This window comes from Streptomyces sp. NPDC028907 (assembly GCF_055564995.1).
The window spans coordinates 341,521-399,191 of record NZ_JBVHVE010000001.1 but is presented as its reverse complement, the minus strand read 5'-3'; the positions used below and the strand labels follow the sequence as shown (position 1 = coordinate 399,191).

Genomic DNA, 57,671 nt, shown 5'->3' with positions numbered 1-57,671 from the left:
TCAGAAGAAGGGCCTTCCGTACGACTCGCTCGAACGGGTGGACCTGAGGCCGGGGAGGCGCGCTGCGCCTCCCCGGTTCGTTCTGCGGGTGTGAGCGAAAAGAATCGTGAGGGAAAGCGGACCGCCCGGGAGCGGCTGGCGGCCGAGCGTGACAAGCAGAAGGCCGCCGACAAGCGGCGCCGCGCGCTGATCGTCGGCGCGAGCGTCGTCTGCGTGCTGGGACTCGCGGCGGTGATCGGAGTCGTCGCGGCGAACGCCGGCAAGGACGACAGCGGTGACGCTGCCGGGCCGGTCGTGGGGCCCTCGGGAGCGCAGGGCAAGGACGGCCTCGCGATCCCGGTCGGCGAGGAGAGCGCCAAGTCGACGCTCACGGTCTGGGAGGACTTCCGCTGCCCGGCCTGCAAGTCCTTCGAGGAGGCGTACCGGTCGACGATCCATGAGCTGACGGACGCCGGCAAGCTCAGAGTCGACTACCACCTGGCGACGATCATCGACGGCGGCATGGGCGGCACCGGCTCGCGCAACGCCGCCAACGCCGCGGCCTGCGCCCAGGACGCCGGGAAGTTCACGCCCTACCACGACGTGCTCTACCAGAACCAGCCGCCCGAGCAGGACGACGCCTTCGCCGAGAACAGCAAGCTGCTGGAGCTCGCGGCCAAGGTCGACGGCCTGGACACGCCCGCCTTCCGCAAGTGCGTCGAGGACGGCACCCACAACAGCTGGGTCAACAAGTCCAACGAGGCGTTCAAGAAGGGCGGCTTCAGCGGCACGCCGACGGTCCTGCTGAACGGCAAGAACATCTACCAGGACCAGACGATGACGCCGGCCAAGCTGAAGCAGATGGTGGAGGAGGCCGCCAAGGGATGAGCCCCGCCCGGGGCCGACCTCAGGCGCTGCCTGTTATGGACCCGTAGCCGGGCTGCCTGCCATCGCTGCCGCCCGGCAGGGTAGCGTCGACCTTGCCATGGAACTTGCCTACATTCCCAGTCCGTCGCGCGGGGTGATCCACCTCGGTCCCATTCCGCTGCGCGGCTACGCCTTCTGCATCATCATCGGTGTCTTCGTAGCCGTCTGGCTCGGCAACAAACGCTGGATCGCCCGCGGTGGGCGGGCCGGCACGGTGGCCGACATCGCGGTCTGGGCCGTCCCGTTCGGCCTGGTCGGCGGACGCCTCTACCACGTGATCACGGACTACGAGCTGTACTTCAGCGAGGGCCGTGACTGGGTCGACGCCTTCAAGATCTGGGAGGGCGGTCTCGGCATCTGGGGCGCGATCGCGCTCGGCGCCGTCGGCGCGTGGATCGGCTGTCGCCGTCGTGGCATCCCGCTGCCCGCGTACGCCGACGCCATCGCACCCGGCATCGCCCTCGCACAGGCGATCGGGCGCTGGGGCAACTGGTTCAACCAGGAGCTGTACGGGCGCCGGACCGACCTCCCCTGGGCGCTGGAGATCACCTCCTCCACGGACGGCCGGGTGCCGGGTACCTACCACCCGACGTTCCTGTACGAGTCGCTGTGGTGCATCGGCGTCGCGCTGCTGGTGATCTGGGCCGACCGCCGGTTCAAGCTGGGCCACGGACGGGCGTTCGCGCTGTACGTCGCCGCGTACTGCTCGGGCCGCGCGTGGATCGAGTACATGCGTGTCGACGACGCCCACCACATCCTGGGCCTGCGGCTGAACGTCTGGACCGCGCTGATCGTGTTCCTGCTGGCGGTGACGTACCTCGTGGTGTCGGCGAAGAAGCGGCCGGGCCGGGAAGAGATCGTCGAGCCGGGTGCGTCTGCCTCCGGCGGTGAAGCCCACGGTGAGGCCGAGGCGTCCGATGAGGACCCGGCCGCCGAGGGCGACGACCAGGCCGAGGCCGAGGTGAAGGACGACGTCAAGGACGAAGCCGGGTCGTCTAAGAAGACGTGAGGCACAGCCGTACGGCGATGAGGGCGCTCGGTGCTTACCGGGCGCCCTCCGTTGTGTGTGGGCGATGGGAAGGAACGGGGTCAGCCTCGGCGGACCAGGGACAGGGTCCGCTGGGCCGTCGCCACCACCGCCGCGTCGATGAAGCTGCCGTCCGGCAGGGCCTGGGCGCCCTGGTTCGTCGCCGCCGCCTTGATGATCGTCTCCGCGTGTTCCAGCTCCTCCTCCGTGGGGAGGTAGGCCCGTTCGATCACCGGGAGCTGGCGGGGGTGGATGGCCGCCCGGCCGAGGAAGCCGAGGGTACGGCCGTGGGCGCAGGTCGCCGCGAGGCCCTCCAGGTCACGGATGTCGGGATGGACCGTCTGGGGCGGTGGCGGCAGGCCCGCCGCCCTGGCCGCCACGACCACGCGGGAGCGGGACCAGTCGAGCCCCGCGTCACCCCGGATGCCCAGGTCGGCCCGTAGGTCCGCCTCGCCGAGGGCGATGCCGCGCAGGGACGGGTGGGCGGAGGCGATGGCGTACGCCCGCTCGATGCCCAGGGCCGACTCCAGCAGGGCGTAAAGCGATGGGGCGCCGCCCGCGCTCGGCGGGGTGGTCTCCGCGAGGCGCACGATCTGGTCGGCGGAGCGCACCTTGGGCAGCCGGATGCCGGACAGGCCGGGACGGGTGGCCAGTGCCTCCAGGTCCTTCGCCGCCGCCTGGGTGTCCAGGGCGTTCACGCGGACGTGCACGGGGACGGGGTGGTCCGGTTCGGCGAGCAGTTCGGCGGTGGCCGACCGGGCGTAGTCCTTGCGGTCGGGGGCGACCGCGTCCTCCAGGTCGACGATGACGATGTCGGCGCCGGACGTCAGGGCCTTGGCCACCACATGGGGGCGGTCGCCGGGGGCGTACAGCCAGGTCAGCGGGAACCGTGTCACAGGCTGCCCTCCTCGCGCAGCGCCGCCAGTTCGGCGGGGCTCAGGCCCAGGCCGGTGAGGATCTCGGCGCTGTCCGCGCCATGCGGGCGGCCCGCCCAGCGGATGGTGCCGGGGGTGGCGGAGAGACGGAACAGGACGTTCTGCATGCGCAGCGGACCCAGCTCGGGGTCGTCGACGGTGGTGATGGTGCCGAGGGCCGCGTACTGGGGGTCGGTCATCACGTCCCGTACGTCCTGGATCGGGGCGACCGCGGCCTCCGCCTTCTCGAAGGCGGCGAGGACGTCTGCGCGGGTGTGGCGGGCGATCCAGTCGCCGACGGCCTTGTCGAGGACGTCGGCGTGGCGGGCCCGGTCGGCGCCGGTCGCGAACCAGGGTTCGTCGATCAGGTCGGGACGTCCTACCAGGTGCATCACGCGCTCGGCGATCGACTGGGCCGAGGTGGAGACGGCGACCCAGGTGCCGTCGGCGGTGCGGTAGGTGTTGCGCGGGGCGTTGTTGGCGGAGCGGTTGCCGGTGCGTTCCTGGACGTAGCCGAGCTGGTCGTACCAGGTGGGCTGGGGGCCGAGGGCCAGCAGCATCGGCTCGATGAGCGCCATGTCGACGACCTGGCCCTCGCCGGTGCGCTCGCGCGCGGCCAGTGCCGTCATCACCGCGTACGCGGTCGCGAGGCCCGCGATGGAGTCGGCCAGGCCGAAGGGCGGCAGGGTCGGGGGCGCGTCCGGTTCGCCGGTGAGCGCGGCGAAGCCGCTCATCGCCTCGGCGAGGGTGCCGAAGCCGGGGCGGTGGGCGGAGGGACCGAACTGGCCGAAGCCGGTGACGCGGGTGAGGATCAGCCGGGGGTTGGCGGCGGAGAGCTCCGGCCAGCCGAGGTCCCACTTCTCCAGCGTCCCGGGGCGGAAGTTCTCGATGACGACGTCCGCGGTCGCGGCCAGGCGGAGGAGGGTGGCGCGTCCGCCGGGCTTGGAGAGGTTCAGGGTGATCGTGCGCTTGTTGCGGCCGAGCACCTTCCACCACAGGCCCACGCCGTCCTTCGACGGGCCGTGCCCCCGGGAGGGGTCCGGTTTCTCGGGGTGCTCGACCTTGACCACCTCCGCACCGAAGTCGCCGAGCATCGTGGCGGCGAGGGGTCCGGCGAACAGGGTGGCGAGGTCGAGGACGCGCAGGCCGGTCAGCGGGGCGTCGGCGGGCCGGGTTCCGGGCGCGTTCATGACGTGTGTCGCTCCTCGATCTCGGGGCGGTACGGCATCGACACCGTGGCGCCCTCCCGCTGCACCGACAGCGCGGCAGCCTCCGCCGCCCAGGCCAGGGCGTCGCGCATGGGCCGCCCTTCGCCGAGCGCCACCGCGAGGGCGCCGACGAAGGTGTCGCCGGCACCGGTCGAGTCGACGGCGGTGACCTCCGGGGCGGGCACGGTCACCGGATCGGTGTCCCGGCTGACGTACAGGCTGCCGGCCGCGCCCAGGGTGACGACGACCGCGGGCACCAGGTCGAGCAGTCCGACGGCGGCCTCCCGGGGGTCGGTGCGGCCGGTGAGGGTGGTGGCCTCGTGCTCGTTCGGCACCAACAGGTCCACGGCGGCGAAGAGCTCGTCCGGCAGGGGCTGGGCGGGGGACGGCGTGAGGATCGTACGGACGTCGTGGCGGCGGGCCGCCTGGGCGCCGGCGAGGACCGCGGCGATCGGGATCTCCAGCTGGAGCAGCAGGGTTTCGGCGGAGGCGATGACGCCCTCGTCGCCGGGGCTGAGGTGGTCGAGGGTGCCGTTCGCGCCGGGGATCACGACGATGGCGTTGCCGCCCTCGTCGTCCACGACGATGTGCGCGGTGCCGGACGGACCCTCGACGGTGCGCAGGTCGTCGGTGTCCACGCCGGATTGCTCCAGGGTGGAGCGCAGACGGGTGCCGAAGGCGTCGTTCCCGACGGCGCCGATCATCGAGACGTTGCCGCCGGCGCGGGCGGCGGCGATGGCCTGGTTGGCGCCCTTGCCGCCGGGGACCGTTCGGAACTCCCGTCCCGTCACGGTCTCGCCGCGCTGCGGGGCTTTCGCGACATAGGTGACGAGGTCCATGTTCGTGCTGCCGAGCACGACGATATCGGTCATGGGCGTGTGGCCTCCGGGGGCGTGAGCTCATGGGTGAGGTGGGCCAGTGCGTCGAAGCCGGTGCCGTTGAAGTCGGCGACCGAGGTGGCGAGGCGGTTCTTGAGGGGAGCCGTCCAGCGGTCCGGGAGCGCGGCGGGGGATCCGGCGAGGAGGGCGGCGACGCCGCCGGCCGTCGCGCCGTTGGAGTCGGTGTCCCAACCGCCCGACACGGCACGGCAGATGGAGCCCGTGAAGTCGCCGTCTGCGTGCGTGAGCGCGGCGGCGATCAGGGAGGTGTTGGGGACGGCGTGCACCCAGTGGTGGGTGGGCGCGTGGGCGGCGTGGAGCGTGTCGATGACCGTGTCGAAATCGGTGTGGGTGCGGGCCAGTTCGACGGCGTGGTGGACGGCCCGGGCCAGACGGGAGTTCGGAGGGATCACCGTGAGACCGGTGCGCAGGCAGGCGTGGACGGCGTGGGGGCCGGTCGCTGTCGCCGCCTGTGCGATGACGGCCGCCGTGAACATCGCCGCGTAGACGCCGTTGGCGGTGTGGGTGAGGGCGGCGTCGCGGTAGGCCTGTTCGGCCGCGGCGGCCGGGTCGCCGGGGTTGGTCCAGCCGTGGACGTCCGCGCGGATCAGGGCGCCGATCCACTCGCGGAAGGGGTTGCGGTGGCGGGCCGTGTGCGGGGGTTCGATGCCGGTGAGGAGATTGCGGTAGGCGACGCGTTCGGCGGTGAAGGTGCGGCCCGCCGGCAGTTCGTCGAGCCAGAGGCGGGCCACGTCCGTGGTGCTGAAGGCCCTGCCGTGGCGCTGGAGCAGGAGGAGGTTGAGGAGGGGGTAGTTGAGGTCGTCGTCCTCGGGCATGCCGTCGATGTTCTCGGCGAGGGAGGTGGCGGCCGAGCGGCGGTTCCAGGGGTGGGCGGCAAGGAGGTCCGCGGGGACGCCACGGGCGGTGAAGTAGGTGGTCAGGGGCCAGTTGCCGGTGGATCCGGCCAGGTGGCGGATGGCTTCCAGGGACAGCTTCTCCACGGGTTTGCCCAGGAGGCAGCCGACGGCCCGGCCGAGCCAGGCGGCTTCGTAGCGGGCGGGTGCGGGGGGTGTCGGGGGTGCCGTGGAGGTGACGGCAGGGGGCGGCCAGTCCGGGCACAGCGACTTGATCGCCTCCAGGTCCGTCGGCTCGTCATCCGTCAACCGACCGGGCAGGTCCGCCAGTTCGTCCAGCAGGTCCTCCGCCAGCGTCCGCAGATACCTCGACGCCGGTTCCGTCGACGCCCCGGCCCGCAGCGGTGCCTCCTCGCCGCCCGCCGCCCGCCACCTCTCCGCGATCCTCGACGGCTCCCGGCCGTCCAGAGCCGCCTGGCGCAGCTCGTGGCCGAGCAGGTCCTCCGGCTGGACCCAGGTCAGTCGGAGCATGGCCGGCCCTCCAGCCCGGTGAACGCCGCTTCGTGGGCCCGGCGGCGGTCCACGTCCCGGGCGTGGATCTCCCTCGCCACCTCGGTCAGCGTGCGGGGCGGCTCCCACAGGTCGAGGCGGCTGGCCTCCGCGACCTCCTTCGACCAGTCCTCGGGGACCGGCGAGCCCAGCGCACCGGCCACGGCGCCGGCCATCGTCGCGATCGAGTCGCAGTCACGGCCGTAGTTCACCGCGCCCAGGACGGCGTGGCGGAAGTCGCCGTTCGCGACCACCAACATGCCCAGGGCCACGGGGAGTTCCTCGACGGCGTGCAGCCGGGAGGGGCGACGGGCCCCGAGGGAGGGCTGCCGGTAGTCGGGGCCCACCGTGTCGTACGGGGTGACCGCCGCCCGGAGCGGGGCGAGGGCCGACTCGAAGTCCGTGTACCGGCCGGCCGTGTCGCAGACCGTCTCGATCGCCGCCCGCGTCCCGTCCTTCGCCAGGGACAGACAGGCCGAGACGACCGAGTCCGGTGTCGCCCCGGGGGTGCACGCCGCAGCCACCGCCGCCGCGAGGACACCCGCCGCCTCACGGCCGTACGACGACTGGTGCGCGCCCGCGATGTCCAGGGCCTCGGCGTACGCGGCCCTCGGGTCGGCCGCGTTGACCAGGCCGACCGGGGCCATGTACATCGCGGCGCCGCAGTTGACGATGTTGCCGACGCCCGCCTCCCGCGGGTCCACATGGCCGTAGTGGAGGCGGGTCACCAGCCATTTCTCCGCCAGGAAGACACGGTGCAGGGGGAGGGCCTCCGCCTCCAGCTCCGGGATCCAGCGCGGGTTGGTCATCAGGTCCGGGACCAGGTGGTCGGCGAGCGCGTACGCGTCGAGGTGGTCGCGGACCGTGGCGTACGCCCGTACCAGCGCGTGGGTCATCAAGGTGTCGTCGGTGACGTGTCCGTCGCCCTTGTGGTACGGCGCGATGGGGCGGGCCGTGCGCCAGTCGTCGCCGTTCCAGGGGCCGACGATGCCGTGGACCCGGCCGCCGTGGCGCTGGAGGATCTGGTCGGGGGAGTAGCCCTCCACCGGCCCGCCGAGGGCGTCGCCGACCGCCGCGCCGACCAGGGCGCCGGTGATCCGCTCATCCAGACGCGGTCCACTGCTTTCTTCTGCTTTGGGCGTCATGCCCCGAATCATCCTCCTGGTCGGGCCGGTTGCGTGGCTTCCAGGAGTTCGGCGAGTTCCACCAGGTCGGTGCCGGTGAGCCGGGGGAGGACACAGCCGGAGAGGGTGCGGCATGCCTCGCGCCAGGTCGCCGGGATGGACGTATCGCCGCCCAGCGCGCCGGTCAGTGCGCCCGCCAGGGCCGGTGCCGAGTCGGCGACCCGGGACAGGCACGCCGCCGCGGGGACCGCCTCGGCGATACGGCCGTTCGCGGCGACCGTGAGGGCCAGGGCGACCGGGACCGTTTCGGCGGCGGCGATGCCGTAGCTGTAGACGTGGTCGACGATCTGGTGTTCGAGGAGGGGGATGAGGGCGAAGGCGCTGTCGGCGGAGTGCGCGAGGTGCAGTGCGTGGCGGGTGTTGCGGCCGATCTCCGTCTCCTCGGGGAGTTCGGAGAGGGCTGCTGTCACGCAGGCCGTGGCGTTCGCGCCGGTCAGGGCCAGGGCCACGGCCGCCGCCATCGCCCGGGCGCCGTGTACGCCGTCGCCGTCCTGGGTGTAGCGGGCGTCGAACTCGGCGAGGTCGGCGGCGCGGTGGGGGTCGCCGGGGTGGGCCACGGCGAGGACGCAGGCCCTGACGCAGGCCGCGTCGTCGAAGTAGTGCGGGTTGTCATGGCCGGTGGCGGGTGGGCGCAGACCGGCGGCGAGGTTGCCGAGGCCGGCGCGGACGGAGATACGGGCGCGGAGGGGGAGGATGGCCGACTCGACCTCGGGGGCGCGGTCCGCTGCGGCGGCTACTTCGCCGGCCACGGCGCTCCAGGTGAGGTCGATGGCGGCTCGGGTGCGGCGTTCTCGGCTGAGGTCGCCGAGGGCGGTGTCGTCGCCGGCCCGGAGTACGGCTTCTGCCGCGAAGGCTGCCCATTCGGCGTCGTCGGAGGGGCCCAGGCGGAGGGGTTCGGGGGGTTGGTTGAGGGCGATGGGGACGGGGAGGGTGGTGGTGGCGTTGTGTTCGGCGAAGGTGTCGAGTTCGCGGGTGAGGCGGCGGGTCCAGTCCGGCATGCGGGCGGCTCTGTGGCGGGCGGCGGGCCAACCGGCCGCGTCGCCTGCGGCTAGGCCCAGCAGGAGGCCGAGGGTGCGGTTGCTCTCCGGAGGGTGCGCCATGTCGGCCTCGGCTTCGCCTTCGGCCCTTTGTTTCCCACCCGCACCGCCCGTGCGGGATTCGTCGTCGGGTGCGGGTGGCCCCAGTGGGGCCTGCTCGCCGTCGGCGGCCGCGGGTTCGTGCGGTGGTGCGGAAGTCGTCCTGTCGGTGGTCGTGGGTTCGGGTGGTGGTGCGGAAGTCGTCCTGTCGGCGGCCGCGGGTTCGGGTGGTGGTGTGAGGGGCGTGGTGTCGGGCGTCGTGGGTTCGGGTGGTGGTGTGAGGGGCGTGGTGTCGGGCGTCGTGGGTTCGGGTGGTGGTGTGAGGGTTGGGCTGTCGGTGGTCGTGGGTTCCGGTGGTGGTGCAAGAGTCGTGCCGTCGGTGGTCGTGGACTCGGGTGGCTGGGTCAGGAGTGTGGGCTCGGCTTCGGGGGCGGTTGTCGTTGGGGTGCCCTCGTCCCAAGGGTTCGGTGGCCTCATCGTCGGGCCGCCGTGCGGGACGTCGGGGCCTCGGCTGCCGTGAGGCCTGCCGTCACCCACTTCCTGTCCTCGCCCGGTACCAGCAGCTCCGCCACGTCCAGGACGTGGTGGCCGGCCATCGACGGCAGGCAGCTGCCCCGTGCCGTGCCGATCGCCGCCGCCCACTCCGTCGGGATCGCCGACGCGCCCTGTGTCGCCCCGGCCAGCGCGCCCGCCACCGCTGCCGTCGTGTCCGCGTCGCGCCCCATGTTCACGGCCGTGAGGACCGCCTGGACGAAGTCGCCGTCCGCCGCCGCGTACGCCCCGAAGGCCAGCGCGACCGCCTCGGGGGCCAGGTCGGTCCAGGGGTAGCCGCCGATGACGACCGCGGAGCGGACGGCGCGTTCGCCGCGGTGGGCCACCGCCACCGCCCGGCGCAGGGAGCGGGCCGTCCAGGAGTCGTCCGGGACCACCGCCAGGGCCGAGGCGACCACGGCGATCGTCGGCGCCCCCGCCATCGCCGCCGCCACGCCCGCCGCGACCGCCTGGCCGCCGTAGATGCCCTCGCCGTCGTGGCTCACCGAGCCGTCGATCGCCACCAGGCGGGCCGCCTCCGCCGGGCGGCCCGCCGCGAAGACGCCGAAGGGGGCCGCCCGCATGGCGAGGCCGTCGCTCCAGGCGTGGCGGTGCTGGGCGGAGATGGGGGCCGCGAGGCCTCGGCGGAGGTTCTCCAACGTGCCGCGTTCGCTGAAGCCGGCGCCCCGGAAGGGGCCCTCCGCCCGGTCCGCGATCCACTCGTGCCACGCCGCCTCCACATGGGCCGGGGTGAGGGCCGAGCCGTGGCGGGCGAGGAGGAGGCCGGAGAAGATCGCGTACTCGGTGTCGTCCGTACCGGAGGGATGGTCGGACACGTAACCGGTGATACGGCCCCAGCGGGCGCGGATCTCGGAGGGCTTCATGTTCTCCGCGGGGGCGCCCAGCGCGTCGCCGACCGCCAGGCCCAGCAGTGCGCCGCGCGCCCGTTCGCGGAGTTCGGCGGCGTCTCCGGGCGCCGGAACCGAGGGGATGCAGGCGATGGATGGCATGCGAGGCCTCTCCTCCGGGGGCTCCGCACAGGGCGCGGAGCCCTTTGCGGATGTGTCCCACCATCGGCGGTTGACCTGAGCCTCGAAGCCCTCAGTGTCACCCGGTCGGCATCTGTGCGGGCCTATGCACGAATGAGCGTCCTAGGGGAAAACCGCAGGTTAGCCCAGCCTTTCCTTGCTGGCGGGACGGAAATGCCCGGCGTAGATTTGGGGTTGTCGAAGAATAGAACCAGTCTAAAGACAGCCTTACCTAGCTCCCTGGGGGACCCTCATGGCCATCATCGAGACCGAGGCCGCGCTGCACGAGGCGCACCGTGACAACCACACGCACCGCGATGTGAACGGCGGCTGGCTGCGCCCCGCCGTCTTCGGGGCGATGGACGGCCTGGTCTCCAACCTCGCCCTGATGACCGGTGTCGCGGGTGGGGCGGTCGGTCAGCAGACCATCGTGCTGAGCGGGCTCGCGGGGCTCGCCGCCGGCGCCTTCTCCATGGCCGCCGGTGAGTACACCTCCGTCGCCTCGCAGCGCGAGCTCGTCGAGGCCGAGCTGGACGTCGAGCGCCGGGAGCTGAGAAAGCACCCGAAGGACGAGGAGGCCGAGCTCGCGGCGCTCTATGAGGCTCGGGGCGTCGAGCCGCGGCTCGCCAGGGCCGTCGCCGAGCAGCTCTCCCGTGATCCCGAGGTGGCCCTGGAGATACACGCCCGCGAGGAACTCGGCATCGACCCCGGTGATCTGCCGTCGCCGCTGGTCGCGGCCGTCTCGTCGTTCGGGTCCTTCGCGCTGGGTGCCCTGCTGCCCGTACTGCCCTATCTGCTCGGTGCGACCTCGCTGTGGCCTGCCGTGTTGCTCGCGCTCGTCGGGCTGTTCCTGTGCGGGGCGGTCGTGACCAAGGTGACCGCGCGGACCTGGTGGTACAGCGGGCTGCGGCAGCTCGCGCTGGGCGGTGCCGCGGCCGGTGTGACGTACGCCCTGGGCAGCTGGTTCGGAACGGCCGTAGGATAGCTCGGCTGGAACTTATGCGTTGGGCCGCATAAGTAGCCGTTACTCGCTGGTTTCGGATGCATGACCACCGGGCATGAGCCGTAAGCGCTGTGGGCAATGACGCCTGCGGCGCACTCGCGGGGTGGGCGACGACGCCCCCTCCGCCTCGGATCGACGGACATAGACCTGTCTCGTTCGGTCCCCACATACTTCAAGCCATGGGCGCGGAACCCTTGTCGCAACCCTTGGTGTCCGCATGATGGAACGGATTATCCCGCTTCCCGAGAACCGCCCCATCATGTAACCTGCACGAAATTTTGCACTCACGCAGAGGGCCAACGTCGTCCCTCGGCAATTTGCATATGCCAGATGACGACGACGGGAGAGCCGATGCGTACGCCGCGCCAGCCGTCCCAGCACTCCGCGAATGGCCAGAACTGGTCGTTCATGGATGCTCGCCCTGCTGCGCAGGGTATGTACGACCCCCGCAACGAGCACGACGCCTGTGGCGTCGGCTTCGTGGCCACCCTCACCGGCGAGGCGAGCCACACGCTGGTCGAGCAGGCGCTCACCGTTCTGCGCAATCTCGAACACCGCGGTGCCACCGGTTCCGAGCCCGACTCGGGTGACGGCGCGGGCATCCTGTCCCAGGTGCCGGACGCCTTCTTCCGCGAGGTGGCCGGGTTCGAACTGCCCGAGGCCGGTGCGTACGCCGTCGGTACCGCCTTCCTGCCGGAGGAGGGGACCCAGGACGCCGTCTCGAAGATCGAGACGATCGCGTCCGAGGAGGGCCTCACCGTCCTCGGCTGGCGCGGGGTCCCCGTCGCGCCCGAGCTGCTCGGTGCCACCGCCCGGTCGACGATGCCCGTCTTCCGCCAGGTCTTCGTCGCGGACGGTTCCTCGAAGGACATCGCCCTCGACCGCAAGGCCTTCGTGCTGCGCAAGCGCGCCGAGCGCGAGGTCGGCGTCTACTTCCCGTCGCTGTCGGCCCGCACCATCGTCTACAAGGGCATGCTGACCACCGGCCAGCTGGAGCCCTTCTTCCCGGACCTGTCCGACCGTCGCTTCGGCTCGGCCATCGCCCTGGTCCACTCGCGCTTCTCGACGAACACCTTCCCGTCGTGGCCGCTGGCGCACCCCTACCGCTTCGTCGCGCACAACGGTGAGATCAACACCGTCAAGGGCAACCGCAACTGGATGGTCGCCCGCGAGTCGCAGCTCGTCTCCGACCTGTTCGGCAGCGAGGACAAGGCCCTGGAGCGCATCTTCCCGGTGTGCACGCCGGACGCCTCCGACTCGGCGTCCTTCGACGAGGTGCTGGAGCTGCTCCACCTCGGCGGCCGCTCGCTGCCGCACTCCGTGCTGATGATGATCCCGGAGGCGTGGGAGAACCACGACTCCATGGACCCGGCCCGGCGCGCCTTCTACCAGTTCCACTCCACGATGATGGAGCCCTGGGACGGCCCGGCCTGTGTCACCTTCACCGACGGCACCCAGGTCGGCGCCGTGCTCGACCGCAACGGCCTGCGCCCCGGCCGTTACTGGGTCACCGACGACGGCCTCGTCGTCCTCGGCTCCGAGGTCGGCGTCCTCGACATCGACCCCGCCAAGGTCGTCCGCAAGGGCCGCCTGCAGCCGGGCCGGATGTTCCTCGTGGACACCGCTGAGCACCGCATCATCGAGGACGACGAGATCAAGGCCCAGCTCGCGGCGGAGAAGCCGTACGCCGAGTGGCTGGAAGCCGGCGAGATCGAGCTGTCCGACCTGCCCGAGCGTGAGCACATCGTGCACACCCACGCCTCGGTCACCCGCCGCCAGCAGACCTTCGGTTACACCGAGGAGGAGCTGCGCGTCATCCTCGCGCCGATGGCCAAGGCCGGTGCCGAGCCGATCGGTTCGATGGGCACCGACTCGCCGATCGCCGCGCTGAGCGACCGCCCGCGGCTGCTCTTCGACTACTTCACCCAGCTGTTCGCGCAGGTCACCAACCCGCCGCTGGACGCCATCCGCGAGGAGCTCGTCACCTCGCTGCACTCCTCGCTGGGCCCGCAGGGCAACCTGCTCGACCCGACGGCCGCCTCCTGCCGCTCGGTCACCCTGCCCTTCCCGGTGATCGACAACGACGAGCTGGCCAAGCTCATCCACATCAACGCCGACGGCGACATGCCCGGCTTCAAGGCCGCGACCCTGTCCGGTCTGTACCGGGTGCACGGCGGCGGTGACGCGCTGGCCGCGCGCATCGAGGAGATCTGCGCCGAGGCCGACGCCGCCATCGACAACGGCGCCCGGCTGATCGTCCTGTCGGACCGCCACTCGGACGCCGAGCACGCGCCGATCCCGTCGCTGCTGCTCACCGCGGCCGTCCACCACCACCTCATCCGCACCAAGCAGCGCACCCACGTGGGCCTGCTGGTCGAGGCCGGTGACGTCCGCGAGGTCCACCACGTCGCCCTGCTCATCGGCTACGGCGCAGCCGCCGTCAACCCGTACCTGGCGATGGAGTCCGTCGAGGACCTCGTCCGCGCGGGCACCTTCCTCTCGGACATCGAGGCCGAGCAGGCCATCCGCAACCTGATCTACGCCCTCGGCAAGGGCGTGTTGAAGGTCATGTCCAAGATGGGCATCTCGACGGTCGCCTCCTACCGCGGCGCCCAGGTCTTCGAGGCCGTCGGTCTCGACGACGCCTTCGTCGAGAAGTACTTCAACGGCACGGCCACCAAGATCGGCGGCGTCGGCATCGACGTCATCGCCAAGGAGGTCGCCGCCCGCCACGCCAAGGCGTACCCGGCCTCCGGCATCGCCCCGGCCCACCGCGCCCTCGACATAGGCGGCGAGTACCAGTGGCGTCGCGAGGGTGAGCCGCACCTGTTCGACCCGGAGACGGTCTTCCGCCTCCAGCACTCCACGCGCACCGGCCGCTACGACATCTTCAAGAAGTACACCGAGCGCGTGAACGAGCAGTCCGAGCGCCTGATGACGCTGCGCGGGCTCTTCGGCTTCAAGTCGGACCGTCCCTCGATCTCCATCGACGAGGTCGAGCCGGCCAGCGAGATCGTCAAGCGCTTCTCCACCGGCGCCATGTCGTACGGCTCCATCTCCAAGGAGGCGCACGAGACCCTCGCCATCGCCATGAACCAGCTGGGCGGCAAGTCCAACACCGGTGAGGGCGGCGAGGACCCGGAGCGTCTGTACGACCCCGCCCGGCGTTCGTCGATCAAGCAGGTCGCCTCCGGCCGCTTCGGCGTCACCTCCGAGTACCTGGTCAACGCCGACGACATCCAGATCAAGATGGCCCAGGGCGCCAAGCCCGGCGAGGGCGGCCAGCTGCCCGGCCACAAGGTCTACCCGTGGGTCGCCAAGACGCGTCACTCGACACCGGGCGTGGGCCTGATCTCCCCGCCGCCGCACCACGACATCTACTCCATCGAGGACCTGGCCCAGCTGATCCACGACCTGAAGAACGCGAACCCGCAGGCGCGGATTCACGTGAAGCTGGTCTCCGAGGTCGGCGTCGGCACGGTCGCGGCGGGTGTGTCGAAGGCGCACGCGGACGTGGTGCTCATCTCCGGCCACGACGGCGGCACGGGTGCCTCGCCGCTGACGTCGCTGAAGCACGCCGGCGGCCCCTGGGAGCTGGGCCTCGCGGAGACGCAGCAGACCCTTCTCCTCAACGGCCTGCGCGACCGCATCGTCGTGCAGACCGACGGCCAGCTGAAGACCGGCCGTGACGTCGTCATCGCCGCGCTGCTCGGCGCCGAGGAGTTCGGTTTCGCGACCGCGCCGCTCGTCGTCTCCGGCTGCGTCATGATGCGCGTCTGCCACCTGGACACCTGCCCGGTCGGCATCGCCACCCAGAACCCGACGCTGCGCGACCGGTTCTCCGGCAAGGCCGAGTACGTCGTCAACTTCTTCCAGTACATCGCCGAAGAGGTCCGCGAGATCCTCGCCGAGCTCGGCTTCCGCACCATCGAGGAGGCCGTCGGCCACGCCGAGACGCTGGACGTCACGCGTGCCGTCGACCACTGGAAGGCGCAGGGCCTGGACCTGGAGCCGCTGTTCCACGTGCCCGAGCTGCCCGAGGGCGCGGTGCGCCACCAGCTCATCGAGCAGGACCACGGCCTGGAGAAGGCGCTCGACAACGAGCTCATCAAGCTCGCCGCCGACGCGCTGGCCGCGGACTCCGCGACCGACGCCCAGCCGGTGCGCGCCCAGGTCAAGGTCCGCAACATCAACCGCACGGTCGGCACCATGCTCGGCCACGAGGTGACGAAGAAGTTCGGCGGCGCGGGCCTGCCCGACGACACCATCGACATCACCTTCACCGGCTCGGCGGGCCAGTCCTTCGGTGCCTTCCTGCCGCGCGGTGTCACGCTGCGCCTGGAGGGCGACGCCAACGACTACGTCGGCAAGGGCCTCTCCGGCGGCCGTGTCGTCGTCCGCCCGGACCGGGGCGCCGACCACCTCGCCGAGTACTCGACGATCGCGGGCAACACCATCGCGTACGGCGCGACCGGCGGCGAGCTGTTCCTGCGCGGTCGTACGGGCGAGCGGTTCTGTGTCCGCAACTCCGGTGCGACGGTCGTCTCCGAGGGCGTGGGCGACCACGGCTGCGAGTACATGACCGGTGGCCACGCGGTGGTCCTGGGCGAGACGGGACGAAACTTCGCGGCCGGCATGTCCGGCGGTATCGCGTACGTCATCGACCTCGACCGGGACAACGTCAACGTCGGCAACGTCGGCGCCGTCGAGGCCCTCGACGACACCGACAAGCAGTGGCTGCACGACGTGGTCCGCCGCCACCAGGAGGAGACCGGGTCCACGGTCGCCGAGAAGCTCCTCGCCGAGTGGGACACCGCCGTCGAGCGCTTCAGCAAGATCATCCCCAGCACGTACAAGGCAGTGCTCGCCGCCAAGGACGCCGCCGAGCGAGCCGGTCTGTCCGAGACCGAGATCACCGAGAAGATGATGGAGGCGGCGATCAATGGCTGACCCGAAGGGCTTCCTGAACCACGGCCGTGAGGTCGCCAAGTCCCGCCCGGTCGACGTGCGTCTGAAGGACTGGAACGAGGTCTACGTCCCCGGCTCCCTGCTGCCGATCATCAGCAAGCAGGCCAGCCGTTGCATGGACTGCGGCATCCCGTTCTGCCACAACGGCTGCCCGCTCGGGAACCTCATCCCCGAGTGGAACGACTACGCCTACCGCGAGGACTGGGCGGCGGCGTCGGAGCGCCTGCACGCGACGAACAACTTCCCGGAGTTCACGGGCCGGCTGTGCCCCGCTCCCTGTGAGTCGGCCTGCGTGCTCGGCATCAACCAGCCGGCCGTGACCATCAAGAACGTCGAGGTCTCGATCATCGACAAGGCGTGGGACGCGGGCACCGTCGCTCCGCAGGCCCCGGAGCGCCTGTCCGGCAAGACCGTCGCGGTCATCGGCTCGGGCCCGGCGGGCCTGGCGGCCGCCCAGCAGCTGACGCGCGCCGGTCACACGGTGGCGGTGTACGAGCGCGCGGACCGCATCGGCGGCCTGCTGCGCTACGGCATCCCCGAGTTCAAGATGGAGAAGCGGCACATCAACCGCCGTATCGAGCAGATGCGCGCGGAGGGCACCCGCTTCCGTACCGGCATCGAGATCGGCCGCGACCTCAAGGCGACCGACCTGAAGAAGCGGTACGACGCGGTCGTCATCGCCGCCGGTGCCACGACCGCCCGCGACCTCCCGGTCCCCGGCCGTGAGCTCAAGGGCGTCTACCAGGCGATGGAGTACCTGCCGCTGGCCAACAAGGTCCAGGAGGGCGACTACGTCACCTCGCCCGTCTCGGCCGAGGGCAAGCACGTCGTCGTCATCGGCGGTGGCGACACCGGCGCCGACTGCGTGGGCACCGCCCACCGCCAGGGCGCGGCGTCCGTCACCCAGCTGGAGATCATGCCCCGTCCGGGCGAGGACCGGGCGCCGCACCAGCCGTGGCCGACCTTCCCGATGCTGTACAAGGTCACCTCCGCGCACGAGGAGGGCGGCGAGCGGGTCTACTCCGTCTCCACCACCCACTTCGAGGGCGACGAGGACGGCAACGTCCAGTGGCTGCACCTCACCGAGGTCGAGTTCATCGATGGCAAGCTGACCCCGAAGCCGGGCACGGAGCGCAAGATCCCCGCCCAGCTGGTGACGCTGGCCATGGGCTTCACGGGCACCGACCGCGAGAACGGCCTGGTCGACCAGTTCGGCCTGGAGCTCGACGAGCGCGGTAACATCGCCCGCGACGCCGACTTCCAGACCAACATCCCCGGTGTCTTCGTCGCCGGTGACGCCGGCCGCGGCCAGTCCCTCATCGTCTGGGCCATCGCGGAGGGCCGCTCGGCCGCCCGCGGCTGCGACCGCTTCCTGACCGGTGCCAGCGAACTGCCGGCGCCGATCAAGCCGACGGACCGCTCGCTGATGGTCTGACGGCCGTACGAGAGGTGACCTGCGGGTCACTCCACAAATGTCCCGTACAACGGCGTACGGAACTGAACGCGACGCTCGCCCTACTGTCCCCGACCGGACGCCGGGCGGGCGTCGCGGCGCTTTCCGTCAGGTTCCCCCGGGGTAGACATCCCTGACGACCGATGGAACAACGGGAAGTGGGCGTGTTACTTTCGCGTCTCGGTCGCGCGTATCAACGACTGGCGGGGGATGAGTCGGTGGCGACGGGGGTGAGGCCGGTACGAGCGGACGGCGGGTCGGCCGATTTCCGGCGCGGGCCGCTTGTCGAGGCGCTCTGCGGCCTGTCCTGCATGCGCGACCCACGCAGCCGCGCCGCCTTCGCCGAAGCCCTGGACGAGGACTACGGCATAGCGGCCACGCTGACGGGTGATGCCCGCATCGACATCGCGCGTATGGTGCGCGCGGCCCTGCGCGTGTCCCAGGGAGTCCACGCGCTCGTGGAGACGACGGAACTCTTCGCGGGTGCCGAGGTCGCCGCACAGATCGGATGCCTGCTCGACCCCGTCCGGCAGGACACCGACACGGGACCCGACCTTCGTATGGACGCACCGCTCGGCTGGGAGGAACAGGCAGCAGCACGCCGGCTGCTGTCCATGCCCCCTCTCTTACCCGTGCGGCGACTGCGGGACGGGCTCATTCGTGAACTGGCCGTCCCGCTGAGCCCCGACCTCGACATCGGACAGCTCTTCAGCCGCGCCCTCACGCTCAACAACCAGCCCGACGGACTGCCCCCGTCCGTGCTCCTGCTCGACCTCGCGGCGGACCTGACCCCGCCCGGCGAACCCGCCGACCGCTTGCGGGAGTTGGCCGCGACCGTCGCCGGGCGGCTCGAACTCGGCCAGGCGCTCGAACGCCGCCGGGCCGCCCGCGCCCGGCCGGCCGGCGGAGCCGAAGCCCCCCGCTGCCTCCTCGTCATGGTCGACCCGGCCCGGGACGGCACCGCGGACATCGAGGTGCAGTACTGGGTCAACCCCGTACCCGGACGCTGGAACCCCCGCCAGGGCCGCTCGCGCACCACGACCCCCGACGGCCTCGCAGAAGCCGTGACGAGCGCCGTCAGGGCCGGGGCGCGGCTGTGGGCCGAGGCCCACGATGCGGATGCGGGGCCCGAACTCCCGCCGCCCTACATCGAGTTCGCCCTGCCCTATGAGTGGCTCGTCCGCGATGTCACCGCCCTGCCGCTGGAGACGGGGGACGGAGCGAGCCTGCCGATCAGCCCGAGGTTCCCGGTGCATCTGCGCTGCCTGGAGCGGATGCGCGGCGGCGACCCGATCCAGCTCGCCCTCTGGCGGTCGCGGTGGCGAGCCCTGCACGCAGGGGGCGCACAGGTGCATCACTGGCGCGAGAACGACATGGAGCGCCTGTCCGACTGGCAGACCGAGTTGGCGCTGCACGGCGAGCGCACCGTCGTGCTTCTCGATGCCCCCGAGGGCGGCGCACCGCTCGCGGCCTTGCGTTCCGCGCTCGCGGAGGGAGTGGGCGTCGCCGTGTGGGATCGCCGGGGCGTTTTCTCCCACGAAAGCAGGGAACAGCTTCAAGCGGTGTTCTCTGCCGCGCCCACTCCGTCCCACATACCCCAGACCATCAGGCAACTGCGGGTGCGTGCCGCGCTCAACAAGTCCCCGGACATCGGGGAGCACATCGTTCTGTTCTGGGATGACCCGTACCGGCTGGTGGGGGCGTACTTCGACCCGCCCGAGCACGAGGAGCTCGCGGAATGAACGCCCGTGACAACCATGTGACAGCATCCGCCTGGCGCATCTTCAACGCCACGGGTGAACCTCCCAAGGAGGCCGAGGGGGCGCCGAAGCTGCCGCCGGCCCCGCCGTGGCGCGCCTTCGGCGGCGAACCGCTGCAGCATCCCGCGCCCTCGGACCGTGCGGGCGAGGTGCGCCGACTCGGCGCCGTGCAGTCCGTCGGCCAACTCGACGACGAGAGCGTCGACCTGGTGAACGCGGCCCTGATCCTGCGCCGTCCGCTCCTGGTCACCGGATCGCCGGGCGTGGGCAAGTCGACTCTCGCCTACTTGATCGCCCGCGAACTCGGTCTCGGCCGCGTCCTGCAATGGAGCATCGTCAGCCGAACGGTTCTCAAGGACGGTCTGTACGCCTATGACGCCATCGGCCGCGCCCAGGCCATCGCCTCCTGGCGAGGCGCCGGCACCGACCCGGCCGCGGGAGACGCCCAGCCGCCCCGACAGCCGCCGCTGGGGGACTTCGTGACCCTGGGACCGCTCGGCACCGCCCTGCTCGCCTATGAGCGTCCACGCATTCTGCTCGTCGACGAGCTCGACAAGAGTGACATCGACCTGCCCAACGATCTTCTGCATGCGCTGGAGAACGGCGCGTACGACATACCCGAACTGGTACGCAGTGATCGTCCCGAGGTCGAGGTGTACACCGACGACCCCGAGGGGCGGGCCGTGATCCGTGGCGGTCGGGTCGAGTGCCGGGAGTTTCCCGTCGTCGTGATCACGAGCAACGGAGAGCGGGAGTTCCCCGCGGCCTTCCGCAGGCGCTGTCTCCCGCTGCACCTGCGCCCGCCGAGCCGTGCCCAGCTGCTCGCCATGCTCGAAGCGCATCTCCAGGCCACGACCGAGGGCGCGGAGCGGATCGTCGACCAGTTTCTGCAGCGCATCGAAGGGGGCGGCACCCACTCCATCGATCAGCTTCTCAATGCCGTCAGGCTCTCCGCTTCCCACGCATTCCCGACCGGTGCGGACGGGGATAAGCTCGTGGAGACCCTGTTGCGCGACCTTGCGAAGGGCCGCTGATGGACGGCTTTGCCCGGGAACGCGCACCTGCCCCAGACGACAGCACCACAACACCGGGAACCGCACACGAGCATGCGGGCTTCGGCGCGGCTTTCGCGGAGCATGGAGACGGTGAGGCCGCGCTGCCGCGGCGGGACACCGAGGAGGTGCTGCGCTGGCAGGACCTGGCCGATGCCGGCTGGCTCACCGACACCTGGATCAGGCTCGGCCGCACGGCGGCACCGGGCCCGCCCGCCGAGAGTCTTCCGGGACACCCCGCGGGGCCGCTGCCGGCACCGGATCCACCCCTCGCGCCCGCGCCCGACCAGCCTGCCAGGCAGTCCTTATCGGCAAGCGAGCCGGCCCCGTTCAAGGACCTGGGGCCGTCCTTCGGCCGCGGTGCTCCTGTCGTATCTCCCGAACTGCTCGAGTCCTTCGAGCCGCCGGAGCCCGACGAACCGGCCGGCCCCGCCGAGGAGCGGCCGCCCCGCCAGGAGCGCTTACGTGGGCTCGCCGCCGCACTGGCTCGCGCGTTGCACCGGCTCGACGCCACGGTGCCCTCGCGCAGCGGGGTCGAACTCGACGAGCAGGCCACCGCGGAACAGGGGCTCGCGGACGGGCTGTGGCTGCCCATGTTCGTCCCCACCCCGGTCACGGCGCTCGACCTCGTGCTGCTGGCCGACAGCTGCGTCACGCTGACCATCTGGGAGCCCGAGGTGGCCGCGCTCGCCGCAGCCGCCCGTCACAGCGGGGCCTTCCGGGACGTACGTACGGCACGTCTGTCTCTCTCGTCCGAGGGCGGTACGTCGGTGCGCTGGGACTCGGGAGCCACCGCCGCCCCCGGGGAACTCGTCGACGGCCGGGGCGAGCGTGTGTTCCTGCTGGTCACCGACGGACTTGCGCACGGCTGGGCAGCGCCTGCCGCGGACCGACTGCTCAGCAGGCTCGCCCAGGCCGGGCCCACCGCCGTCGTCCATCTACTGCCGCCGCACCTGCGGCACCGCTCGTCCCTCTACCCGCATCCGGCCCTCCTGGAGGCGGGCGGCCGCAACGCCCCCAACACGGCGCTCGCACACCGGCCCCGGCAGGAGGATCCGAACCCGCTGCGACCCTTCCCAGCCGCGGACGACGGCATCGTCCCGGTACCGGTTCTCTCCCTCAAGGAGGGTTCCTTCCAGGCCTGGGCCGACATCGTGCGCGGCGGGCACGGGGTGCGTCGGGTCCTGCCGATCGTGCCGGCGGGCGCACTCGCCAAGGGCACGCCTGCCCGCGGTGTACGGCCGCCGCACACCGACTCCCGGTATGCGACCAGCGCCACCGTGCACAGGTTCCTGGAGGCCGCCGGACCGGTTGCCCGCCGTCTGGCCACACATCTCGCCGCCGCCCCCTTCGACCTGACCCTGATCGGCCAGCTGTGCGCCCGGATGCTGCCCGAGGCGGAACCGGCAGACATCGCCGAGGTGCTGACGGGCGGCCTCATCGACTGGGGGGCCTGCCCCGACGCACCTGCCCCGTCGCGGCACGAGGGCCCGTCGGCGGACGAGGGCCTCGCGGACTTCGCGCCCGGGGTCCGTGAGGCACTGCTCGCCACCAGTACCCGGTCTCAACTCGCACGTGTCGTCACGGTCCTCGGTGAACTGCCGGCGGCCGGTACCGAGGGGGCCGCGCTGCTCGCCGCCCTTCTCGATCCGCTCGAAGCGGAGCTGCCGGACCCCACGGCTGTCCGTCGGGTCCGGCTCGAACGGGCCGTCCTCAACGCGCTCTCGGGGCGACATGCCCTGCGTGCCCGGCTGATGGACACCGTAATCAACGCAAATGCCCACATTCAGGTGAATCCTGATGTTAAGGATCTCAGCGATGTGGGCAGTCACTCGGCGCGACAGGCGAACGAATTTCAAGGAGGCGGAGTGCCGACTCATCCGACCACGTCACCGATGAAACAGACTCCGCCGCAGCTCCCGGAAGACCTGGCACCCACCGTGGACGGAGAGCGGCCGGCCTCCGTCCGCGCCCCCGAACCGCCTCCTGCGCGGCCACCCTCCGGCGCGGCCCGCGCCCCCGCCATCATGGGCAACGTGCCGCCGCGGAACCGGTACTTCACGGGACGCGAGCAACTGCTCACCGATGTGGAGAGGCAACTGCGCGACGACAGCACGGCCGCGGTGCTCCCGCACGCCCTGCACGGCATGGGCGGCGTCGGAAAGTCGCAGATCGCGATCGAGTACGTCTACGCGCACCGCGGCGACTACAACGTCATCTGGTGGATCCCCGCAGAGAGCGAGAGCCTCATTCTCGGCGCGCTCGCCGAACTGGCGTCCCGGCTCGGCCTCGCCACCAGCCAGGAGGCGAACATGGCGGTGCCCGCCGTCCGCGAGGCGCTTCGAACAGGCGTTCCTTACGATAACTGGCTGCTCGTCTTCGACAACGCGGAGGCCGTCGACTCCGTGCGCTCCTATTTCCCCACCGACGGCCCCGGCAAGATCATCGTCACCTCGCGCAACCGCGACTGGGAGCGGGTGGCCACACCACTGTCCGTCGACGTCTTCAAACGGGACGAGTCGGTCAAGCTGCTCCAGCGCCGCGCCCGCGATCTGAGCCCCCAGGACGCCGAACGGCTCGCGGAGGCGCTGGGCGACCTGCCGCTCGCGGTGGAGCAGGCGGGCACCTGGCATGCCAACACCGGCATGGCCATCGACGAATACCTGCAACTGCTCGACGCCCGCCAGCCCGAGATCCTGGAGCTGGACCCCTCACCCGACTACCCGGTGTCGGTGGCGGCGGCCTGGGACATCTCCCTCGACCACCTCACCCGGGAACACCCGGGGGCACGGCGGCTGCTCGACGTGTGCGCCTGCATGGCCCCCGAACCCGTACCGCTGAGCGTGCTGCGCCTGGGCCGCGGCGGCGGCACCGAGGGCGCCCTGCGGCCCGTCCTGGCGGACAGCATCGGCCTCAGCCGCGCGACCCGGGTCCTGAACCAGTTCTCGCTGGTACGGCTCAACCACAGCTCCGGCACTCTCCAGATGCACCGCCTGCTCCAGACCGTGCTGCTCGCCAAACTCGACCCGGACAGCCGGGCCGCCATGCGCGAGGTCGCCCATCTGCTGCTCTCCAGCAACCGGCCCGGACACTACGCCCAGTCCACCCAGTGGCCCGACTACCAGCGACTGCTGCCGCACATCAAGGCGTCCGAGGCGCATCGCAGCACCGACACGTACGTGAGGGAACTGGTCTACGACACCGTGCTCTACCTCTACTACTGGGGTGACCACGACGCCGCGATCGAACTGGCCAGGGACGCCTGGACGGCCTGGCTGCACGACAGCGGCGAGGAGAACCTGCACGTCATCCGCATCGCCAAGATCCTCGGCTTCCTGCTGCGTCGAGCCGGCGTCGTGGGGGAGTCCTACACCCTCAACAAGGAAGCCCTGGACGTCTCACGGCGCGTCGGTGTGCCCGACGAGGACCTCATCGACTCCATGTGGCAGATGTCGGGCGCCCTGTGCTACGCGGGCCGCTTCACCGAGGCCCGGGACCAGGCACGGGAAGCGGTCGAACTGGCCCGTGACCGGTTCGGCCCCGACGATCTCAACACCCTCCTCGCCGCGCACAGTTACGGCGTGGCACTGCGTCTGTGCGGCGATTTCGAAACGGCGAGGGAACTGGACACCGAGACCCACCGGCAGTGGGAACTCCTCAACGGCCCCACCGATGTCCTCACCCTCAACACGCTCAACGGGCTCGGCTGGGACATCCTCGAGGGCGGCGACTACCACGGTGGCCGGGAGCAGCAGGAGGAGACGTACGACACCTACCGGGCGACGTACGGGGAAGAGGCGCCGGAGACCCTCACCGCGGCCCGCATGCTCTCGCTCGCCCGGCGCCGGGACGGGGACCTGGAAGGAGCGGCGAGCCTGAGCGAGGAGACGCTGCGCCTGTACAGCGTCCGCTACGGCTCGAACTACACCGACACGCTGGCCACCGCCCTTCAGGTGACCGTCGACCGGCGGCTGCTGCGCGACCTGGAGGGCTCGCGGTCACTGGGTGAGCAGGTCCTCGACCAGTTCCGGGACCGGCTGGGACCCGACCACGCCTACACCCTGATGGCCATGGCCAATCTGGCCGCCACGCACCGGGCCCGGAGCGACCTCGACACGGCGGAGCGACTGGCGGACGAGGCCACCGAGCGGCTGGAGGCCACCCTGGGGGCACGCCATGTGGTGACCCTCATGGTCATGCTGGGGCGGGCCAACAACCGTTACGCGGGCCTGGACTTCGGACAGGCACGCGAGATCGACGAAACAGCGCTCGAAGGGCTGACCGAGATCGCCGGGGAAGCCCACCCCGTGACGCTGGCCTGCATGGCCAACCTGGCTCTGGACCTGAGGGGCCTTGGTTCCACGACCCGTGCCGACGAACTGCGCAGGCGGGCGGTGGACGGGCTGTCGCGTGTGGTCCGTGACGGTCATCCGTGGCTGATGGCGGCCAGGTTCGGCCACCGTGTCGAAGCGGATCCCGCCCCCATGCCGCTGTAGCGGTGGTTCCTCGACTCGGGGGCAGGGGAACGGCAGCGAGCAGGGGGCACACATGTCCACAGTGGTCTTCATCCATGGCACGGGCGTCCGTGAGCCCGCGTTCGGCGAACTGTACGGTCGTTTCAGCACCGGCCTGAAGGCGCTGCGGCCCTCGCTTCATGTGGTCCCGTACTACTGGGGCGAGGCCCACGGAGCCACCCTTGCCGCCCAGGGTGCCTGCTTACCGCCCTCGTCGCCGGGAACCGCGCGCACCCTGGCGGCGCAGGACCCGGACGACGAGGCCTGGGGCGTCCTCTACGCCGACCCGCACACCGAACTCGCCCTCGCCGCGGCGGCCGGACCCGCAACGGGGGAACTCGCACCCGGGTCCGTGCCGCCCGGCCACCGAATACGCCACCTCCTGGACACCCTAGGCGAACGGCTGGACCCCGACGCCGGGGAACCCTGTCTGGACGGTCCCGCCCTCGCGCGGCAAGCCGCACTCCTGGCGTCGCAGCCTCTCCTGGGCCCCGCGAGTCTCGCCCTCGACCCGGCCGCGCTCGCGGAGGTGGTCGCTCGCGCCCTCGTCGCCGCCGCCGTCCGCGACGCCCTCGCCGCGGACGACCCGCTCATCCCCACCGGGGAACAACGCGACCGGGCCGTCGACACTCTCGGCGCGGCCCTCGGCGCGCCGGCCGCCGGCTCCGATCGCGGGCCCCGCAGGTGGCTGCTGCACCGGATGTCGAACGCCGTGGTGCGGCGCGTGGAACGCGGGCGCCGGCCCCTCACGGAAGCCGCCCATCCCACGGCGGGTGACATCCTGCGCTACCTGGCCCGCGGCGAACCCTTCCGCGCCGGACTCGCCGCGCTCGCCCTCACGACTCAGCCCCCGGTGACCTTCGTGGGGCACAGTCTCGGCGGCATCATCGCCCTGGAAACCCTCATCAGCAGACCGCTGCCCATGGTGCGCCTCGTCGTCACGGCAGGCTCCCAGGCGCCCTTCCTCTACGAGACCGGAGCGCTGCCCACCCTGGCGCATCCCGCGCCGCTGCCCGCCCATGTGCCGCCCTGGCTCAATTTCTACGACCCGCGCGACCTCCTCGCCCATGTCGGAGCGGAACTGTTCCCCGGGCGGGTCGACGACCATCAGGTCCTGTCCCGTCAGCCCTTCCCCGCGGCACACAGCGCGTACTGGACCAACCCGGCCGTCTACCGCCGCCTGGAAGCCGACATCCCATGAAGGCCCCACCCGCCGACCCCTCCCGGGTGCACGCGCTCATCGTGGGCATCGACTCCTACGCCGCCGGTGGCACATGGGATCTGCCGGGACCGGCCCACGACGCGGTGCGGCTCTACCATCTGCTGCACGGCGCCGGGGTCCCCGCCGCCAACCTGCGCCTTCACCTGGCCCCCCTGCCCGGCGAGACACCGCCCGTGCCGTACCGTCCGGCGGACCACGGAACGCTGCGGGCGACGCTCGTCGACGAACTGCCCGCCGTCACCGATGGCCAGGACCTCTGGGTGTGGTGGGGTGGACACGGCGTGCTCGACCGCGACGACCATGTACGGCTGTTCACGATGGACGCCACCGTGCGGGACAAGCGCAACCTCGACCTCGACGCGGCGATGAAGCATTACCGCACCGACGCGGTCCCGGGCTTCCACCGGCAACTGTGGGCGATCGACGCCTGCGAGACCTTCGAGGAGGAGCTCGCGTTCGCGCGCCGACTGCCCACCGACGCCTTCCCGGACGGCCGCCGCCTCCTCGCGCACCAGCAGGCCGAACTGCGTGCGGCAGGCCCCGGACGGCTCGCCGCCAACGACCCCACCCGCCGCACCGGTGTCTTCTCCGACCTGCTCCTCACTCTGCTCGGGCGGCGAGCCGGCGACCTCCCGGGGCTCCCGGACGTGGAGGAGTTCTGCGCCGCCGCGCGTGCGGAGGTCCGGGCCGTCGCGGGGGAGCACCCGCTGTCGTACGTCCGGATCCGTGGCGCCGGGCGCGAGGACATGGCGGCACCGCGTGCGACGGTGGCCGGAAAGGGTCTGCTGCGCAGAGCGGTCGACGCGCTCGTCGACTGCCCGTCCTTCCGGGATCCCGTCCAGCGCAGGGCACTCATCGACGCCCTGCCGGACCGGGTCGCCGAGCGGCTCCGGTACGGCGACAACGCCCGGATCGACGCGATGAACCTGCTCAACGGCCTCGACGAGGACACGGCCGCCGAGCTTCACGAGATCGTGACGGGGGCCGACGACGACCCCGCGAGAACCGCCGAACTCAAGGCCGCGCTCACGGAGTTCATCCACGACAGAGACAGCAAGAAGCGACGCCGGGCGCTGCCTCCGGCGTGATCGCGCGGTTCCCCGACCCCCGCCGCTTCGCCATGATGGAAGGGATGCGGGGCATCGCGTGCCACCGTCCTGAAGGGGGACGCCTTGGACCAGTCCGTACGCTCCGAGCCGACATCGCGAGAATCCGCCGAAGAATGGGAATCCGACCTCGTGGACCTGACCGGCGTGCCGCTCGCTCCGTCGCACGGCCTGTGCCTGCCGGCTCCTCCCGAGCGGCTGCTCATCGAGGTCCGGCGCCCGCGGAGCACCAGCACGGGCGGGAACAACCCGGGCCGGGCGGAGTAGGGCCGGCGGTGAACGGCCAGGGAACCTATCAGCCTTTGAAGTTGGCCGACCGCCACCTCGCCGAACTGGCCACCGGGGGCGGATCCGACGAGGCCCTCGACCAGCTGGAACGCGGTGAGCGGACCCGGCGGCTCCTGCTGCTGGGCGCGTTGCACGACCGTACCGACGCGCCCGTGGCTCCGCTCGGCTCGCCCGACGTGGCGTGGCAGGCCCTGCGCACCGCGTACCGGCGGGACGCCGGGCAGGTCGAGCGACTGCTCCTCAGCCCGTCCGTGGGCAGTTGGGTCGGGCACCTCCTGCGCCGGCTGCACGGCACCGCGGAGGGTCCGGAGCTGTGGACGGAGTGGGGTCATCTGCACCGCCTCGCGGTGAGCGCCGCCCTCCTCGCCAGCACCGACGTACACCTGCCCGTGCCCGTGACGGACGGCCGACTGCCGCTCCCGGGCCTGGGACTGCTGCGCCTTCCCGGGCGGTGGACGGGACACCGGGCGGCCCTGGCCACGGTGCACGCCGGCGAACTGACCGTCAGCAGCGGTCAGTACCAGGTCAGCCTTGACCCCGCCCACGGACCCGAGAGCGCGGTGTGGCTGCCACTGCGCAGCGTCGCCCCGGGCGTCCTCCTGGAAGATCTGGACCCCTACCGGGACCTCGACGGCCCGGTCGCCCCCGCCCGCCTCGACGCAGCCGAATTCGCGGCCTGGCGGCGGGTGTTCGCGGACGCGGGCGAGGTGCTCGGGGCTCGCACCGAACCCGGCCCCGGCCGGCTCGACCCCGGCCGCATCCGCTCCGTCATTCCCTGGGGCAGGGTCGGTGTACTGCCACCACCCGAGCCCACCGTCCGCCGCTCCGCGACCACCGGGGACGCCTACGGCGCGATGGTGATCACTCGTCCGGCCGGTGGGGTCATGCTGGCCGAGACCCTGGTCCACGAGTTCCAGCACAGCAAACTCGCCGCACTGCTCCACCTGTTCCCGCTGCTCGACGACGACCGCGCCGAGCGCTACTACGCCCCCTGGCGCGCCGACCCCCGCCATCTCACCGGCCTCCTGCACGGCGCGTACGCCTTCATCGGTGTCACCGGATTCTGGCGCGACCGCATGTCCGACGGCAGCGTCGCCCCGGGGACGGCCGCCTACTACTTCGCGCTGCGCAGGCTCCAGACCAGGCTCGTGGTGCGCACCCTCGCCACCAGCGACCGGCTCACCGCGCCGGGCCGCCGCCTGGTCGCGGGCCTCGCCGACACGCTCGACGGCTGGCTGCGTGAACCCGTGCCGGACGACGCACTGCGTCGCGCCCGCACGGCCGCCCACCTGCATCGGACGGAGTGGCGGCTGCGCAATCTGCGCCCTCCGCGATCCTCGCCCCGTCCGACCACCGCGTTCTGGCCCGACATCCGTACCCACGCCTTCGCCGTCCGCCCCGGCGTTCCGCGCACCGCCGACGAGTTCCTGGCGGCGGACGACCCGGAGGCCGCCACCAACCGTTACGCCCGGCTCGATCCGGTGGACCCACACGTCCGGGCGGGGCGTCTCGTCGCATACGCCACGCTTCACCCGGGCCGCACGGGTCGCCGGATACTGGCCCGCCCCGAGTCTGTCCGCCTGCCCGGATCCGCTACTCCACGGTGAACGTCTGCCCGTAGACCCGCCACGTCAGAGGAGTCGTCAAAGAGAGGTTTCCCTCCTCCAGGAACCGCCGCTGAGCCGTGTCGACCCGGCTGGTGTCGGCACCCGGTCGCCGCTCGCGCATGGCAGCCCGCCGGACGTCGAGGAAGGCGTCCAGGTACGCCTTCTCGGAGCCGCCCCGGGAGGGGGACTCGGCCCTGCGCAGAGCGCGTTCACGCAGGACGTAGAAGCCGTCCTCGTCGATGCCGGGGCCGTGGAAGACCATCGCGTCGTAGTACACGAACTGGCCGAGCGTGCCGAGGCCGTCGAGCTTGGCGAGGCGGACCGCCGGGTCGAAGTAGGCGCGGTCGCGCTCGGCGTCCTGGGCCGCGCGGAAGGCCTTCACCTCGGCCTCCGCCTTCCATGCGGCCCGGAAACCGGGGTCCAGGCCCTCGTGGGAGTCGGTGCCGTCGACCGCGCGCAGGGCGGGCAGATAGCGGGCGAGCCCGTTGTCCGGGTGGGCCTCGGTGTAGTTCTCGACCAGGGTGAGCAGGTCGTGGGTGCCGGTGCAGAAGCCGATCGTGCCGGCCGTGTAGCCCTGCCCGTCGCCGAGGTCCTCGATGTCGCCGTAGGTGCGGCGCCAGTCCAGCGTCGAGCTCTCGGCGGTGGCGACCAGCTGCTGGGCCAGCTCCTTCTTCGCCGGCGCCGCCAGCCCCGGCGGCAGGCTCGCGATCAGCTCGTCGTCCGCCGCCCGCTCCTGCTCGGCCCGGCTCTTGGCCTCCCGCCGGGACCCCTCCTGGGCGGTGACGACCGCGGACTCAGCGCCCGTGCCGTCGCCGGACTCCGCCGGGACGAGAAAGTAGACGGCCGCGCCGACGGCGACGGGAACGGCCGCGAAGAGCAGCACACCGATACGTCTCACTGGGCCACCCCTCCACCCGTCAGCTCCGACACCTTCGCCACCGCGACCACCACCAGCAGGACCAGCACGCTCACACAGGCGGCCGTCTGGATCAGGGCCCGGCGCGCGGTGCGTGGAGTGTAGGCGTAGGCGAGGGTCACCGCGGCTCCCGTGAGGAGACCGCCGAGGTGGCCCTGCCAGGAGGTGAGGCCCGCGGAGAGCAGGAGCCACAGGAGGAGGAAGGCCATGAAGCGGTTGACGCCGCGCATGTCCGCGCCGACACGGCGGGCCAGCACGTAGTACCCGGCGCCGAGGCCGAAGATCGCCCCGGACGCGCCGACCGACTCCGTGTTCACGTCGGTCAGCAGCAGCTCGAACACCGAACCGCCCAGCGTCGCCAGCAGGTAGAGCGCGAGGTAGCGGACCCGGCCCAGCATGGGCTCGACGATCCGGCCGAGCTGCCACAGCGAGAGCATGTTCATCACGATGTGCAGCAGCCCGAAGGTGCCCTCGGTCGGCGGCAGGTGGAGGAAACCGCTGGTCAGCAGCCGCTCCCACTGGCCGGCGACCAGGCCCTCGGCGTGGAATCCGGATGGGTACCCGGGCTCGTAGACGTAGTAGAGGCCGTCCGGGCCGACCAGCCGGGCGCTGAGCATCGCGAAGCGGTCCACGATCTCCGGGCGCACCACCTCGGCCAGATAGGCCAGGACGTTGAGGCCGATGAGCACGGAGGTCACGAGCGGCGTCGCGGCGATCCGGCCGCCGACGACCGTCCGGGCCTGCCGCACCGACCGCGCGCCCTCCTTCACGCACTCCACGCACTGATGGCCGACGGACGCCTCACGCATGCAGTCCGGGCAGATGTACCGGTCGCAGCGGACGCAGCGGACGTGGGACTCCACCTTGGGATGGCGATAGCAGGTGGTGGCGGACTCGGTGGAAGGGGTGGACTCGGGCTCCACAGCCGGCTCCTCGAAGGGGACGGGACGAACGATGAGCCGGTGGGGTCGGCGGCGAACAAAATAGCGAACACCTGTGGACGGAGGGAGGGGCGGGGCCGGTGGTGCCGTAACCTCGGCAACCAGCCGGGCGTACGAGGGGGAGACCATATGGCCGCGATCAGTCTCAGCAAGGTCGAGGAGACCGCGCCCGCGCTGGTCAGCCTGTACAAGAGCGCCGGGGTGTCGCTTCACAAGCACGGGCTCGACGGCGTGCGTGCCGCGGTCTACCTGGTGGTCGACTACTCCGGGTCGATGAAGCCGTACTACAAGGACGGCAGCGTACAGGCGCTCGCCGACCGGGTGCTCGGCCTGGCGGCCCACTTCGACGACGACGGGACCGTGCCGGTCGTCTTCTTCTCCACCGACGTCGACGCCGAGACCGAGATCGCGCTCGCCGACCACCAGGGGCGGATCGAGCGGATCGTGGCCGGGCTCGGGCACATGGGCAAGACCAGCTACCACCTGGCGATGGACGCCGTCATCGACCACTACCTGGACAGCGGGTCGAGGGACCCCGCCCTGGTGGTGTTCCAGACGGACGGCGGGCCGATCAACAAGCTCGCCGCGGAACGGTATCTGTGCAAGGCGGCCCCGCTCCCGCTGTTCTGGCAGTTCATCGGCTTCGGGGACCCGACCAGCAAGCAGTTCGACTTCCTGCGCAAGCTCGACGACCTGGCGGTTCCGGCCAAGCGGGTGGTCGACAACGCCGGGTTCTTCCACGCCGGTTCGGACCCGCGGACCGTGTCCGACGCCGAGCTGTACGACCGCCTGGTCGGGGAGTTCCCGAAGTGGCTGGTGGCGGCGCGGGCGCAGGGGATCGTACGGCCGTCCTGACGCCCGGCCGGGGGTGTCCGCCCCGTTGGCGGGCCCCCTGCGCCCATGTCACCCTGTGGTTGATCCGACGGGGAGGCGACGACATATGGACGGCGCACGATCGGGGAACGACGGGACGACGGGTGCGCGGCGGCCGGCCCCGCCCGGCAAGGGCGAGAAGATCGCCGACTGGGCCGACGGACGGCTCGGGCTGTACGCGCTGGCCAAGGCCAACATGCGCAAGGTCTTCCCGGACCACTGGTCCTTCATGCTGGGCGAGGTCTGCCTCTACAGCTTCCTCGTCCTGATCCTCACCGGCGTCTACCTCACCCTCTTCTTCGACCCCAGCACCAACGAGGTCGTCTACAACGGCACCTACGAGCCCCTCAACGGCGTCCTGATGACCCGGGCGTACGAGTCCACCCTCGACATCAGCTTCGACGTGCGCGGCGGGCTGCTCATCCGGCAGATCCACCACTGGGCGGCGCTGGTCTTCGTCACCGGCATGCTGGTGCACATGATGCGGGTGTTCTTCACCGGCGCCTTCCGCAAGCCCCGCGAGATCAACTGGGTGTTCGGCTGGACGCTGCTGATGCTCGGCATCATCACCGGCCTGACCGGCTACTCCCTCCCCGACGACCTGCTGTCCGGCACCGGTCTGCGGTTCGCGCACGGCGCGATCCTGTCCATCCCGATCGTGGGCACCTACGTGGCGTTCTTCCTCTTCGGCGGGGAGTTCCCCGGCGAGGACTTCATCGCCCGGCTCTACCCGATCCACATCCTGCTGCTGCCCGGGATCATGCTCGGCCTGGTCGCAGCCCATCTGATCCTGGTCTTCTACCACAAGCACACCCAGTACCCCGGCCCCGGCCGGGACCAGAAGACGGTCGTCGGCATGCCCTTCCTGCCGGTGTACATGGCCAAGGCGGGCGGCTTCTTCTTCCTCGTCTTCGGCGTCCTGGCGCTCATGGGCGGCGTCGCCAGCATCAACCCGGTCTGGGCCTTCGGCCCCTACCGCCCCGACCTGGTGACCACGGGCGCCCAACCCGACTGGTACCTCGGCTTCTCCGAGGGACTGATCCGGGTGATGCCGGGATGGGAGATCAACTTCTGGGGCCACACCCTGGAACCCGGCGTCTTCATCCCCTTCTCCCTCTTCCCGCTGATCCTGCTCGCGCTCGGCGTGTATCCCTTCGTCGAGGCGTGGATCACCGGCGACAAACGCGAGCACCACCTCCTCGACCGGCCGCGCAACGTGCCCGTGCGCACCGGCCTCGGCGCGGCCTGGCTGAGCCTGTACGCGGTGCTGCTGATCGGCGGCGGCAACGACATCGTGGCCACGCATCTGCATCTGTCCATCAACGCGATCACCTGGTTCGTCCGGATCTCGGTCTTCGTCGTGCCGGTCCTCACCTACTACGTGACCAAGCGGATCTGTCTCGGGCTGCAGCGCCGGGACCGGGACAAAGTGCTGCACGGCAGGGAGACGGGCACCATCAAACGGCTCCCGCACGGTGCGTACGTCGAGGTCCACGAGCCCCTCTCGCAGGCGCAGCTGTTCACGCTCACCCAGCACGAGCAGCCGCCGCCCTACGAGATCGGTCCGCTCGTCGACGCGAACGGCGTCCGGCGCCGGGTCGGCCCGACGAAGCGGGTGCGGGCCCGGCTGGCGCGGGCGATGTTCGGGCCGCAGACGCGCATCACCAAGCCGACGGTCGAGGAGTACCGCGAGCTCACCAGCGACACCAGCGGCGATCACCACTGAGGGCGCGGGCGGCTCAGCGGGCGCTCAGTACTTCGGCTCTGCATTCCTCCGGGTCGCCCCAGGCGGTCCGCAGCGCGCGGGCCTTGGGCAGCCAGAGCGACAGGTCGTACTCCGCCGTGTAGCCGATCGCGCCGTGCAGCTGGAGCGCGGTACGGGCGGCGGCGTACGCGGCCTCGCAGGCCGTCACCTTGGCGGCGGCGACGTCGGCGGGCGCCATGGTGAGCGCGGCGCCGAACAGCAGCGGCCGGGCGAACTCCAGGCCGATCCTGGCGTCGGCCAGCCGGTGCTTGACGGCCTGGAACGAGCCGATGGGCACGCCGAACTGGGTGCGCTGACGGACGTGGTCGACCGTCCGTTCGAGCAGGGCGTGACCGACGCCGAGGGCCTGGGCGGCGGTGGCGAGGCGGGCGTAGGCGAGCGCGCGGGCGGTGACGGGTGCGGGGCCGAGGAGTTCGCCGCCGGGGTCGAGAGGGGTGAGGCGGCGGGCCGGGTCCAGGGAGGGGCGGACCGGGCCGTGGCCGGGGGAGAGGCGCAGGCCTTGGGAGGTGAGGGCCAGGCGGGTCGTGGCCACGTCACCGTCCAAGGCGTACGGCGCCGTCCACGCCAGTGTCGCCATGGCCTCGCCCGACGCCAGCGCCGGCACCAGACGCTTGGCCGGGCCGGGGTCCGGCAGATCGGTGAGCAGGATCGCCGCCGTGACCGTCTCCACCAGCGGTCCCGGCACCGCGTGTCGCCCCAACTCGACGAAAGCGACTGCGAGTTCGACAGGCCGGGGACCCAGCCCCTCGTACGCCTCCGGAACCGCCAGCCCTAACACCCCCGCCTCGGCTATACGGCCCCACAGCGCCCGGCCCCGCGCATGCTCACCTCGGCCCCAGTCCCGGATGGCCAAAGGCGTGTCGGCGGCCGCCAGCATGGCGTTCAGCGAGTCGCCGAAGGCGCGCTGCTCGGGGTCGAGGAGGAAGCGCATCAGCGGGGGTCCTTTCGGTGGCGTCGACGCGGCCTGGTCACCGTCGGCCCTTCGGCAGGCCCAGGAGGCGCTCGGCGATGATGTCGCGCTGGATCTCGTTGGTCCCGGCGTAGATCGGGCCGGCGAGGGAGAAGACGTACCGCTCCGCCCACTCCGTGTCGGCCAACTCACCCTCGGCGCCCAGCAGATCCAGGGCCGTCTCGTGCAAGGCGATGTCGTACTCCGACCAGAAGACCTTGTTCAGACTGGACTCCGGGCCGATCGGCTCGCCGTCGAGGAAACGGGAGGCCGCGGCGAAGGTGAAGAGCTGGTGGGCGCGGGCGCCGATCAGGGCGTCGGCCACGCGGCTCCGCGTGCTCTGCGGGCTGCCCCGGTCCTGCCAGAGCCGGTGAAGCCGGTCGGCGCTCGCAAGGAAGCGACCCGGGGAGCGCAGCATCAGACCGCGTTCGTTGCCCGCCGTCGACATCGCGATCCGCCAGCCCTGGCCCGGCTCGCCGATCACCTCCTCGTCCGGCACGAACACCTCGTCCAGGAACAGCTCGGCGAAGGCGGGTTTGCCGTCGAGGCGGGCGATGGGGCGGACCGTGACACCGGGGGCGCGCAGGTCGAACATCAGGTAGGTCAGGCCCTGGTGGGGCTTCGGGGCGTCCGGATCGGTGCGGAACAGACCGAACGCGCGATCGGCGAAGGCGGCCCGTGACGACCAGGTCTTCTGGCCGGACAGCAGCCAGCCGCCCGCCACGCGCGTGGCCCTCGACCTGAGCGAGGCCAGGTCGGAACCGGCCTCGGGCTCCGACCACGCCTGCGCCCAGATGACCTCGCCGGTGGCCATGGGCGGCAGCACGCGCGCGCGTTGCTCCTCGGTGCCGTGGTCGAAGAGGGTCGGGGCGAGGAGGCTGATGCCGTTCTGATTGACGCGGCCCGGAGCGCCCGCCGCGTAGTACTCCTCCTCGAACAGCAGCCACCGCACCACAGTGGCGTCCCGGCCGCCGTACGTCGCGGGCCAGTTCACCACCGACCAGCGGTCGACGGCGAGTTCGGCCTCCCATGCGCGATGCGCCGCGAAGCCCTCCTCTGTCTCCAGCGAGGGGAGCGGACCGGCCGGCACATGCGCGCGCAGCCAGCCGCGGGCCTCGGCGCGGAACGCCTCGTCGGCCGCAGAGTGCGTGAGGTCCACCGCCACCGTCCTTCCCTAACAACTGTTTGGTAGGTTAGCGTGCTGCTATGACAAACGTCGAGGTGCCGACGTACGTTCCCGGGCACGGGCTGCTCCGCGGGCGCACCGCCGTCATCACCGCGGCGGCCGGCGCGGGCATCGGCGGCGCGACCGCCCGCCGCTTCCTCGAGGAGGGGGCGCGCGTCGTGCTCAGCGACGCGCACGCGCGGCGGCTGAAGGAGTACGAGGCGGAGCTGGCCGGGGAGTTCGGCGCCGCGTCGGTGGCCGCGCTGCCCTGCGACGTCACCGACGAGTCGCAGGTGGCGGCGCTGTTCGAGGCGGCCGTCGCCGAGCACGGGCGGCTGGACGTCGTCGTCAACAACGCCGGTCTCGGCGGGACCTCACCCCTCGTCGACATGACCGACGAGCAGTGGTCGAAGGTCCTCGACGTGACCTTGAACGGCACCTTCCGATGCACCCGGGCCGCCCTCCGCCGGATGCGTGGGACCGGCGGAGTGATCGTCAACAACGCCTCCGTCGTCGGCTGGCGCGCCCAGGCCGGACAGGCGCACTACGCCGCCGCGAAGGCGGGCGTGATGGCGCTGACCCGGTGCGCGGCGATCGAGGCGGCCGAGCACGGGGTGCGGGTCAACGCCGTCTCCCCGAGCCTCGCCATGCATCCCCACCTCGCGAAGGTCACGACGCCCGAACTGCTGCAGGAACTGACCGCGCGCGAGGCCTTCGGACGGTACGCCGAGCCCTGGGAGGTGGCCAACGTGATCGTCTTCCTGGCCTCGGACTACTCGTCGTACATGACCGGAGAGATCGTCTCCGTCAGCAGCCAGCACGCCTAGGACGACAATGGACCCGTGCCGACCAAGAAGAAGCCCCAGGTGACCGCCACCGGAAAGCCCGCGGCCGCTGCCGCCCAGGCGCGCCGCCGGGAACTCCTCGACACCGCCGCCGAGGTCTTCGCCGAGCAGGGCTACAACGCCACCACCGTACGCAAGATCGCCGACCACGCGGGCATGCTCGCGGGCAGCCTCTACTACCACTTCGACTCCAAGGAGTCGATGCTGGAAGAGATCCTGCGCTCCTTCCTCGACGAGCTGTGGGGTGGCTACGACGCCGTCCTGGGCGCCGAGCTCGGCCCCCGAGAGACCCTGGAAGCGCTGGTGACCGAGTCGTTCCGGGAGATCGACCGGCACCGCGCCGCCGTCGCGATCTACCAGAAGGAGAACCGGCAGCTGGTGGCGCAGGAGCGGTTCGCGTTCCTCGCCGAGTCGCAGCGCAGGTTCGAGAAGGCGTGGCTGTCCACGCTGGAGCGCGGGGTCGCGGCCGGGGTGTTCCGGTCCGACCTCGACGTCCGGCTCACCTACCGGTTCGTGCGGGACACGGTGTGGGTCGCCGCGTCCTGGTACCGGCCCGGCGGACAGCACAGTCCCGAGGAGATCGCCCGGCAGTACCTGTCGATGGTGCTGGACGGGATCGCCGTACGTACGTAACTCACTGACGAGTCTGGGGAGTTGCCATGGCCGAGGCCTACATCGTGGAAGCGGTCCGTACACCCGTGGGGCGGCGCGGGGGAGGACTGAGCGCGGTCCACCCGGCCGACCTGGGCGCGCATGTGCTGAAGGAGCTGGTCGGGCGGGCCGGGATGGATCCGGCCGCCGTCGAGGACGTCGTCTTCGGGTGCCTGGACGCCGTGGGGCCGCAGGCCGGGGACATCGCGCGGACCTGCTGGCTGGCGGCGGGGCTGCCCGAGGAGGTGCCGGGCGTGACCGTGGACCGGCAGTGCGGGTCCTCCCAGCAGGCCGTGCACTTCGCGGCGCAGGGCGTGCTGTCCGGTACGCAGGACCTCGTGGTCGCGGGCGGCGTGCAGAACATGTCGATGATCCCGATCGCCTTCGCCACCCGGCAGGCCGCCGAACCACTCGGCCTCACCGCCGGACCCTTCGCGGGCAGCGAGGGCTGGCGGGCGCGGTACGGGCAGAAGCCGGTCAACCAGTTCGTCGGCGCCGAGATGATCGCCGCGAAGTGGGGGATCAGCCGGCAGGACCAGGAGGAGTTCGCGCTGCGCTCGCACCGGAGGGCCCTGCGGGCGATCGACGAGGGCCGCTTCGAGCGGGAGGTGGTGGCCTACGGCCAGGTCGGTGTCGACGAGGGGCCGCGCCGGGACACCTCGCTGGAGAAGATGGCCGGGCTGAAGCCGGTCGTCGACGGTGGCACGATCACGGCCGCCTGTTCCTCCCAGGTCTCCGACGGAGCGGCCGCCATGCTGCTGGCCTCGGAGCGGGCGGTGCGCGAGCACGGGCTCACGCCCCGGGCCCGGGTGCACCACCTCTCGGTCCGGGGCGAGGACCCCATCCGTATGCTCACCGCGCCCATACCCGCCACCGCCCACGCCCTGAAGAAGACCGGCCTGTCCATCGACGCCATCGACCTCGTCGAGATCAACGAGGCCTTCGCGCCGGTCGTCCTGGCCTGGCTGAAGGAGACCGGGGCGGATCCCGACAAGGTCAATGTCAATGGCGGGGCGATTGCTCTGGGGCATCCGCTGGGGGCGACGGGGGTCAAGTTGATGACGACCCTGCTGCATGAACTGGAGCGTACGGGCGGCCGGTTCGGGCTGCAGACCATGTGCGAGGGCGGGGGGCAGGCGAACGTGACGATCATCGAGCGCTTGTAGTGGTCAGGGGGAGCGGTCACCGCGCGAGGCGCGCCCTCACCTCCTCGGCCTCCTTCATGATCCGCTCCACCAGCTCCGCGCAGGACGGCAGGTCGTCGATCACCCCGGCGACCTGCCCCGACGCCATCACGCCCAGATCCGTACGGCCGTCCACCATGGACGCCTTCAGCAGCATCGGCGTGTTCGCCGCCAGCAGGACCTGGCTCCAGGTCATGTCCTTGCCATGTCTGAGCGCGCGACCGTCCTGGACCATGCGGAGCCAACTCGTGCCGGACAGCTTCCGGTAGCGCGCCGCCCTGCCGACCGCCTGGAGAAGCGTCCGCGCGCGGCCGGAGTGCTCCAGGGCGTCGACCAGTTCCGTGCGGAGCATCCGGTGCGGAAGGCCGTCGACGGCCCGGGTCACCGTCACGTCCTTGACCGTCGCCGCCAGATACCGGGCCTTCACCGCGTCCGGCACCGTCGAGTCCGAGGTGAGCAGGAACCGCGTGCCCAGGGCGATTCCCGACGCCCCGTAGGCCAGCGCGGCGACCAGACCCCGGCCGTCGAAGAAGCCGCCCGCCGCCACGACCGGTATGTCCACGGCGTCGATCACCTGCGGCAGCAGCACCGTCGTCGCCACCTCCCCGGTGTGCCCGCCGCCCTCCCCGCCCTGCACGATCACCGCGTCCGCGCCCCAGGCCGCGACCTTCTCGGCGTGCCGCCGTGCGCCGATCGAGGGGATGACGATGACGCCCGCGTCCTTGAGCTCGGTGATCAGCGCGGCGGAGGGCGCGAGGGCGAAGGAGGCGACCCGCACCCCCTCGTCGATCATCACGCGGACCCGGTCACCGGCGTCCGACGCGTCCGCGCGCAGATTGACGCCGAACGGCGCGTCGGTACGGGACCTGACCTCGCGTATCGCCTCCCGCAGCCGGTCCACGGTCATCGTGGCGGAGGCGAGGATTCCCAGGGCACCCGCGTTCGCCGCCGCCGAGACCAGCCGGGGGCCGGCCACCCAGCCCATCCCCGTCTGCACGATCGGATGGCGGACCCCGACCAGCCGGGTCAGCGGCGTGTCCATCACGCACCGACCTCCCGGGCTCGAGTGTTCGCCGGGTCGATGACCTCGCGGATGAGGCGCAGTTCGGCGGCGGTGGGCTCGCGGGTCGGTGGCACCAAGTCCGGGACGACCAGGTCGAACGCGGTCGCCTCCCGGACCTGGTCCAGAGTGACGCCTGGATGGAGCGACGCCAGACGCATCGCGCGGTCGGGCGTCGCGAAGTCGAAGACGCCCAGGTCGGAGATGACGCGTGGGATTCGGTGGAAGCGCGCGCCCGCCGCGTGGTCGTATCCCACCCCGCACACTATGTCGACCTTCTCGACGAACACCCGCCGGGAGTGCCGCGGGACCCAGTAACTGGTCGGGTTGTTGAGCGTGTTGACCGGCGCGCCGCGCACCCCGAGCAGTTGCCGTTTCGGTCGCTCCCAGTCGCCGATGCAGGAGATGTTCTGGTTGCCGTACCGGTCGATCTGGCTCGCGCCCATCATCACGTGCCGTCGCCCGCCGGTGACCAGGGCCAGATGCTGTCGGTACGGCAGCCACCCCTCGGTCGTGCCGTCCGGACGGACGACCATCGCCTCGCCGTCGGTCAGCAGCAGGTCCGGTGCGAAGGTCAGCCGTGCCAGCCGGGCGCCCACGGACGGGATCAGGCCCATGGGGCTCGCCAGGATCTCACCGGCGTCGCGCCAGGCCTCGGCGCAGGCGATCACGCAGTACTCGGCGCGGGTGGGCGGGAGAAGGGGCGTACCGCTGGACTCCGTCATGACCCCTCCCTGACCGCCGACTGGTACGCCTGCTCGTCACCGCCGAGGAACCGGGCCGTGAACTCCGGCCAGGGCGTGGTGGCGTACGTCTTCTGGAAGGCATCGTCCCGGCCGTAGTCGGGGGCGCAGGACGTGAAGTGCGCGCCGTTCGGGGCCTCGACGACCCCCGTCACCGTGTGCCGCTTGAGCAGGAGCGTCTGCGGGGCCGCGTCCTTCGTCAGCTCGGCGGTGTCGACGACCCGTTCGCACGACACGTACGCCGAGTCCGCCGCCTCGCAGAACAGGTCGTCGAAGTACGGGTCGGGGCCGAGGTACTGCCCGTTGCCCAGCCGGTCGGCGCGGTTGACGTGGACCAGTGCCGCGTCGAGCCGCAGGGCGGGCATGGCCACGAAGGTCTCCCCGTCGTCGTACGGCGAAGTCACCGTCCGCAGGGACGGGTTGACCCGCATCACGTCCGAGCCGATCCCTGCCCGCACCGGCAGGAACGGCAGCCGGTTCGCGGCGGCGTGCAGTCCCAACATGAACATCGCCTCGTCGACCTCCATCAGCTCGAAGGCGCCACGTTCGCGGGCGGCGCGGAAGTGCGGTTCGAGGGGGATGGAGTCGAGGGTGGCGAAGGGGGCGACGAGCCTGCGGATCCTTCCGGCCGCGGCGAGCATGCCGACGTCCGGGCCGCCGTACGAGACGACGGTGAGGTCGGTGATGCCGGACCGGAGCAGGGCCCTGACCAGGGCCATCGGTTTGCGGCGTGAGCCCCAGCCGCCGATGCCGAGGGACATGCCGCTGTGCAGCCGCGCGACGACCTCGTCGGCGGTCATCGTCTTGTCGCTCACTGCGCCCCCTCTTTCCCACTGCCGAAGGTGTCACGGACCCGGTCGGCCACGCCGCTCAGGTTGGCCTCGAAGGTGAAGCCCTGCTCGAAGCGGTAGCTGCGGCGCACGTCCACGGGGTCGATGCCGTTGATGGCGGCCTTGGCCAGCCGCAGCAGCTGTCCGTCCTTCGCGGCGATCTCGCCGGCCAGCTCCAGGGCGGCGGCGCGCAGTTCCCGGCGCGGTACGACCCGCCACACCGAGCCGTGGGCGTGCAGTTCGGCCGCGGTCGCCGTGCGTGAGGTGTAGTACAGCGCGCGCATCAGATGCTGGGGGACCAGCCGGGCCAGATGCGTGGCCGCGCCCAGCGCGCCCCGGTCCAGCTCGGGCAGCCCGAAGGTGGCGTCCTCGCTCGCCACGATCGCGTCGGCGTTGCCCACCAGTCCGATGCCGCCGCCCAGACAGAACCCCTGCACGGCCGCCACGACGGGCACCTCGCAGTCGTACACCGCGGCGAAGGCGTCCGCACAGCCGTGGTTGACGCCGATCAGCGCGCCGGCCCCGTCCCGCTGCAACTCCTTGATGTCCACGCCCGCGTTGAACCCGCGCCCCTCGGCCGCAAGCACGACGCACCGGATCTCCGGATCGCGGCCCGCCGCCCGCACGGCGTCGGCCAGGGCGAACCAGCCGTCCACCGGCAGCGCGTTGACCGGAGGGAAGTCGACCGTGACGACGGCGATCCCACTCTGTCCGCCCTGTCCGCCCTGTCCGCCCTGTCCGGTCCCCTTTTCCGGGAACGAGGTGGAGACACCCATGGCCGCATCAGCTACCTTTCCACCAAACGTTTGTTAGGTGACGAAGGGTAGCCGGGGATGGGGCTGGACGGGAAGGTCGTGGTCGTCACGGGCGGTACGCGCGGGGTCGGCGCCGGCATCGCGAAGGCCTTCGTCGAGGCCGGTGCGGAGGTAGTGGTCTGTGCGCGCAGACCACCCGAAGTCCCTCTGCCCGGCGTCGAGTTCAGGGAGCTCGACCTCCGTGATCCGGAAGCCGTACGGCACTTCTTCGCCGCCCTTCCCCGGCTGGACGTCCTCGTCAACAACGCGGGTGGTACGCCGTACCGGCGGTTGACGGACGTGGATGCCGGGCGGCACGCGCGCGTGATCGAGCTGAACCTGGTGGCACCCTTGACGGCCTCCCTGGCCGCGTACGAGCAGCTGAAGCGGGTGCGGGGGGCGGTGGTGATGATCGGCAGCGTCAGTGGTGGCCGACCCTCGCCCGGATCGGCGGCGTACGGGGCGGCCAAGGCCGGGCTGGAGAGCCTGGCCCGCTCGATGGCCGTGGAGTGGGCTCCGGAGGTCCGGGTCAACACGCTGGTCGTCGGCATGGTCCGCACCGAGCTGGCCCACCTCCACTACGGGGGCGAGGACGGTATCGCGAGCGTCTCCCGCACGGTCCCGCTGGGGCGTCTCGCCGAGCCTGCCGACGTCGGGGCGGCCGCCGTCTTCCTCGCCTCCGACGCCGCCGCCTACGTCAGCGGCGCGAGCCTGCTCGTGCACGGCGGGGGCGAGCGGCCCGTGTTCCTGGACGCCGCAACGGTCAACAAGGAGGCATGACATGAGCCGGATGTGTGAGGGCCGGGTCGTTGCCGTCACCGGCGCGGGGCGCGGGCTCGGACGCGCGCACGCGCTCGCGTTCGCCGCCGCGGGCGCGAAGGTCGTCGTGAACGACCTCGGCGTGGGGCTCGACGGTGCGTCTGGCGCCGCCGACAGCCCTGCCCGGCAGGTGGTCGACGAGATCCGTGCCGCGGGCGGTGAGGCGGTCGCGCACGGCGGGGACGTCGCCACCGGCGCCGGGGCCGCCTCCCTCGTGGCGGCCGCGTTGGAGACGTACGGGCGTCTCGACACCCTCGTGAACAACGCCGGGTTCCTCCGTGACCGGATGCTGGTCAACCTCGACGAGGACGACTGGGACGCTGTCGTACGCGTCCACCTCAAAGGCCACTTCCTTCCCCTGAAGCACGCCTCCGCTCACTGGCGGGCGGAGGCGAAAGCGGGGCGTACTCCCGTTGCCCGGGTCGTCAACACGAGCAGTGGTGCCGGGCTGTTGGGGTCGGTCGGCCAGGGGAACTACAGCGCCGCCAAAGCCGGCGTTCTCGGGCTGACCCTGGTCGCCGCGGCCGAGCTGGGGCGCTACGGCGTCCAGGTCAACGCGATTGCCCCCGCGGCGCGGACCCGGATGACGGAACGGACCTTCGCGGCGACGATGACCGCCCCTGACGCCGGGTTCGACGCCATGGCCCCGGAGAACGTGTCCCCACTGGTCGTCTGGCTCGGTTCCGCCGGGAGCGAGGGCGTGACGGGGAGGGTCTTCGAGGCGGAGGGGGGCCGGATCACCGTGATGGAGGGGTGGCGGGCGGGGCCGTCGGTGGACAAGGGGGCGAGGTGGAGGCCGGAGGAGGTGGGGGAGACGGTGGTTGAGTTGTTGGCGGAGGCGGGGGTGGCCGGGGCGGTGTACGGCGCGTAGGTTCCTCGCCCCCGCCGCCCCTACCCGTCCCATCCTTCTGGGGCTCCGCCCCAGACCCCGCTCCTCAAACGCCGGAGGGGCTGGATTTGCCGGGCCGGGGCTGGATCTTTCAGCCCGTCCGGCGTTTGAGGACGAGGCCCGAAGGGCCGATGCGGGGGTCTGGGGGCGCAGCCCCCAGGGATGGGACGGGTAGGGGCGGCGGGGGCGAGGAACCCTACGTGTCGCACTCCAGGACCGTCCGGCACAACCCACACCGCGCCCGGACCCGCCCCCGCACCGGCACCCGAATCCGCTGCTGACACGTCGGACACGGGAACGACACCCGCAACGGCCCCCGCCCGTCCGGCGTGAACGAGTACGGCACCCCCGTCCGCGCACCGGCACTCGTACCGGCACCGCCATCACCCTGAGCGTGCCGCCGATCATGGGCGTACCGCCGCCGCCCCGCCCACCCCGCGGCCGTCAGCGGCGGCTGCCGCTCGTCCCGCCGAGCCTCCGCAAGACCCTTCCCGTACGCCGTGTACGCCTGCGGACTGGTGAACCACACAGACGGATCCTCGGCGAAGACCAGCGCCCGCTTGGCGAGGACGTATCCGAACTCCTCCGGCGTCAGATACCCCAGCTTCTGCGAGGACGCCGAGTCCTCCCGGTAGGCGTCGAGGAGCAGCCAGCCCGCGCCGAGATACGTCGTCGCCGTGTCCGTCAGGATCTCGTTGTCCCGGGTGCCGGGGAAGGACAGGCCCAGGCGGTGCAGGTACACGTGCATCACCTCGTGGGCCAGCGCCGCGCCGATGTCGCGCCGATGCGTGCGGAAACGATCGTTCAATTCGACGAAGTACTCCGGCCCGGCGGCGAGTTCGACGTTCGCCGCGTGGGTCATCTCCCGGAAGCTGACGATCAGCCGGGCGTCCGGGAGGCGGTAGTGCCGGACGATTTCGTGGGCCACCCGCTGCGCACCCAGATACAGATCGTCCGTGTCGCAGAACGCCACGTCGGCCGGCGCCACGCTGGTCGCGAACGTCTGGACGGTGTCGTACGACAACCGCCTGTAGAGCGCGGTGATCGAGGCCCGCACCGTCTCCAGATGCGGGAAGCCGTGCTGGACCGGTCCGCCGTTCGCCACGCCCTTACCCCCAAGACGCCTGGAACCCGATTCCACTCTACGGGGATGTGAGGGGTTTTTCCCCGGCGAGGTTCCACGCCCGGGGCGTGAGATCCGTCCTTGTCAGGCATGCCACCCGATCTTCATACTGCGGGCCGCTCAACACGCCATGAGAGGACGTATGTTGACCCACAGCTCGCCGAAGAGAAGCGGCATGACCCTGGCCAAGAGAGCGGCGGCGGTGGGTGCCGTCGCCCTCGCGGTCGCCTCCCTCCAGCCCCTCAGCGCGAACGCCGCGTCCACCAGCCCGAGTGGCGCGTCCACTCGCGTCATCGGTGGAACGCCCGCCGCGCAGAACGAGTTCCCGTTCATGGTCCATCTCTCCATGGGCTGCGGCGGAGCGCTCTACAAGAAGGACGTCGTCCTGACCGCCGCCCACTGCGTGGACGGCTCCGGCAACAACACCAGCATCACCGTCACCGCTGGTGTCAACGACCTCGACTCCTCCGCCGCGATCAAGGTCAAGTCGAAGAAGGTCAAGGTGGCCCCGGGCTACGACGGCAACGGCAAGGACTGGGCGCTGATCAAGCTCGCCCGGCCCATCGACAAGCCGACGCTGAAGATCGCCACCACGGACCGCTACAACCGCGGCATGTTCACGATCGCCGGATGGGGCGACACCAAGGAGGGAGCCGGCACGGGCACGACCAAGCTCCGTAAGGCCACCGTTCCCTTCGTCGCCGACCGCGTCTGCAAGCGTCACTACGGGAACCGGCTGGTGTCGAAGGAGGAACTGTGCGCCGGCTGGCAGAGCGGCGGCATCGACACCTGCCAGGGCGACTCCGGTGGCCCCATGTTCCGCAAGGACGACGCGGGCAAGTGGCTCCAGGTCGGCATAGTCAGCTGGGGCGACGGCTGCGCCCGCACGGGCGTACCCGGTGTCTACACCGAGGTCAGCACCTTCGCCAAGGACATAGCCCGCGCGGCGAACGCCCTCTAGGCGCCCGCCGCACCAGCAGCGCGTCAGACGGCCCGGAGCACCGGGGCACCGGCCTCGCCGGACCCCGACCGGGCCGTCCCCTCCAGCTCCAGCACCCACACCTCGTTGCCGCCCTCCCGCAGGACGGGACCGGGGACGTGGAGCGAGCGCTGAGGGCCGGCCGACCAGTAACGGCCGAGGCCGAACCCGTTGATCCACGCGAAGCCGCGGGTCCAGCCCGGCAGCTCCAGACAGGCGTCACCGGCGCCGCGCACGGTGACGGTGCCCCGGTACAGCCCCGGGGCACCGTCCTCCGGCAGCTCCCGTGAGGGCACCGCCCGCACCTTCCCGAAGTCGTCCAGCGCCTCCAGCCGCAGCCCACGCGCGCGTACGTCGTGCAAGTACTGCCGCTCGTGCAGCACACCTCCGGTGATCCCCTTGGGCTCGCCCAGCCGCGGCCCGTAGTTGACCCGCCCCAGGGACTCCACCCACAGCTCCACGCGCGCGTACCCGGCGACAGGCTCCTTGAGGCACGCGTCGTCCTCGGTGAGCACCCCGGCCCGCTCCCCGTCGACGTACACCACGGCGAGATCCCGCAGCCCGCGCACGGTCAGCGGATACGGCTGCCGCGGACCCGGCACCGTCACCTCGTACCGCACCAGCCCTCGCTCGACGCCCAGTTCCTCGAACGTGGGCGGCACGGGGCCGGCGGTCTCCGCGCCACCCAGGGTCTCCAGTACGGCGGTGAGGGGCGCCCAGTCGGTCAGGTCCGCCTCGGCCGGGGTACCCAACGGGGCCGGGGCGGGCGGGACTTCGGGCAGCGGGCCGTCGGCGTACTCGGCGAGGACGTCCCGGAAGGCCCAGAACTTGGCCGTGGGGCGGCCGTACTCGTCGATCGGGGCGTCGTAGTCGTACGACGTCACATCGGGCTCCAGCGGCCCGTCGTGCAGCGCGCCGCCGCCCCGGTTGGCGCCCGCCCAGCCGGCGAAGTTCGTGCCGCCGTGCGCCATGTACAGGTTCACCGACGCCCCGCACTCCAGGATCTCCCGCAGAGCGGCCGCCGCGTCCCCGGGATCCCGTACGACGTGCTCGCCGCCCCAGTGGTCGAACCAGCCGCACCAGAACTCCATGCACATCAGCGGGCCGTCGGGGCGGTGCCGGCGCAGCGTCTCGAAGGCCACGCGCGCGTGGGAGCCGAAGTTCACCGTCGCCAGGATCCCGGGGACCGAGCCGCCGGAGAGCATGTGGTCCTCGGGGCCGTCCGAGGTGAACAGCGGGACCGTCACGCCGTGCTCGCGCAGCAGGTCCGCGAGATGGCGCAGATACGTGGCGTCCGAGCCGTAGCTGCCGTACTCGTTCTCGACCTGCACCATGATCACCGGACCGCCCCGGTCGATCTGCCGCGGCACGATCTCGTGCCGCAGCCGACGGAACCAGCTCGCCACATACCCCAGGTAGCGCTCGTCACGCGTACGCGCGCGTGCGCCCACCTCGGCCGTCAGCCAGGACGGCAGGCCGCCGTTCTCCCACTCGGCGCAGATGTACGGCCCCGGCCGCACGATCGCCCACAGCCCCGCCTCCCGGGCCGCGTCCAGGAACCGGCCCAGCGCCTGCACGTCCCGGCTGTGCCCCGGCACCGGCTCGTGCAGGTTCCACGGAACGTACGTCTCCACGCAGTTCAGGCCCATCGCCCGCAGCATGGCCAGCCGGTGCCCCCACCGCGCCTCGTGCACCCGGAAGTAGTGCAGCGCGCCGGACAGCAGCCGCACCGGCCGCCCGTCCAGCAGAAAATCCTGGTCCCCCACCGTGAACTCGCTCATGCGCCCCACCCTCGCCCCTGGCGCGGGTCAGGGTCCATGGACAAAGATCGGCGCTGCTTGGACCGAAGCGGCGGACGGGAGGTATGGGGATGTACCACACCTGGATGCGCTTCTTCACGCCCGGCCCCGCCCACCACCGCCTGGGCCTCGTCTGCCTCGGCGTGGGCCTCCAGTACGGCGCCCTGCCGATCGTCGGTCCGCGCGTCCTGGACCACCACGTCGCCGTCGTGATCAGCACCGGCGGCGGCTGGTACGCCCACCCCGACGGCCGCCGTACGCCCGTCACCGCGCCCGCACTGCTGTGGCTGACCCCCGGCGTCCCGCACCACTACGCGCCCGATGCGGACACCGGCTGGGACGAGGGCTTCGTCGACTTCGCCGGGCCCGCCACCGCCTCGTACACCGAACTCGGCTACATCGAACCGGACCGCCCCGTCGTGCCCCTCTCCGACGCCTCCAGCCCGCGTGCCGTCATCGGACGCATGGCACGCGCCGCCCGCCGCGACAACCCGCTCCTGGAGGTCGAGACCGGCGCCGCCGTCCACGAACTCCTCGTCGCCCTGCGTCGCGCGCGTGCCGACCTCGCCCCGGACGGCGACCTCGTGCTCAAGGCCCTCGCCCGCGACGCCTGCCTGCCCCTGACCGTCGCCGACCACGCCGCCCGGCACGGCATGACCCTCGCCGAACTGCGCACCGCCGTACGGCGCGGCGCCGGGTGCAGCCCCAAGGACTACCTGCTCGGCATCCGGCTGGGCCGCGCCAAGGAGCTGCTCGCCGCCACCGAGCTCCCCGTCGCCGCCGTCGCCCGCCGCGTCGGCTACGACGATCCCGCCTACTTCTCCCGGCTGTTCACCCGCCGCGTCGGCATGGCCCCGGTCCGCTTCCGCGCCCAGCAGAGCCGCGTCGTCCCCGGCGGCTGGAGCAACCAGGTCCCCGACCCCGACGATCCGCCCGTGATCGAACGAACGACCACCTGACGCGCCCCGTAGGCTGGGCGCTCATGACCAGCAACACGTCCTCCAGCACCTCCGCCGGCGCCATCGACCCCGCCGTCCGCGAGGAGCTCGCCCGGCTGCGCGACAGCATCGACAACATCGACGCGGCCGTCGTCCACATGCTCGCCGAACGCTTCAAGTGCACCCAGCAGGTCGGCCATCTCAAGGCCCAGCACCAGCTCCCGCCCGCCGACCCGGCCCGCGAGGCCCGCCAGATCGACCGCCTGCGCACCCTCGCCGAGAACGCCAAGCTCGACCCCGCGTTCGCGGAGAAGTTCCTGAACTTCATCATCGCCGAGGTGATCAGGCACCACGAGAGCATCGCCGAGGACACCCTCAACGGAGCCGAGACCGCGGCACCCCGCTCCTAGGGGGTGGCCCCCGTGCGGACGACGCAAATGTGACGACAGGACGCGGACAGACCCTCCCGAGGGAGTGACACGGCGGCCGGGGCGGGGCATGCTGCGCTGTGCACCGCATGCCAGCTGACACGCACTCCCCGTCAGCGCCCCCGGACATACCTCGGATGTCCACGCGGGAGGGACGTCGGGCCATGCCGTCGGATGCCAAGATCCTCATCGTCGACGACCACGAGGACACCCTGTACGCGCTGGAGAGCGCCCTGGCTCCGCTGGGCTACCGGCTGGCCCGGGCCACCAGCGGCGACGAGGCGCTCAAGCAGGTGCTCCGAGGCAAGGTCGGACTTCTCCTCCTGGACGTCCGGATGCCCGGCGTCAGCGGCCTGGACGTGGTCCGCTACATGCGGCGCGTCGAACAGACCCAGCACATACCGGTCATCCTCCTCACCGGCTTCGGCGCCGACCAGGATCTGGTGTCCGCCGCCTTCGGGCTCGGCGTCGCCGACCTGGTCATGAAGCCCATCGACCCCTGGGCGCTGCGCACCAAGGTCCGCTACCTGTACGACGCCCACGAACGCCACCGCGCGCTGGAGCAGGAAGTCCGCACGTTACGTGCCCTGGTCAAGGACCCCACCCAGGCCGAAGGCCCAGGCCCGCGCCCCGCCCTGCCCCGTCCCGACGCCCGCGTCCCGCCGCAGCGCGACAGCCCGGCGGCCAAGAACCGGACATAGCACCCGTACTGATCCGCCTCTGTGCCTTGTCGGTGCCATCAGGCAGCATGTCCTGCATGTCCGTACTGACGCGCGACGAAGCGCAGACCCGTGCCCAGCTCCTCGACGTCCACCGCTACTCGATCGAACTCGATCTGACCACCGGGGACGAGACCTTCGACTCGCGCACCGTCATCACGTTCACCACGCGCGCCGACGCGGACACGTTCATCGAGATCAGGCCCTCCGAGCTGCGCTCCGTCACGCTGGACGGACACCCCCTCGACCCCGGAATCCTGGACGGCAACCGGCTGCCCCTGAAGGACCTCACCGCCGGTGAGCACGAACTGCGCGTCGACGCGGCCATGCGCTACTCCCGCACCGGCGAGGGCATGCACCGCTTCACCGACCCCACCGACGGCGAGACATACGTCTACACCCAACTGGCCCTGGACGACTGCAAGCTGGTCTTCCCGGCCTTCGACCAGCCCGACCTCAAAGCGGTCTTCGAGCTGTCCGTCACCGCCCCCAAGAGCTGGACCGTCCTCGCCAACGGCATCACCGAACACCTCGGCGAAGGCCGCTGGCAGGCCGCGCCCACCCCGCTGATCTCCACCTACCTCGTCGCCGTCGCCGCCGGACCCTGGCACTCGGTGCGCACCGAGCACCGCGGACTGCCCTTCGGCCTCCACTGCCGTCGCTCCCTGGCGCCCTACCTGGACGCGGACACCGAGGAACTCTTCGAGGTCACCCGGCAGTGCTTCGACCGCTTCCACGAGAAGTTCGACGAGCCGTACCCCTTCGACTCCTACGACCAGGCGTTCGTCCCCGAGTTCAACGCCGGCGCCATGGAGAACCCCGGACTGGTCACCTTCCGCGACGAGTTCGTGTACCGCTCCGCCGTCACGAGGACCGAGCGGCAGACCCGCGCCATGGTCATCGCCCACGAGATGGCCCACATGTGGTTCGGCGACCTCGTCACCCTGCGCTGGTGGGACGACATCTGGCTGAACGAGTCCTTCGCCGAGTACATGGGCTACCAGACCTGCGCCGAAGCCACCCGCTTCAGCGACACCTGGACCGACTTCGGCATCGTCCGCAAGGCCTGGGGCTACGACGCCGACCAGCGCCCCTCCACCCACCCCGTCGCCCCCGAGGCCGTCGACGACACGGCCTCCGCGATGCTCAACTTCGACGGCATCTCCTACGCCAAGGGCGCTTCCGCGCTGCGGCAACTGGTGACCTGGCTCGGCGAGAAGGACTTCCTCGCCGGCATCAACACCCACTTCGCCCGCCACCGGTTCGGCAACGCCACCCTCGCCGACTTCATCGACTCCCTCGCCGCCGCCACCGAACGCGACGTCCACGCCTGGGCCGACGCCTGGCTGCGCACCACCGGCGTCGACACCCTCACCCCGGCCGTCACCCGCGGCGACAACGGCACCTTCACACTCACCGTCGAGCACGCAGGCAGTCGCACGCACCGCGTCCGTGTCGGCCTGTACGACCAGGACCTCGGCGACGACGACGGCCATCTCACCCTGCGCGAGCGCCTCGACCTGGACATCCCGCAGACCGAACCGCAGCCCATCGGCAAGCGCCCGGCCCTGCTGCTGCTCAACGACGGCGACCTGACCTACGCCAAGGTCCGCTTCGACCCCGAGTCCTTCGAGACCATCCGCACGAGCCTCGCCGGACTGCCCGACCCGCTGACCCGCGCGGTCGTCTGGAACGCCCTGCGCGACGCCGTCCGCGACGGCGAACTTCCCGCCACCGCCTACCTGGAGACAGCCCGCGCCCACCTCCCGCGCGAGACCGACCTCGCCATCGTCCAGGGCGTGCTCGCCTTCGCCGTCGCCCAGGTCGCCGACCGCTACCTCGCCCCCGAACAGCGACCCGCCGCCCTGGCCACGCTCTCCTCGCTGTGCCGCGACCTCATCCGCCGCACCGAGGACGGCGACAACCCCGGGCTGCGCCTGATCGCCGTACGCCACTTCATCGACGTCGCCGCCCACCCCGACACCATCGCCGCCTGGCTCGCCGACGGCACCGTGCCCGGCGGGCCCGAACTCGACCCCGACCTGCGCTGGCGCGTGCTCGGCCGGCTCGCCGTCCTCGGCGCCGTCGACGAGGCCGCCATCGCCGCCGAGCTGGAGCGCGACCCGAGCGCCACCGGCCAGGAGGGCGCCGCCCGCTGCCGGGCCGCCCTGCCGCACGAGGAGGCCAAGGCGAAGGCCTGGGACGCCCTGTTCGGCGGCGACGGCCGCGCCGACCTGTCCAACTACCTCTTCATCGCCACCGCCCACGGCTTCTGGCAGCCCGAACAGGCCGACCTGCTCCGGCAGTACGTGCCGCGCTTCTACCAGGACGCCGTCGCCCTCGCCGCCCGCCGCGGCCCCGCCATGGCCGACGCCGCCGGCCGCCACGCCTTCCCGGTCCACTCCGTCGACGCCGACTCCCTGCGGCTCGGTGAGGACTGCCTGCGCGACGGCGAACCGGTCCCGGCCCTGCGCCGCCGCCTCGCCGACCAGCTCGACGACCTGGCGCGGGCGCTGCGGGTGAGGGAGGGCCAGAACCTGTCCTAGGGGGTTCTTCGAAAGTCGAGGGCGGCGGGGCCCTTACTCCGCCACCCTCGGCGTGCATCCTCCGACACGCGTTCCCCGTACGGAAATACCCCCTTTCGGGTTCCGGTCATTGGGCTTTTCGGGCGCCAAGGCGCATCGGCGTACAAGCTGGAAGTCCCTCTTGCCCAGCGCCCGGGAGGACACGATGCGTACGCCGCCGTCGCTCGCTTCAGGCCCGGAAGGCCCCCACGCCCTGCGGCCATTGCTCGACACCGTGCTGGACGCGCTGGGCGAGGGGACCCGGGCACGCGGCGGCCCACTGCCCCGTGGCGGCCCGAAGGCGGTGGCCGCGCGCCTGCGGGACGCCGTCGGCGACGTACTGCCGGCCGACGGCGACCCGAACGCCCTGCACACCGTGGTCCACGCCCTCGCCGAAACCGCCGCCGACCCCGCCGCCCCGCTCTGCACGGCCCACCTCCACTGCCCACCCCTCGCCCTCGCCACCGCCGCCGACCTCGCCGCCTCCACCCTGAACCCCTCCCTGGACTCATGGGACCAGGCACCGGGCGCCTCGGAGTTGGAGGCACTGGTGACGGGGGCGCTGGCGCGGGAGGTGTTCCGGGGGGCCGCCCCCACCGCCCTGATCACCACCGGCGGCACCGAGTCCAACCAACTCGCCCTCCTCCTCGCCCGGGAAGCACACGGCGCCGGACTCAGACTCGTGCACGGGGCCAACGCCCATCACTCGGTGCCCCGCGCCGCCTGGCTGGTCGGACTGGCCGAGCCGGTCGTCGTGCCCGCGCCGGTCGGCGTTCTCGATGTCGCCGCGCTCGACGAGGCGCTGACGGAGCTGCCCGGTCCGCATCTCGTCGCCGCCACCGCCGGGACCACCGACGCCGGGCTCATCGACCCGCTGCCCGAGATCGCCGAACTGTGCGCGGCCCACAGGGCACGGCTGCACGTCGACGCCGCGTACGGCGCGGGCCTGCTGTTCAGCGACCGGTACCGGGAGCGGCTCGCCGGTCTCGACGCCGCCGACACCGTCACCCTCGACCTGCACAAGCTCGGCTGGCAGCCCGTCGCCGCCGGGCTGCTCGCCGTGCGCGAACCGCGTGACCTCGCCGTGCTGCACCACCGCGCCGACTACCTCAACGCCGACGACGACACCGAGGCGGGCCTGCCCGACCTGCTCGGCCGGTCCCTGCGGACCAGCCGCAGGCCCGACGTCGTCAAGATCGCCGTCACTCTCAAGGCCCTCGGCCGCAGCGGACTCGGCGGCCTCGTCGAGCAGGTCTGCGACCGGGCCCGTGAGTTCGCCGACCTCGTTCACGGTCACCCCGGGTTCGAGCTCTACGACCCGCCCACCATCAGCACGGTCCTGTTCCGGCCGGCGCACGCCGACGACGACGCGATCGCCGCCGTACGCCGAAGGCTTCTCACCGACGGCCGCGCCGTCCTCGGCCGGGCCCGCATAGACGGGCGCCTGTGGCTCAAGACCACCCTCCTCAACCCCCACACGCGCCCGGACGACCTGGCCGCCCTCCTGAAACTGGTGGAAGGAAACACCCCCGGATGAGCCCGCAGACCAACCCCCGCACCACCACCCCCCACATCACCCCCCGTCTCGCCACCCCCCAGCACACCGGCTCCCGTCCCCCCTCCCGCACGCCCCTCCAGGAAGGCCCTGACACCGCTCCCCGGGCGGACCTGCAACCGAGCCCCCGCTCAGAGCCGGACCCCCGCCCGGCCCCAGGGACGGCCTCGCACCCGAAAACCCCGAATCCCAACCCCTCCCACACCACCCCCGCGCACGCCTCCCGCGCACAACCCAACCCGCCACACCACGACCCCGACACCCCCCGCGACCTCGTCGGCATCGGTATCGGCCCCTTCAACCTCTCCCTCGCCGCCCTCGCCCACCCCCTCGCCGACCTCGACACCGTCTTCTACGAACAGCGCCCGACCTTCGCCTGGCACCCGGGGCTCCTCATCGACGGCTCCCGAATCCAAGTCCCGTTCCTCGCCGACCTGGTGACGCTCGCCGACCCCGCCAGCCCATGGTCGTTCCTCAGCTATCTCAGGACCCGCGACCGGCTCTTCCCCTTCTACTTCGCCGAGCGCTTCCACATCCAACGCGCCGAGTACGACGCCTACTGCCGCTGGGTCTGCGAGAACCTCCCCGCGCTCTCCTTCGGGCACCAGGTCGACGCGATCCGCTTCAACCCCGAACGCGACGTCTTCGAGGTCGACTACACCCAGCTCGCCCCCGGCGGGGACGCCGAGGCCGTCGGCCGGACGTACGCGCGGAACATCGTCCTCGGCATCGGCACCGAACCCGACGTCCCCGACCCGCTCAGGCCCCTCGTCGACGCACCCGCCGTCCCCGTCATCCACGCCGCCGACTACCTCGACCACCGCGAGAAGCTCCTCGCCGCCGAGCACATCACCGTCATCGGCTCCGGACAGTCCGGCGCGGAGATCTTCCTCGACCTGCTCCGCCACCGCCCCGCCGGACACGAGCGACTGCACTGGCTCGGCCGTACCGCGGCCTTCGCGCCCATGGAGTACTCCAAGCTCGGCCTGGAGCACTTCACCCCCGACTACACCCGCTACTTCCAGTCCCTCGCCGAACCGGTCCGCGACCAGCTCGTCGCCTCGCAGTGGCAGCTCCACAAGGGCATCGACGCCGAGACCCTGGCCGCCATCCACGACGAGCTCTACCGCCGCACCCTGGACGGCGGCTGGCCCGACACCGTCCTCACCCCCGGCGTGCAGGTCCGCACGGCCGGCCGTATCGCCACCACCAAGGTCGAGCTGCACCTGGAGCACCTCCACCAGAACACCCGCTCGCGTCTGACCACCGACGCGGTCGTCCTGGCCACCGGCTACCGCGAGCGCCCCCTCGGCCGCATCCTCGCCGGCCTCGACCCCTACCTGCGCCGCGACAGCCAGGAACGCCCGCGCATCGACGACCAGTACCGCCTGGTCATGGACCCGTCCGTCACGGGTTCCGGCTGCAACGTCTACGTCCAGAACGCCGAACGCCACACCCACGGCGTCGGCACCCCCGACCTCGGCCTCGCGGCCTGGCGCAGCGCGAGCATCCTCAACTCCGTCACCGGCCACGAGGCCTACCCCCTGCCCACCCGCACGGCGTTCACCACCTTCGGCCTCCAACAGCAGGAGCCCCGGATCCCGCGGGCGCGTCAGCCGAGGACGCTGACACCGCTCCTGGACGGGATCTGAGGCTCCTGCACAGGGGGCCGGATCTAGAACACCGGCGTGCCGTTCCGCGTGAGCTTCCAGTCCACCGACGCGAAGTCCTTCGGGTCCAGCACGCCCTTCGCGGTCACCCACTCCGCGATCCGGGTGCGGATCTCCGTCGACTCCGCCCACAGCTCCTGGGCCGACGCCACATGCGGGAACGCGCCACCGCCGTTGGCCCGGTAGTTGTTCACCGCGAACACGAACTGCTGGGCGTCGTCGAGAGCGGCACCGTCGTAGGCCAGGTTCTTGATCCGCGAACCGGCCGCCTGCGCGATGTCGATGTCGTACGACAACCCCGACACGTAGTCGTAGTTGTAGTCGGGGCGGTTGCCCGCGTTGGTCAGCTTCTCCACGTCGACGGCCGCGTCGGCGGCGGTCTGCACGAAGTACTCCGCCGAATACTCCAGGTACGCCTTGATCTGCGCACCCGTCATCAACTTGGCGACCAGCGTGTTGTCGTAGACGTACAGACTCGACAGATCCCGGATGGTCACGTCACCGGCCGGGATCTCCGAGGTGCGGGAGAACGGGGAGGCCTGGGAGATGACGGGCAGCGCGGCGTGCTCCGTGCCCGCCAGCGCCGCCTTCACCACGTCCTCCTGGACCTTGGTGATCAGGTCGATGATCGGTGCGTCCTTGTAGCGCGCCTCGACCGTCGTCAGCTTGGCGGTCGCCGTGCCGACGACCTGGTTGACGTACTCCACCACGATGTCGTGGTCGTCCTTCAGCAGCTTGGTGATCTTCGGGTCGTCGGCGACCGTCTTCGAGTCACGGACGGTCGCCTTCACCGACTCGACCGTCCAGCGGCCCTTGTCGAAGACCAGCTCGAAGTCGAACAGCGTCAGCCGCTGCGCGAAGCACAGCGGCTCCGACAGCACGACCTTCTTGCCCGTCTTCTCGTTCGTGACCAGCAGCTCAGCGATCTCCGTGTGCGCGTGCCCGACGAGGATCGCGTCGATGCCCGGCACCTGCTGGGCCACCAGCGCCGCCGAGTTCTCGATGTACGGCAGCTGGTCACCGTACGACGACGTCCCCGACGAACCGGAGTGCGCGGACACGACCACCACGTCCGCGCCCATCGAACGCAGCTTCGGCACCCACTTCGCGGCCTGCTCCTCCAGCCCCGGGAACACCATCTTGCCCTCGACATACGCCTTGTCCCAGATCGCGATGCCCGGGTTGGTCAGACCGAGGACCGCGACCTTCACGTCAGGGGCGCCCGGCACACAGAACCTCTTGATGAAGTACGGCGGGAAGGCGGGCTTCAACGTCTTCGCGTCCAGCGCGTTCGCACCCAGCAGCGGGAAGTCGCACTGGTCCTCGAACTTGCGCAGCGTCTCGATGCCGTAGTTGAACTCGTGGTTGCCGAGCGCCACCGCGTCGTACCCGATCGCGTTCATCGCCGCCGCCATAGGGTGAACCGGACCACCCGGCGCGGTGATCGGGTCGACCTTCGCGTAGTAGTACGTCAGCGGGGTGCCCTGGATCGTGTCGCCCGCGTCGATGAGCATCGTGTTGCGGCGGCCCTTCTCCGCACGCACCTGGTTCACCAGCGTCGAGACCCGCGACAGGCCCTTCGCGTTGCCCTTGGCGTCCGAGTACTCCGCGTCCTTGAAGTAGTCCCAGTTGAAGATGTTGCCGTGCAGGTCGGTCGTGCCCATCACCGTCAGGGCGTACCGCTTCTTCGGCCGGGAGCCCTTCGCCGTCTCCGCGGCCTGCGCCGCCGGCGCGGCCACCGCACCGGCCATCGCCACCCCCGCTCCGGTCACGGCGGACTTGGTCAGGAACTTCCGACGGTTCAACGGCATGAGTGCTTCTCCCGGGCGAATTGGTCAACAACGCGCGTAGATTCTGACCTGGCCATGGCGAGCAGCAACAGACCCCGCAGGTTTCGATCTGATGACCCACGGGGGCCGTAACCAAGCAAGCAATGACAGAGTGGGACGTATGACCGCCCCTTCAGAGGAACTACAGCCCGCCGTCCCCTACGGCACCCCCGACGCCCCCCGCATCGCCGTCCGCGGCGAGACCCGCCTCGAGGTCGACCCCGAGATCGCCCGCATCGGCGTCACCGTGGCCTCCCGCGGCAAGGACCGCCGCGCCGCCCTGGACGACCTCACCCGCCGCAACGCCGCCGTCCTCGACCTCGTCAAGTCCTACGGCGACGCGGTCGAGCGCCTGGAGAGCGGCTCCTTCTCCATCACCCCGGAACTCAAGGAGAAGGGCCGCGGCGAACGGATCCACGCCTACCACGGCCGCGTCCGCATCACCGCCGAGCTCAACGACTTCACGGCACTCGGCGAACTCACCACACGTCTGGCCGACTTGGACCTCACCCGGG

45 protein-coding genes (1 of these 45 running past the window's edge) are annotated in these 57,671 nt (G+C 71.5%); 27 read left to right on the top strand and 18 right to left on the bottom strand.

The window, feature by feature from the left end; genetic code table 11:
• The first annotated feature begins 90 nt into the window (after positions 1 to 90).
• Together ACZ4UU_RS01805 and lgt are read left to right on the top strand one after the other, a co-directional pair.
• Complete coding sequence (locus ACZ4UU_RS01805; RefSeq protein ID WP_468035941.1) at positions 91 to 867, top strand: DsbA family protein; 777 nt, start codon at positions 91 to 93, stop codon at positions 865 to 867.
• 97 nt (positions 868 to 964) lie between these two features.
• Complete coding sequence (lgt, locus tag ACZ4UU_RS01800) at positions 965 to 1,915, top strand: prolipoprotein diacylglyceryl transferase (protein ID WP_468035940.1); 951 nt, start codon at positions 965 to 967, stop codon at positions 1,913 to 1,915.
• An 80-nt stretch (positions 1,916 to 1,995) separates the two neighbouring features.
• Here the strand turns inward: lgt and ACZ4UU_RS01795 are convergent, their stop codons facing one another.
• From ACZ4UU_RS01795 to ACZ4UU_RS01765, 7 genes are all read right to left on the bottom strand, one after another.
• A complete protein-coding gene (locus ACZ4UU_RS01795) occupies positions 1,996 to 2,829 on the bottom strand; it encodes an HpcH/HpaI aldolase/citrate lyase family protein (RefSeq protein ID WP_468035939.1) in 834 nt (277 codons plus the stop codon).
• A complete protein-coding gene (locus tag ACZ4UU_RS01790) occupies positions 2,826 to 4,037 on the bottom strand; it encodes a CaiB/BaiF CoA transferase family protein (protein ID WP_468035938.1) in 1,212 nt (403 codons plus the stop codon). The genes ACZ4UU_RS01795 and ACZ4UU_RS01790 overlap by 4 nt, the downstream gene beginning before the upstream one ends.
• Complete coding sequence (gene rbsK, locus ACZ4UU_RS01785; RefSeq protein ID WP_468035937.1) at positions 4,034 to 4,927, bottom strand: ribokinase; 894 nt, start codon at positions 4,925 to 4,927, stop codon at positions 4,034 to 4,036. The genes ACZ4UU_RS01790 and rbsK overlap by 4 nt, the downstream gene beginning before the upstream one ends.
• Complete coding sequence (locus ACZ4UU_RS01780) at positions 4,924 to 6,318, bottom strand: ADP-ribosylglycohydrolase family protein (RefSeq protein ID WP_468035936.1); 1,395 nt, start codon at positions 6,316 to 6,318, stop codon at positions 4,924 to 4,926. Before ACZ4UU_RS01780 ends, rbsK begins: the two co-directional genes overlap by 4 nt.
• Positions 6,306 to 7,481: an ADP-ribosylglycohydrolase family protein gene (locus ACZ4UU_RS01775; RefSeq protein WP_468035935.1), complete on the bottom strand. Its 1,176-nt coding sequence runs from the start codon at positions 7,479 to 7,481 to the stop codon at positions 6,306 to 6,308. The genes ACZ4UU_RS01780 and ACZ4UU_RS01775 overlap by 13 nt, the downstream gene beginning before the upstream one ends.
• Before the next feature lie 8 nt (positions 7,482 to 7,489).
• Positions 7,490 to 8,620: an ADP-ribosylglycohydrolase family protein gene (locus ACZ4UU_RS01770; RefSeq protein ID WP_468035934.1), complete on the bottom strand. Its 1,131-nt coding sequence runs from the start codon at positions 8,618 to 8,620 to the stop codon at positions 7,490 to 7,492.
• A gap of 449 nt (positions 8,621 to 9,069) precedes the next feature.
• The gene (locus tag ACZ4UU_RS01765) at positions 9,070 to 10,137 is read right to left on the bottom strand and encodes an ADP-ribosylglycohydrolase family protein (RefSeq protein WP_468035933.1); all 1,068 of its coding nucleotides are present in this window, start codon (positions 10,135 to 10,137) and stop codon (positions 9,070 to 9,072) included.
• 271 nt (positions 10,138 to 10,408) lie between these two features.
• Here ACZ4UU_RS01765 and ACZ4UU_RS01760 point away from each other — a divergent pair, with 271 nt between their 5' ends.
• The 10 genes from ACZ4UU_RS01760 (at position 10,409) to ACZ4UU_RS01715 (ending at position 29,128) form a co-directional block, all read left to right on the top strand.
• Positions 10,409 to 11,140, top strand: coding sequence for a VIT1/CCC1 transporter family protein (locus tag ACZ4UU_RS01760; protein WP_468035932.1), 732 nt, complete (start codon positions 10,409 to 10,411; stop codon positions 11,138 to 11,140).
• A 369-nt stretch (positions 11,141 to 11,509) separates the two neighbouring features.
• Positions 11,510 to 16,108 (top strand): glutamate synthase large subunit, encoded by a 4,599-nt coding sequence (gene gltB / locus ACZ4UU_RS01755; RefSeq protein ID WP_468036394.1) that lies wholly within the window; start codon positions 11,510 to 11,512, stop codon positions 16,106 to 16,108.
• Positions 16,101 to 17,561 carry a glutamate synthase subunit beta gene (locus tag ACZ4UU_RS01750; protein WP_468035931.1) on the top strand — a complete coding sequence of 487 codons (1,461 nt, stop codon included), beginning with the start codon at positions 16,101 to 16,103 and terminating at the stop codon, positions 17,559 to 17,561. The genes gltB and ACZ4UU_RS01750 overlap by 8 nt, the downstream gene beginning before the upstream one ends.
• A gap of 161 nt (positions 17,562 to 17,722) precedes the next feature.
• Complete coding sequence (locus tag ACZ4UU_RS01745; protein ID WP_468035930.1) at positions 17,723 to 19,321, top strand: VMAP-C domain-containing protein; 1,599 nt, start codon at positions 17,723 to 17,725, stop codon at positions 19,319 to 19,321.
• Positions 19,318 to 20,373 carry an AAA family ATPase gene (locus ACZ4UU_RS01740; protein ID WP_468035929.1) on the top strand — a complete coding sequence of 352 codons (1,056 nt, stop codon included), beginning with the start codon at positions 19,318 to 19,320 and terminating at the stop codon, positions 20,371 to 20,373. Before ACZ4UU_RS01745 ends, ACZ4UU_RS01740 begins: the two co-directional genes overlap by 4 nt.
• Positions 20,373 to 24,887, top strand: a complete 4,515-nt coding sequence (fxsT, locus tag ACZ4UU_RS01735) for an FxSxx-COOH system tetratricopeptide repeat protein (protein WP_468035928.1) — start codon at positions 20,373 to 20,375, stop codon at positions 24,885 to 24,887. Before ACZ4UU_RS01740 ends, fxsT begins: the two co-directional genes overlap by 1 nt.
• Positions 24,888 to 24,939: 52 nt before the next feature.
• Positions 24,940 to 26,106, top strand: a complete 1,167-nt coding sequence (locus ACZ4UU_RS01730) for a hypothetical protein (protein WP_468035927.1) — start codon at positions 24,940 to 24,942, stop codon at positions 26,104 to 26,106.
• The gene (locus tag ACZ4UU_RS01725) at positions 26,103 to 27,215 is read left to right on the top strand and encodes an effector-associated domain 2-containing protein (RefSeq protein WP_468035926.1); all 1,113 of its coding nucleotides are present in this window, start codon (positions 26,103 to 26,105) and stop codon (positions 27,213 to 27,215) included. Before ACZ4UU_RS01730 ends, ACZ4UU_RS01725 begins: the two co-directional genes overlap by 4 nt.
• 84 nt (positions 27,216 to 27,299) lie before the next feature.
• Positions 27,300 to 27,500: an aldo/keto reductase gene (locus ACZ4UU_RS01720; protein ID WP_468035925.1), complete on the top strand. Its 201-nt coding sequence runs from the start codon at positions 27,300 to 27,302 to the stop codon at positions 27,498 to 27,500.
• A 41-nt stretch (positions 27,501 to 27,541) separates the two neighbouring features.
• Positions 27,542 to 29,128, top strand: coding sequence for an HEXXH motif domain-containing protein (locus ACZ4UU_RS01715; RefSeq protein ID WP_468035924.1), 1,587 nt, complete (start codon positions 27,542 to 27,544; stop codon positions 29,126 to 29,128).
• Here ACZ4UU_RS01715 and ACZ4UU_RS01710 read toward each other — a convergent pair.
• Positions 29,115 to 30,026 carry a chitosanase gene (locus tag ACZ4UU_RS01710; protein WP_468035923.1) on the bottom strand — a complete coding sequence of 304 codons (912 nt, stop codon included), beginning with the start codon at positions 30,024 to 30,026 and terminating at the stop codon, positions 29,115 to 29,117. The two genes, ACZ4UU_RS01715 and ACZ4UU_RS01710, sit on opposite strands and share 14 nt — an antisense overlap.
• Complete coding sequence (locus tag ACZ4UU_RS01705) at positions 30,023 to 30,967, bottom strand: rhomboid family intramembrane serine protease (protein ID WP_468035922.1); 945 nt, start codon at positions 30,965 to 30,967, stop codon at positions 30,023 to 30,025. The genes ACZ4UU_RS01710 and ACZ4UU_RS01705 overlap by 4 nt, the downstream gene beginning before the upstream one ends.
• 147 nt (positions 30,968 to 31,114) lie before the next feature.
• On the opposite strand from ACZ4UU_RS01705, the gene ACZ4UU_RS01700 reads away from it, so the two are divergent.
• Together ACZ4UU_RS01700 and qcrB are read left to right on the top strand one after the other, a co-directional pair.
• Positions 31,115 to 31,840: a vWA domain-containing protein gene (locus ACZ4UU_RS01700; protein WP_468035921.1), complete on the top strand. Its 726-nt coding sequence runs from the start codon at positions 31,115 to 31,117 to the stop codon at positions 31,838 to 31,840.
• 85 nt (positions 31,841 to 31,925) lie between these two features.
• On the top strand, positions 31,926 to 33,584 hold the full coding sequence (gene qcrB, locus ACZ4UU_RS01695; RefSeq protein WP_468035920.1) for a cytochrome bc1 complex cytochrome b subunit: 1,659 nt from the start codon (positions 31,926 to 31,928) through the stop codon (positions 33,582 to 33,584).
• 13 nt (positions 33,585 to 33,597) lie between these two features.
• On the opposite strand, the gene ACZ4UU_RS01690 is transcribed toward qcrB, so the two are convergent.
• Both ACZ4UU_RS01690 and ACZ4UU_RS01685 read right to left on the bottom strand, forming a co-directional pair.
• Positions 33,598 to 34,554 (bottom strand): acyl-CoA dehydrogenase family protein, encoded by a 957-nt coding sequence (locus ACZ4UU_RS01690; protein ID WP_468035919.1) that lies wholly within the window; start codon positions 34,552 to 34,554, stop codon positions 33,598 to 33,600.
• A gap of 37 nt (positions 34,555 to 34,591) precedes the next feature.
• Complete coding sequence (locus tag ACZ4UU_RS01685; RefSeq protein WP_468035918.1) at positions 34,592 to 35,731, bottom strand: acyl-CoA dehydrogenase family protein; 1,140 nt, start codon at positions 35,729 to 35,731, stop codon at positions 34,592 to 34,594.
• A gap of 47 nt (positions 35,732 to 35,778) precedes the next feature.
• Here ACZ4UU_RS01685 and ACZ4UU_RS01680 point away from each other — a divergent pair, with 47 nt between their 5' ends.
• The 3 genes from ACZ4UU_RS01680 to ACZ4UU_RS01670 are packed head-to-tail and all read left to right on the top strand — an operon-like array spanning position 35,779 to position 38,399.
• Positions 35,779 to 36,564, top strand: coding sequence for an SDR family oxidoreductase (locus ACZ4UU_RS01680; RefSeq protein WP_468035917.1), 786 nt, complete (start codon positions 35,779 to 35,781; stop codon positions 36,562 to 36,564).
• 15 nt (positions 36,565 to 36,579) lie between these two features.
• Positions 36,580 to 37,215: a TetR/AcrR family transcriptional regulator gene (locus ACZ4UU_RS01675; protein WP_468035916.1), complete on the top strand. Its 636-nt coding sequence runs from the start codon at positions 36,580 to 36,582 to the stop codon at positions 37,213 to 37,215.
• Positions 37,216 to 37,241: 26 nt separating this feature from the next.
• The gene (locus ACZ4UU_RS01670) at positions 37,242 to 38,399 is read left to right on the top strand and encodes an acetyl-CoA C-acetyltransferase (RefSeq protein WP_468035915.1); all 1,158 of its coding nucleotides are present in this window, start codon (positions 37,242 to 37,244) and stop codon (positions 38,397 to 38,399) included.
• 16 nt (positions 38,400 to 38,415) lie between these two features.
• On the opposite strand, the gene ACZ4UU_RS01665 is transcribed toward ACZ4UU_RS01670, so the two are convergent.
• From ACZ4UU_RS01665 to ACZ4UU_RS01650, 4 genes are read right to left on the bottom strand one after another with little or no spacing between them, the layout of a single operon-like run.
• Positions 38,416 to 39,459 (bottom strand): NAD(P)H-dependent flavin oxidoreductase, encoded by a 1,044-nt coding sequence (locus tag ACZ4UU_RS01665; RefSeq protein WP_468036393.1) that lies wholly within the window; start codon positions 39,457 to 39,459, stop codon positions 38,416 to 38,418.
• Complete coding sequence (locus ACZ4UU_RS01660; RefSeq protein ID WP_468035914.1) at positions 39,459 to 40,202, bottom strand: CoA-transferase subunit beta; 744 nt, start codon at positions 40,200 to 40,202, stop codon at positions 39,459 to 39,461. The genes ACZ4UU_RS01665 and ACZ4UU_RS01660 overlap by 1 nt, the downstream gene beginning before the upstream one ends.
• Positions 40,199 to 41,035 (bottom strand): CoA transferase subunit A, encoded by an 837-nt coding sequence (locus ACZ4UU_RS01655; RefSeq protein ID WP_468035913.1) that lies wholly within the window; start codon positions 41,033 to 41,035, stop codon positions 40,199 to 40,201. Before ACZ4UU_RS01655 ends, ACZ4UU_RS01660 begins: the two co-directional genes overlap by 4 nt.
• A complete protein-coding gene (locus tag ACZ4UU_RS01650; protein ID WP_468035912.1) occupies positions 41,032 to 41,826 on the bottom strand; it encodes an enoyl-CoA hydratase family protein in 795 nt (264 codons plus the stop codon). Before ACZ4UU_RS01650 ends, ACZ4UU_RS01655 begins: the two co-directional genes overlap by 4 nt.
• Positions 41,827 to 41,883: 57 nt before the next feature.
• Between ACZ4UU_RS01650 and ACZ4UU_RS01645 the strand changes: the two genes are divergently transcribed.
• Together ACZ4UU_RS01645 and ACZ4UU_RS01640 are read left to right on the top strand one after the other, a co-directional pair.
• On the top strand, positions 41,884 to 42,624 hold the full coding sequence (locus ACZ4UU_RS01645; RefSeq protein ID WP_468035911.1) for an SDR family oxidoreductase: 741 nt from the start codon (positions 41,884 to 41,886) through the stop codon (positions 42,622 to 42,624).
• A gap of 1 nt (position 42,625) precedes the next feature.
• The gene (locus ACZ4UU_RS01640) at positions 42,626 to 43,534 is read left to right on the top strand and encodes an SDR family oxidoreductase (protein ID WP_468035910.1); all 909 of its coding nucleotides are present in this window, start codon (positions 42,626 to 42,628) and stop codon (positions 43,532 to 43,534) included.
• 214 nt (positions 43,535 to 43,748) lie between these two features.
• Here the strand turns inward: ACZ4UU_RS01640 and ACZ4UU_RS01635 are convergent, their stop codons facing one another.
• Complete coding sequence (locus ACZ4UU_RS01635) at positions 43,749 to 44,657, bottom strand: hypothetical protein (RefSeq protein ID WP_468035909.1); 909 nt, start codon at positions 44,655 to 44,657, stop codon at positions 43,749 to 43,751.
• A 193-nt stretch (positions 44,658 to 44,850) separates the two neighbouring features.
• Between ACZ4UU_RS01635 and ACZ4UU_RS01630 the strand changes: the two genes are divergently transcribed.
• Positions 44,851 to 45,636, top strand: a complete 786-nt coding sequence (locus tag ACZ4UU_RS01630) for a S1 family peptidase (RefSeq protein WP_468035908.1) — start codon at positions 44,851 to 44,853, stop codon at positions 45,634 to 45,636.
• 23 nt (positions 45,637 to 45,659) lie between these two features.
• On the opposite strand, the gene ACZ4UU_RS01625 is transcribed toward ACZ4UU_RS01630, so the two are convergent.
• On the bottom strand, positions 45,660 to 47,435 hold the full coding sequence (locus ACZ4UU_RS01625) for a glycoside hydrolase family 35 protein (RefSeq protein WP_468035907.1): 1,776 nt from the start codon (positions 47,433 to 47,435) through the stop codon (positions 45,660 to 45,662).
• Positions 47,436 to 47,524: 89 nt separating this feature from the next.
• On the opposite strand from ACZ4UU_RS01625, the gene ACZ4UU_RS01620 reads away from it, so the two are divergent.
• From ACZ4UU_RS01620 to ACZ4UU_RS01595, 6 genes are all read left to right on the top strand, one after another.
• Positions 47,525 to 48,412, top strand: a complete 888-nt coding sequence (locus tag ACZ4UU_RS01620) for a helix-turn-helix domain-containing protein (RefSeq protein WP_468035906.1) — start codon at positions 47,525 to 47,527, stop codon at positions 48,410 to 48,412.
• A gap of 23 nt (positions 48,413 to 48,435) precedes the next feature.
• Positions 48,436 to 48,801, top strand: coding sequence for a chorismate mutase (locus ACZ4UU_RS01615; protein ID WP_468035905.1), 366 nt, complete (start codon positions 48,436 to 48,438; stop codon positions 48,799 to 48,801).
• 182 nt (positions 48,802 to 48,983) lie between these two features.
• Positions 48,984 to 49,520, top strand: coding sequence for a response regulator (locus ACZ4UU_RS01610; protein ID WP_468035904.1), 537 nt, complete (start codon positions 48,984 to 48,986; stop codon positions 49,518 to 49,520).
• Between the two features lie 56 nt (positions 49,521 to 49,576).
• The gene (gene pepN, locus ACZ4UU_RS01605) at positions 49,577 to 52,084 is read left to right on the top strand and encodes an aminopeptidase N (protein ID WP_468035903.1); all 2,508 of its coding nucleotides are present in this window, start codon (positions 49,577 to 49,579) and stop codon (positions 52,082 to 52,084) included.
• A 184-nt stretch (positions 52,085 to 52,268) separates the two neighbouring features.
• Positions 52,269 to 53,639, top strand: coding sequence for a pyridoxal phosphate-dependent decarboxylase family protein (locus tag ACZ4UU_RS01600; protein ID WP_468035902.1), 1,371 nt, complete (start codon positions 52,269 to 52,271; stop codon positions 53,637 to 53,639).
• A complete protein-coding gene (locus ACZ4UU_RS01595) occupies positions 53,636 to 55,309 on the top strand; it encodes a lysine N(6)-hydroxylase/L-ornithine N(5)-oxygenase family protein (RefSeq protein ID WP_468035901.1) in 1,674 nt (557 codons plus the stop codon). The genes ACZ4UU_RS01600 and ACZ4UU_RS01595 overlap by 4 nt, the downstream gene beginning before the upstream one ends.
• A gap of 23 nt (positions 55,310 to 55,332) precedes the next feature.
• On the opposite strand, the gene ACZ4UU_RS01590 is transcribed toward ACZ4UU_RS01595, so the two are convergent.
• Positions 55,333 to 57,138, bottom strand: coding sequence for a bifunctional metallophosphatase/5'-nucleotidase (locus ACZ4UU_RS01590; RefSeq protein WP_468035900.1), 1,806 nt, complete (start codon positions 57,136 to 57,138; stop codon positions 55,333 to 55,335).
• A gap of 139 nt (positions 57,139 to 57,277) precedes the next feature.
• Between ACZ4UU_RS01590 and ACZ4UU_RS01585 the strand changes: the two genes are divergently transcribed.
• Positions 57,278 to 57,671 carry the 5' portion of an SIMPL domain-containing protein gene (locus ACZ4UU_RS01585; RefSeq protein ID WP_468035899.1) on the top strand. Its footprint extends 323 nt past the window's final position, so only the first 394 of its 717 coding nucleotides appear in the window; its start codon is at positions 57,278 to 57,280; its stop codon lies off the right edge, out of view.

Coding starts and splice junctions, on each gene's coding strand:
- lgt (WP_468035940.1), top strand. CDS start 965: ATGGAACTTGCCTACATTCCCAGTCCGTCGCGCGGGGTGATCCACCTC.
- ACZ4UU_RS01790 (WP_468035938.1), bottom strand. CDS start 4,037: ATGAACGCGCCCGGAACCCGGCCCGCCGACGCCCCGCTGACCGGCCTG.
- rbsK (WP_468035937.1), bottom strand. CDS start 4,927: ATGACCGATATCGTCGTGCTCGGCAGCACGAACATGGACCTCGTCACC.
- ACZ4UU_RS01780 (WP_468035936.1), bottom strand. CDS start 6,318: ATGCTCCGACTGACCTGGGTCCAGCCGGAGGACCTGCTCGGCCACGAG.
- ACZ4UU_RS01775 (WP_468035935.1), bottom strand. CDS start 7,481: ATGACGCCCAAAGCAGAAGAAAGCAGTGGACCGCGTCTGGATGAGCGG.
- ACZ4UU_RS01770 (WP_468035934.1), bottom strand. CDS start 8,620: ATGGCGCACCCTCCGGAGAGCAACCGCACCCTCGGCCTCCTGCTGGGC.
- ACZ4UU_RS01765 (WP_468035933.1), bottom strand. CDS start 10,137: ATGCCATCCATCGCCTGCATCCCCTCGGTTCCGGCGCCCGGAGACGCC.
- ACZ4UU_RS01760 (WP_468035932.1), top strand. CDS start 10,409: ATGGCCATCATCGAGACCGAGGCCGCGCTGCACGAGGCGCACCGTGAC.
- gltB (WP_468036394.1), top strand. CDS start 11,510: ATGCGTACGCCGCGCCAGCCGTCCCAGCACTCCGCGAATGGCCAGAAC.
- ACZ4UU_RS01750 (WP_468035931.1), top strand. CDS start 16,101: ATGGCTGACCCGAAGGGCTTCCTGAACCACGGCCGTGAGGTCGCCAAG.
- ACZ4UU_RS01745 (WP_468035930.1), top strand. CDS start 17,723: ATGGAACAACGGGAAGTGGGCGTGTTACTTTCGCGTCTCGGTCGCGCG.
- ACZ4UU_RS01740 (WP_468035929.1), top strand. CDS start 19,318: ATGAACGCCCGTGACAACCATGTGACAGCATCCGCCTGGCGCATCTTC.
- fxsT (WP_468035928.1), top strand. CDS start 20,373: ATGGACGGCTTTGCCCGGGAACGCGCACCTGCCCCAGACGACAGCACC.
- ACZ4UU_RS01730 (WP_468035927.1), top strand. CDS start 24,940: ATGTCCACAGTGGTCTTCATCCATGGCACGGGCGTCCGTGAGCCCGCG.
- ACZ4UU_RS01725 (WP_468035926.1), top strand. CDS start 26,103: ATGAAGGCCCCACCCGCCGACCCCTCCCGGGTGCACGCGCTCATCGTG.
- ACZ4UU_RS01700 (WP_468035921.1), top strand. CDS start 31,115: ATGGCCGCGATCAGTCTCAGCAAGGTCGAGGAGACCGCGCCCGCGCTG.
- qcrB (WP_468035920.1), top strand. CDS start 31,926: ATGGACGGCGCACGATCGGGGAACGACGGGACGACGGGTGCGCGGCGG.
- ACZ4UU_RS01690 (WP_468035919.1), bottom strand. CDS start 34,554: ATGCGCTTCCTCCTCGACCCCGAGCAGCGCGCCTTCGGCGACTCGCTG.
- ACZ4UU_RS01680 (WP_468035917.1), top strand. CDS start 35,779: ATGACAAACGTCGAGGTGCCGACGTACGTTCCCGGGCACGGGCTGCTC.
- ACZ4UU_RS01670 (WP_468035915.1), top strand. CDS start 37,242: ATGGCCGAGGCCTACATCGTGGAAGCGGTCCGTACACCCGTGGGGCGG.
- ACZ4UU_RS01665 (WP_468036393.1), bottom strand. CDS start 39,459: ATGGACACGCCGCTGACCCGGCTGGTCGGGGTCCGCCATCCGATCGTG.
- ACZ4UU_RS01660 (WP_468035914.1), bottom strand. CDS start 40,202: ATGACGGAGTCCAGCGGTACGCCCCTTCTCCCGCCCACCCGCGCCGAG.
- ACZ4UU_RS01650 (WP_468035912.1), bottom strand. CDS start 41,826: ATGGGTGTCTCCACCTCGTTCCCGGAAAAGGGGACCGGACAGGGCGGA.
- ACZ4UU_RS01645 (WP_468035911.1), top strand. CDS start 41,884: ATGGGGCTGGACGGGAAGGTCGTGGTCGTCACGGGCGGTACGCGCGGG.
- ACZ4UU_RS01640 (WP_468035910.1), top strand. CDS start 42,626: ATGAGCCGGATGTGTGAGGGCCGGGTCGTTGCCGTCACCGGCGCGGGG.
- ACZ4UU_RS01630 (WP_468035908.1), top strand. CDS start 44,851: ATGACCCTGGCCAAGAGAGCGGCGGCGGTGGGTGCCGTCGCCCTCGCG.
- ACZ4UU_RS01625 (WP_468035907.1), bottom strand. CDS start 47,435: ATGAGCGAGTTCACGGTGGGGGACCAGGATTTTCTGCTGGACGGGCGG.
- ACZ4UU_RS01620 (WP_468035906.1), top strand. CDS start 47,525: ATGTACCACACCTGGATGCGCTTCTTCACGCCCGGCCCCGCCCACCAC.
- ACZ4UU_RS01615 (WP_468035905.1), top strand. CDS start 48,436: ATGACCAGCAACACGTCCTCCAGCACCTCCGCCGGCGCCATCGACCCC.
- ACZ4UU_RS01610 (WP_468035904.1), top strand. CDS start 48,984: ATGCCGTCGGATGCCAAGATCCTCATCGTCGACGACCACGAGGACACC.
- pepN (WP_468035903.1), top strand. CDS start 49,577: ATGTCCGTACTGACGCGCGACGAAGCGCAGACCCGTGCCCAGCTCCTC.
- ACZ4UU_RS01600 (WP_468035902.1), top strand. CDS start 52,269: ATGCGTACGCCGCCGTCGCTCGCTTCAGGCCCGGAAGGCCCCCACGCC.
- ACZ4UU_RS01595 (WP_468035901.1), top strand. CDS start 53,636: ATGAGCCCGCAGACCAACCCCCGCACCACCACCCCCCACATCACCCCC.
- ACZ4UU_RS01590 (WP_468035900.1), bottom strand. CDS start 57,138: ATGCCGTTGAACCGTCGGAAGTTCCTGACCAAGTCCGCCGTGACCGGA.